Source organism: Pseudomonas sp. Irchel s3a10, assembly GCF_900187525.1.
Classification (GTDB): domain Bacteria; phylum Pseudomonadota; class Gammaproteobacteria; order Pseudomonadales; family Pseudomonadaceae; genus Aquipseudomonas; species Aquipseudomonas koreensis_G.
The window spans coordinates 457,495-515,165 of sequence record NZ_FYDR01000002.1; the positions used below are offsets into that span (position 1 = coordinate 457,495).

The window sequence follows — 57,671 nt, forward strand, 5'->3', positions numbered from 1 at the left end:
AGGGCACCCACGACGACTGCGGCGAAAATCAGCTTCTCGACGTTAGTGAAAATCGGTTGTTTGAGTTCCAGCTTGGCCTTGGCGAACAGGATCGCGCCGGGTGCGTAGAGCAGGGCCGAGAGCAGCAGATACTTGACCCCGCCGGCATATAGCAGCCACACCGCGTAGATCAGCGCGATGCCGCCGATAATCAGATCCTTGCGTCGTTCGGCCGCGAAGCCTTCGTAGCTTTCGCCGCGCACCGCCAGCAGCAGGGCATAGGCCGCCGACCACAGGTACGGCACCAGAATCATCGAGGTGGCAAGGTAGATCAGCGACAAGTAAGTACTCGCCGAAAACAGGGTGATGATCAGGAAAATCTGCACCATCGCGTTGGTCAGCCACAGGGCGTTGACCGGTACGTGGTTGGCGTTTTCCTTGCGCAGGAACTCCGGCATGGTGTGGTCTTTGGCGGCGGCGAACATGATCTCCGCACACAGCAGCACCCACGACAGCAGCGCGCCCAGTAGCGAGATGATCAGACCGACGCTGATCAGTACCGCGCCCCAGTGACCGACCACGTGTTCGAGCACGGCGGCCATCGACGGGTTCTGCAGTTTGGCCAGTTCCGGCTGAGTCATGATGCCCAGCGACAGCACGTTGACCAGCACCAGGAACAGCAGCACGGTGATGAAACCGATGACGGTGGCCTTGCCGACGTCCGAGCGTTTTTCCGCCCGCGCCGAGAAGATGCTCGCGCCCTCGATGCCGATGAACACCCACACGGTGACCAGCATCATGTTGCGCACCTGGTTCATTACGCTGCCCAGATCCGGGTTTTTCACACCCCAGATGTCGGCGGTGAAGATGTCCAGTTTGAAAGCGAAGATCGCGATCAGGACGAACAGCAGCAGCGGCACGACTTTGGCGACGGTGGTCACCAGGTTGATGAACGCCGCTTCCTTGATCCCGCGCAGTACCAGAAAGTGCACGGCCCACAGCAGCACCGAAGCGCCGATGACGGCGGCCACCGTGTTGCCTTCGCCGAAAATCGGAAAGAAATACCCGAGGGTGCTGAACAACAGAACAAAGTAGCCAACGTTGCCCAGCCAGGCACTGATCCAGTAACCCCAGGCGGACGAGAAACCCATGTAATCGCCGAATCCGGCCTTGGCATAGGCGTAGACACCGCCGTCCAGGTCAGGCTTGCGATTGGCGAGGGTTTGGAAGACAAAAGCGAGGGTGAGCATGCCGACAGCGGTGATGGCCCAACCAATCAATACCGCGCCGACGTCGGCGCTGGCGGCCATGTTTTGTGGCAAAGAGAATATCCCGCCACCGATCATTGAGCCGACTACCAGGGCAACCAGTGCACCTAATCGTAGTTTTCCGGGAGCTTCAGACATTGCATGACTCCATTGCAGGAGAGAAGAGTACACAGCGTAGTTCTGTTGACTGTTCAAACAACTGACTTAGATCAGTTCATAGGCACATTCCATTGTTAATGAATGACTTATGAAAGAGCTGATGGCATAAAGCTGCTGCCCGAAAAGGCCCATTCCAGAGGCTTTTGGCAGATGTGGTTGGGAATTTCTCCTATTACTTTGGAATTATCACGCTAGTTGGTTTTCAGCTTTTGGCAAATTTTTCACATCTGTTTTCAGTACAGAATCGAATAATCAGGATTCGCGCACAAAAGCGATTAGTCGTGCTATGCGTTAGCGTTGTTGGCTATATATAAGAGGGGTGTTGGCGTTATTCAAAAAACGTACTTACGCTTTATCCGTTTAGTTAATACCCAGAAATAGACACATCTTGTGGCGAGGGGATTTATCCCCGATGGGTGGCGTAGCCGCCCCAGATCCATTCAGCGCGGTGTATCAGGCAGAACGAGTTCTCAGGTTTTGGGGCGGCTATCCACCCATCGGGGATAAATCCCCTCGCCACAGGTATAAACAGGTTTCGAGAATCGTTGTCAGGAAAAGGGAGACTGGAATGTCGCAACCGACGCAAAAGCTGCGACTGGGTGCGTTGATCGCCCTGGTGGTGGGGTCGATGATTGGCGGGGGGATTTTCTCGCTGCCACAGAACATGGCCGCCCGCGCCGATGCCGGGGCGATCCTGATCGGCTGGGGGATCACCGCCATCGGCATGTTGACCCTGGCGTTCGTGTTCCAGACCCTGGCCAACCGCAAGCCCGAGCTGGACTCGGGCGTCTACGCCTACGCCAAGGCCGGGTTTGGCGACTACATGGGGTTTTCCTCGGCCTGGGGTTACTGGATCAGCGCGTGGCTGGGCAACGTCGGTTATTTCGTCCTGCTGTTCAGTACGCTCGGGTACTTCTTCCCGGTATTCGGTCAGGGCAACACGCCGATCGCCATCGGCTGCGCATCGGTGCTGCTGTGGGCCGTGCATTTTCTGGTGATGCGCGGGATCAAGGAGGCGGCGTTCATCAATCAGGTGACCACGGTCGCCAAGATCGTGCCGCTGATCATGTTCATCGTCATTGCGGCAGTGGCGTTCAAGGCCGATATCTTCACCCGCGACATCTGGGGCCGCAGCAACCCGAGCTTCGGCGGGGTGATGGATCAGGTGCGCAACATGATGCTGGTGACGGTGTTCGTGTTCATCGGCATCGAGGGCGCCAGCGTGTATTCGGCGCGGGCGGAGAAACGCAGCGACGTCGGCCGCGCCACGGTGATCGGTTTCCTCGGCGTGCTGGCGCTGTTGGTGCTGGTCAACGTGCTGTCGCTGGGGATCATGAGCCAGCCCGAACTGGCGACCCTGCAGAATCCGTCGCTGGCGGCGGTGCTGGAACACATCGTCGGGCCGTGGGGCGCATTGTTGATCAGCCTCGGTCTGGCGGTTTCCTTGCTCGGCGCGTTGTTGTCGTGGGCGCTGCTCTGCGCGGAAATCCTCTTCGCCACGGCCCGGGACAAAACCATGCCGGCGTTCCTGAAAAAGGAAAACGCCAACCATGTGCCGGTCAATGCGCTGTGGCTGACCAACGTGATGATTCAGATTTTCCTGCTGATCACCCTGTTCTCGGCGGGCACGTACACCAGTCTGATTTATCTGGCGTCGTCGATGATTCTGGTGCCGTATTTGTGGTCGGCGGCGTACGCGGTGTTGCTCAGCGGACGTGGCGAAACCTACGAACATGCCTCGGCCGAACGTACCAAGGATCTGCTGATTGGCGGGATTGCTCTGTGTTATGCGGTGTGGTTGTTGTATGCCGGCGGGGTGAAATACCTGCTGCTGTCGGCGCTGCTGTATGCGCCGGGGGTGGTCCTGTTCGCCAAGGCCAAGCATGAGCAGGGCGAGCCGCTGTTCACCCCTGTCGAGAAAGGTATTTTTGCCTGTGTGCTGATCGGCGCGGGGCTGGCGGCGTATGGTTTGTACAGTGGGGTGTTGTCGCTGTAGGTGGATTGATTGTGCATCGGTGGTGTCAGTGCGGGCCTCTTCGCGAGCAAGCCCGCTCCCACAGGGGGAACGCATTTCAAATGTGGGAGCGGGCTTGCTCGCGAAGGGGGCCGAATGGTCATCACCAATGCGGGCTGTGTGAACCCAATTCAGTAGCCGGCAACGCCCACTGCAGCGGCGTCCCGCTGATCTTCACCGGCGCCAGCAAGCGATGCGCCGGCCCCCATGGGGTCTGCTCCAACCGCGAGTCTTGATCCTGTTTATCCTCGACGCGCAACGCTTCGCTCGTTCCCGGTCCGTGTTCGATCAACAGCTTGGCGGTGCGCGCCAGTGACAAGCGTGCAGAACCGCCGCGACCGCTGCGCAAACGTTCAGTGAGCAATGTGATCGCACTCGCCGCCATCAGATACCCGGTTGCATGGTCTAGCGCCTGCACCGGCAGCGGCGTCGGTTTGTCAGCCTGTTTCCAGCGCTGTCCGGCCTCGGCGATGCCGCTGCTCATCTGTACCAGGCTGTCGAAGCCGCGCCGGTTGCGCCACGGGCCGCTCCAGCCATAAGCATTGAGGCAGACGTCGATCAGCCCCGGTCTGAGTTGCCGGCGGCGCTCGGTGCCGAAACCGAGATGTTCCAGGGCATCGGCACGGTAGCCGTGCAGGAGAATGTCGGCGTCCTTCAACAGATTTTCGAACACTGCACGATCGCCCGGCTGCTGCAAATTCAGCCGTGCGCAGCGTTTGCCCAGGGTGACTTCCGGCACCACGCCCGGCTCATTCCAGCTCGGCGGGTCGATGCGCAGCACATTGGCGCCGAGGCCGGCGAGAAAACGGCTGGCGGTGGGGCCGGCGAGCACGCGGGTCAGGTCGAGCACTTTGATCCCGGCCAGCGGTTGCGCCACCGAGCCTTGCCACGCGTTGGCCTTTTCATCCTGCGAATCGATGAAATGCACCAGCGGTTCGGCGTTCACCGCCTGGCCCTGCGGATGCTGTTGCCACTGCGCCCAACTGCGCATTTGTGCGGCGCAGCCTTTGGCCTCGACCACCGCTTGTTCGAGATCGGCACTGTTCCATTGCGCGACTTTCGCCGCCATCGCGGCGCGGTCGGCACAGGCACCGAGCACGCTTTCAGCTGCAGCGCGGTGATGCGGGGCGTTGGTGTGCAGGCGGATCCAGCCGTCCTTGGTTGCATAGTCGCCGGCAATCGGATCCCACAGCGGCGGGACTTCCCAGCCTATCGGTCGTAACGAGGTGGCGAACCAGAACGAGGCCAGACGTCGATCGACTTCCACCGCGGGCAAGTGCCCGGTCTGTTGCCGGAGCAGTTCGCTGACGGCCTGACCGGCTGCGCCGATGCTGGCGCAGGCCAGATCGGTGACGGCGAACGCCGAGGGCAGGGCGCCGCTGGCGGTGAACGGAATCGGCGTGTGGGGCAAGCCGAGCGCGGCTTGAATGGACGTGAGTAAATCAGTCATCGAAGGCCCTCCGGGAGAGAGGGCGATGATAGTGCAAAACGCGTGTGGATCAGATGAAACCCAATTGTAGGAGTGAGCCTGCTCGCGATTGCGTCGTATCAGTTATGCATCTGTTAACTGACTCACCGCTATCGCGAGCAGGCTCACTCCTACAGGGGATACGCGCTATGGCGTTAAACGCGGAACTGATCCATCAGCTTCATCTGCTGGCTCGCCAAGGCATTGAGCTGGCTGCTGATCGCCGCCGACTCGGTCGCCTGTTCAGTCAGGGTTTCAGTCACGGTGCGAATCGCCGAGACGTTGCGGTTGACCTCTTCGGCCACGGCGCTCTGCTGTTCGGCGGCGCTGGCGATCTGCAGGTTCATGTCGCTGATCACGGTCACCGCATCGCTGATCTTGCCCAGCGCATCCACCGCCTGACGGATCTGCCCGGCGTTGTTGTGCGCCTGGGTCTGGCTCGAATGCATGGTCGCGACCACGCCACGGGTGCCGGTCTGGATGCGCTCAATAACGATGCGGATTTCTTCCACCGAATCCTGAGTGCGCTTGGCGAGGTTGCGCACCTCGTCGGCCACCACCGCAAAACCACGGCCGCTTTCTCCGGCGCGGGCCGCTTCGATGGCGGCGTTGAGCGCCAGCAGGTTGGTCTGTTCGGCGATGCTGCGGATGACTTCCAGCACCGAACCGATCTGCTCGCTGTTGACCGCCAGCGCTTCGACTTCGGTCACCGCTTTGCTGACTTCATCGGCAAGTTGATTGATGTCGCGGGTGCTGCGCTCGATGATCGACAGGCCGTCCCTGGCCGACTGATCGGCGCCCTTGGCGGCGTTGGCCGCGTTCGACGCGCTGTTGGCGACGTCGTGGGCGGTGGCGCTCATTTCATTGGAGGCGGTGGCGACCTGATCGATTTCGCGGAACTGCACCTGCATGCCTTCGCTGGTCTGGCGGGCGATTTCCGATGACTGATCGGCGGTGCCACGCGCTTCAGTGATGCTCTGTTTGATCTGGGCGATGGTCGGTTGCAGCTTGTCGAGGAAGCGGTTGAACCAGTTCACCAGTTCGCCCAGTTCATCCTTCTTGCTGTAGTTCAGGCGCTGGGTCAGATCGCCTTCACCGCTGGCGATGTTCTTCAGCATCTCGGCGACGCTGTTGATCGGGCGTGTGACGCCGGAAGCCGTCAGCCAGATCAGCAACAAGCCAATCAGCCCGGCGACGACAGCCACCGCCAATGCGGTGAGTACACCGGTTTCCTGCGCGTCGTCGAGCACTGCTTGCAGCTTCACCGAGTCGGCCAGCAACACCTGTTTCGGCAGGTCGATGACCACACCCCAGGCCCGCGAGTTGCCAATCGGATCCACCGGGTACACCGCACGAATCAACTCGCCCTGTTCAAGAATCTTCGGCGTGCCGCTGCTGACCAGTTGCAGCACGTCCTTGCCGTCGGCGCCGAGGGTGTCGCTGATCTTTTTGCCGACCTTGGCGGCGTCCGAGCTGTCGGCAGCCAATACGCCGCTGCCCGAGACGATCAGCATGTGCCCGGCGTTGTTGAACAGGTTGCGCTGGGAATCCACCGCCGCTGCTTGCAGGGCATCGAGGGCGATGTCGACACCGACCACACCGATCGCCTTGCCGTCGACGATCAACGGCACGGAAATGGTGGTCATCAACATTTCCTTGCCGCCCACGGTGTCGGCATACGGATCGAGCAGGCAAGTACGCTTGTTGTCGCGAGGGCAGGTGTACCAGCTGTTGTACGGCGTGCCGCTGACGCTGAGGGTGGTCTTGGTCATGTCTTCTTCGACCATGATCGTGTTCAGCGCCGAGCCGGCAGCGCGGCTCCAGTAGCTCGCAAAACGCCCGGCTTCGTTGGACTGGCGCGTGGCGTCGTTGACGAACTCGCTGTCCTTGCCGTCGAGGCCGTTGGGTTCGAAGGCGAGCCAGATGCCGAGCACCTTGTCGTTGCGCTGGAATGCGGTTTTCAGGCTCAGGTTCAACTCTTCACGCAGGGCCCCGGCGTCCAGCGAACGCTTGGCGGCCAGCACGCGCATGTCCTTGATCTGATCGGCCAGCGCGGTGATCACCGTCAGGCTTTCGCCAAAGGTCTTCTGCACCCGCACCGCTTGCTCGGCCGCCTTGGCCTGCAACAGGTTCTGCACACTGGCGGTGAGCAACTGGTTGCTGGAGTTGCTGACCAGTTCGTCGTTCTGGTTGGTCTGGTAAATGTTCATGCCGACGATCAGCGCAACCACACCCAGCAGGCACAGGCCGGAGAGCAGGACGATTTTCAGGCGAATGGAGAGAGAGTCGAACATGGGGCGATCTCGTGAATGAATGAGCAGGTGGCCACGGGATGAACTACCCGGTTTGCCAAATCCATTCAGCGCCATGCATTGCTCATCGGCGTGCGGCGAAGCTGCATGAGGCGCTTGCCGACGAACGGTCAGCGCTAAACGTTTGCGCAGGGGATTGTGCTGAAAAGGCGCTTAATTACAGGGAAGTTTCAGCCTGGTGAACGACCGAATGCTTTTGTGGTGATGAGGCTGTTGTGGTGAGGGAGCTTGCTCCCGCTCGGCGGCGAAGCCGTCGCAAAACCGGTAAACACGGTGAATCAGAAGTAATGCAGGGGAGCGCTTCGCACTCCAGCGGGAGCAAGCTCCCTCGCCACAAGGGGAGCGTGCTAATTCAGAGAGGGATGGCTTCCGGTCTCGACCAGATCCACAGATTGCCCAGACTCATCCCGGCAATCGCCAGATACACCGGCCAGCCGTGATCGAGCATTACCAGCATCAACGTCGCGCACAGCAGCATGCTGATCGTGGCGCTGACCTTGGCCTTGCGCGCGATGATCTTGCCGTTGCGCCAGTTGCTCAGGATCGGCCCGAACAGCCGATGGTTTTCCAGCCAGGCGCTCAGGCGTGGCGAGCTGCGAGTCGCGGCCCAGGCGGCGAGCAGGATGAACTCGGTGGTCGGCAGGCCGGGCACGACGATGGCGATCAGGCCAATGCCGAGGCTGACGTAGGCCAGCAGGCCGAACAGCACACGGGCGAGTTTTGAGGTGGCGGGTTGCGGCATGGGCTCAGCGGTTGCTTCTGAAGCGGGACGGGAATCTTACAGGCTTACACCGTTCCCCTGTAGGAGTGAGCCTGCTCGCGATGGCATCCGGTCATTCAACATTAATGTCGACTGATACACCGCCATCGCGAGCAGGCTCACTCCTACAAGGGGAATTTGCTGTGTGTCAGGCCGGTTCTGCTTCGGTCGCGTAAGCCTGTTCCAGCAGCACGGTGAAGCGGTTGAACGCGTCGATCGCGCCTTGCTCGACCTCGGCTTCCTCTTCGGCCGTGAACTGCAGGGAATCGAGAGTGCGCACGAAGCTTTTCCAGCCTTCGGCACGTCCGCCTTCCGGTTCACCCAGGTGGCGGGCGCCGAAAGTTTCGCTCAGCTCCAGCGCCACGGCACGTTTGATCAGGAACGCAGCGCCGAGCTTCGAACCTTCGGAGACGAAGATCCAGCCCAGTGCTCGGGCCTTGCTTGGGTTTTTCACCGCGCCAGCCACAGGCGCCGGCACTTCAGTTTCCAGATCCGCCAAATCTGCCTTCGCGGCTTCGGCGCGGCAACGGGCCGGCAGATCCGGGACGATAGCAGTCAGTTCAGCGTTGTTATAGAGGTCGACCAGTTCCGACTGGAACAGGTACTGCGCGACCACGAAACGCGCGAAGTTGGCGCGGGTTTCGAACGGCGCGTGGGCCTTGACCAGGGCGTCGAGCTTGCTGTGCGGCTCGTGGGTGATCTGGTTCAGGCGTTGTGAACGCAGGGCTTTTTCCGAAGTGGTCATGGGATGTCCTTGATAAAAGAGGCGCTTGATAACGAGACGAACGGGCAGGTGCCAAACCGTAAAAAAAGCCCCGCGACGCGCTGATCAATGCGCGCCGCAGGGCCGTGCGGATCAGATGTCCCAGACCAGATTGATCGCGAAGTTGCGGCCCGGCTGGGTCAGACGATCGAGGTTGGCCGGTTGTGTCACCGAGGCTTCGCCGACGCTGTCGTAACCGCGTACGTCATCCCACAGCCAGTACTTCTTGTCGGTCAGGTTGTAAATGCCGCCGCTGACGGTGACGTCGTCGGTGACTTTGTAATAGCCGGCCAGATCGAGAATGCCGAAGCCCGGGGTCTTGAACTGGCTGCTGACGCCATCCGGCGACTTGAAGTTGCTGTCGTCGACGCGGTCCTTTTTCTTCACCACGGTCCAGCTCAGCAGACCGCCGTAGTTGTCCTGGTCGTAACCCAGACCGAATACGCCAGTCAGCGGATTGACGCTGTTGAGCGGCTCGCCGTTGTCGTTGTTGCGACCGTAGGCATAGGCGATCGAGCCTTGGGTATAGAGGCCCTGCGGCGCGCCGAACGCATCGAGGTTCAGACGACCTTTGACTTCGGCGCCCTTGATGGTCGCGTGCTTGATGTTGCTCGACTGGAAGGTCAGCTCGTCGTAGCCGGGAGTGACCGCGTCTTCGTTGATGAAATCGCGGTACTTGTTATAGAACACCGCCACGTCGAACGAGCCTTGCTCGAAGTTGCCGCGCAGACCGGTTTCATAGCTTTTGCTTTTCTCCGGTTCCAGGTTCGGGTTCGGCGCCACGTTGTAGCCTGTGGTGCTGTTTTCGAAACGCCCGTAAAGCGCTTTCGCGGTCGGCGTGCGGAAACCTTCGGCGTATTGGCCGTACCAGGTGTAGTTATCGGTCAGGGCATAGGTCAGGCCGAACTTGGGCGAGACTTTGTGCCAGCTCTTGTTCGCGTCGCTGACCGTGCCGTTGCCATCGGCGGCCACGGTGTTGAGGAATTCCTGAGTGATGTGCGGCTTGAGCTGGGTGTGGTCGTAGCGCAAGCCCGGCAGGAATGTCCACTTGTTCCAGCTGATCTGATCCTGGGCGAACAGGCTGTAGGTGTTGATGGTCGGATCCGGGAAGTCGCTGGATTTTTTCAGCACATCCGCCGCGCTGGTGGCGCCGATGGCGGTGCAACCACGGCCGACTGCCAGGCACTTGCCGTCGCCGCTGCGCGAGCCGGTGACTTTCTGCTGCTTGATCGTGGTGCCGTAGGTCAGCACGTGATCGGTGTCACCGATGGCGAAGGCCTTGTCCAGTTGCGCATCGAATACCCACTGTTTTTCCTCGTAGACCGTGTCGCGGGTGCGCAGCACTTTACGGGTCATCGGGTAGTAGAACTCTTCGGTGCTCTGGTCGGTCTTGGCGATCTGGTGGTTGAGGCTCCACTTCACGTTATCGGCCAGCAGGCTGTCGAGGGCGAAGCTGTGCTCGAGGCCAAAGCGCTCGCGGGTGATGGTGTCGTTGCCGGTGCGCCACTGGTACATGCCGCCGGGCAGCATGCTGTTGGGGATGGTCGGGGCGCCGTTGAAGTACGGGCCGCCGTAGGCACTTTTCTGATCGGTGTCGCGATCGTCCTTGTACTTCTCGTAGGTCAGGCCCAGACGCGAATCGTCGTTGTAGTTCCAGCCGATCTTCGCCAGGACGTTGGTGGCCTTGACGTCTTCCGGGTTGGCAGCGGTGCGCGCCAGGCCAGTGCCGTTGTTGCTGCCGTAGGAATCGGTTTCGTGACCGTCGCGCTGGCTGAAGTGCAGCAAGCCGTCGAACTGCTCGGCACGCCCGGCGACGGTGGCGGATTTCAGCCAGCTCTCATCGGCGGAGCTGTAACCGGTTTTGAGGCGAGCACCGACGTCTTTGCCGGGCTTGATGATGTCGTCCGGGTCGAGGGTGTAGTAGCTGACGGCGCCGCCGATGGCGTTGCTGCCGTACAACACCGAGGCCGGGCCACGGAGGATTTCCACGCGTTTGACGATTTCCGGGTCGACGTAATTGCGCTGGGTCTTGGCGTACGGGCCGTTGAAGAAACCGTCCGGCACTTCGACGCCGTCAACCTGAGTCAGGATGCGGTCGCCGTCGATGCCACGGATGTTGTAGCCGCTGATCCCGCCACGCTGGCCGGCGCCGCCGACGGATACGCCCGGCTCGTAACGCACCAGATCCTTGATGGTGTTGACGTTGTTGCGATCCAGATCCTCGCGGGTCTGCACAGTGACGGTGGCCGGCACGCTATTGACCGACTGTTCCTGGCGGGTGGCGCTGATGGTCACTTGATCCAGATTGAGTGCGCCGCTGGAGCTGCGCTTCTCCAGCACCACATTGTTGTTGCTCAGCTTGCGGAAGCTCAGGTTGGTCCCCACCAACAGGCGCTCCAGGGCTTTTTCCGGCGGCAGCGAACCGCGCACGCCCGGCGACGACACGCCTTGACCCAGTTCTGCCGGTAAACCGACCTGCCAGCCGGTGACGTTGGTGAAGGCATTGAGCGCCGAGACCAGCGGTTGCTGGCCGATCGAGAACGAATAATCACCCATGTTGCGCGCCGGTTGTTCGGTGGCAGCCATCAGCGGTGCAGTGCCGGCCATGAGGATGGCGGCCGTCAGCAGCGACAATACGCGGGAAGGGGAAGCAGTCTGGCGGGTAAGGCGAGAGGACATCGATAGCGCTCCGTGTCGCACGAATCTTTATAGGTGCTGATCCGCCTCCGAAGATGCGAATCAATTGCATTGGCTATAACGAGACGAACGGGGTTTGGCTATCGAGTAAAAATAATTCTCATTTAGTTCAGGATCACCAGCGCGGGGAATTCCTGCAGGCGCGCCGAGGTGATGTGGGCGAGGGAGCGAACCACGTCCAGCGGTTGGTCGAGGCGGTAGTTACCGGTGACGTTGACGTCGGCCAACTGCTCGTTGGTATTGATGATCCAGCCTGGGTAGTAGCGGCGCAGTTCGGCCAGCACCTTGTCGAGCGGACAGTTCTCGAAGATCAACCGGCCCTGAACCCAGGCCAAGTCGGTGGCAGTATCCAGTTTGGCCGGACGATCGAAACCGTTGGGGCCGATGCGAATGCTTTCGCCGGCGCTCAAACGCACCCGCGCGTCGTTGTGCGTGGCGCGCAGATCGACATCGCCGCGCTGCACATTGACCTGCGCGACGCCGTCCAGATAGCGCACGGCGAACGCGGTGTCGCGCACGCTGGCCTGCACCGGGCCGGCATCGATTTGCAGCGGCTGGCCACGGTTGGCGGCCACTTCGAAAAACGCTTCGCCCTGATACAGGCGCGCCACGCGTTGGCGCTCATTGATGGTGCTGGAGAATGCCGAGTTGGTGTTGAGCAGCACCTTGGAGCCATCCTCCAGTTGCAGGCGCTGGCGCTCGCCGACCACGGTCAGGTGATCGGCCTGCAGGCGCATCGGCAGATTGCTGAAACTGAACAGGCCCAGAATCAGCACCGCAGCGGTGGCCAACGGTTTCCAGTGCGGACGCAACCGCTGGAGGACGGTGACTTTGGCCGGTCTGGCCGCGAGGTTTTGCGCGCACTGGGCAACTTGCGGCCCGTCCCAGATCGCCTGCGCCTTGGCGAACGCCTCGGCATTCAACGGATCGGCCGCCAGCCATGCGTGAAATTGCCGGGTCTGCTCTTCGTCCGCACTGCCGAGCACGATGAGCCAGTCTAGAGCCTGGTCCATTGCACTGGCGGCGTCCTGCGCCGTTGCGGGCGAAGGCGAGCGGTGGGTGTCCGTCACGGTGTTTCCTCGGCAGTGTCTGTGCACGGCTGTTTTTTAAGTGAAGCGTAAAAGTCGGCCAAGGGTAGCAAAGCCCAATGATCAGTGCAGGCGATCCTGACACTTACAGAAAAGCCCTACGACTTCAGTCGCCATTCAGACGTTCGGCGACGCCAATACAAATGGTCATGATCAGCTTCAGCTCCTTCTGCACGGTGCTGAGGGACACGTTCAGCTCGTCGGCGATTTCCTGATAGCTGTGCCCGTGCAGGCGGCTGAGGATGAAAATCTGCTGCTGACGCGGGCTGAGTTGACTGAGGCTCACGTTCAGGCGCTCCAGCAATTGTTCGGCGTGGGCGGCGTCTTCGGCGCTGCTGGCGGGGGCGGCGACGCTGTGCACTACCTCCTGCGGCACGTCATCAACCATGGTCCGCGAATGGATCTTGCGCGCACGCAGGTAATCCAGCGCCAGATTGCGCGCGGTCTGGAACACGAAGGGTTCAAGGTGATCGATGGCGCGCTCGCTCAGCGCCCGCGTGACGCGCAGGTAGGTCTCCTGCAGCAGGTCTTCGGCGGTGCTGTGGTTGTTGACCATCCGCTCGATCGTGCGCAGCAGGGACGTGCGCTGAGAGAGGAAGACGTGATTGAAGCGCGATTGACTCACGGGGGAACCTGATCCATTTCGAGCGAATGATAATGCTTATCATCTAGTCGAGTGGTCAAGTGTTGATTTCAGATTGAAATCAAAAACCTGTGTGAGCGGGCTTGCTCGCGAATGCGGTGGGTCAGTCGATATATCAATTGCCTGACACGACGCCTTCGCGAGCAAGCCCGCTCCCACATGGGAGGAGGGAATTACTCCGCGTTGCAGAGCGCCAGGCAGTTATCCAGCATGCGATTCGAGAAGCCCCATTCGTTGTCGTACCACGCCAGCACTTTCAGCAGTTTGCCGCTGGCTTTGGTGTGGTTGGCGTCGAAGATCGACGACAGCGGGTTGTGGTTGAAGTCGCTGGAAACCAGCGGCAACGTGTTGTAACCCAAAATTTTCGAATGCTGGCTGGCGGCTTTCATCAGTGCGTTGACCTCGTCGGCCGTGGCTTCCTTCTTCAACTGCACAGTCAGATCCACCAGCGACACATTGATCACCGGCACCCGCACGGCCATGCCGGTCAGTTTGCCCGCCAGTTCCGGCAGCACCAGGCCTACCGCTTCAGCGGCGCCGGTCTTGCTCGGGATCATGTTCTGCGTGGCCGAGCGCGCGCGGTACGGGTCGGTGTGGTAGACGTCGGTGAGGTTCTGGTCGTTGGTGTAGGCATGAATCGTGGTCATCAGACCGCTTTCAATCCCCAGTTCGCGGTGCAGCACTTGCGCCACCGGCGCCAGGCAGTTGGTGGTGCACGAAGCGTTGGAGATGATCTGGTGCGACTGGCGCAGAATGTCGTGGTTCACGCCGTAAACCACCGTGGCGTCGGCGCCTTTGGCCGGGGCCGAGATGATGACTTTGCGCGCGCCGGCAGTAAGATGCGCGGCGGCTTTGGCACGGTCGGTGAACAGACCGGTGCATTCAAACACCACGTCGATTTTTTCCGCCGCCCATGGCAGCTCGGCCGGGTTGCGAATCGCGCTGACCGCAATGCGGTCGCCGTTGACCGTCAGGCTCTCATTGTCATGGGCCACTTCGGCGTCGAATGTGCCGTGAACGGTGTCGTATTTGAGCAGATGGGCGTTGATTGCGCTGTCGCCCAGATCGTTGATGGCGACGATCTGCAAATCCTGTCGATAGCCTTGGGTATACAGTGCGCGCAGGACATTACGGCCGATGCGGCCAAAACCATTGATTGCGATTCGAAGAGTCATTGAACAGCGCCGCCGTCGTTTTGTTGTTGGAATTACAAGATTATTCGCATAAAAATAGAAAACAAGCCTTTTTAGTGGCAATATTTTGTTTTATCTACAACGAGTGACCTGAATCAACTGGTCCGAATGGTCAAAAAAGCCGTCTGTCATTCCAACAACAACGGCGTTTGATCAGCATAGACAATCAGGTCGCCACATCCGTTAGCCTGGAGTTCTACACATGCATCCCCGCGTTCTTGAGGTCACCGAACGGCTTATCGCCCGCAGCCGCGCCACGCGTCAGGCTTACCTTGCACTGATTCGCGGCGCCGCCACCGACGGGCCGATGCGCGGCAAGCTGCAATGCGCCAACTTCGCCCATGGCGTGGCCGGGTGCGGCAGCGAAGACAAGCACAGCTTGCGGATGATGAACTCGGCGAACATCGCCATTGTTTCTTCGTATAACGACATGCTCTCGGCGCACCAGCCGTACGAAGTCTTTCCCCAGCAGATCAAGAACGCCCTGCGCGAAATTGGCTCGGTCGGCCAGTTCGCCGGTGGTACACCGGCAATGTGCGATGGCGTGACCCAAGGCGAGCCAGGCATGGAGCTGAGCCTGCCGAGCCGCGAAGTGATCGCCATGTCCACGGCGGTGGCGCTGTCGCACAACATGTTCGACGGCGCGCTGATGCTCGGCATCTGCGACAAGATCGTCCCGGGCCTGATGATGGGTTCGCTGCGCTTCGGCCATCTGCCGACGATCTTCGTCCCGGGCGGGCCGATGGTTTCGGGGATTTCCAACAAGGAAAAAGCCGACGTGCGGCAGAAGTACGCCGAAGGCAAGGCGACCCGCGAAGAGCTGCTGGAATCGGAGATGAAGTCCTACCACAGCCCGGGCACTTGCACCTTCTACGGCACCGCCAACACCAACCAGTTGCTGATGGAAGTCATGGGCCTGCACTTGCCGGGCGCGTCTTTCGTCAACCCGAACACCCCGCTGCGTGATGCCCTGACCCGTGAAGCGGCGCATCAGGTCACGCGTCTGACCAAGCAGAACGGCAACTTCATGCCGATCGGCGAAATCGTCGACGAGAAGGCGCTGGTCAACTCGATCGTCGCGCTGCATGCCACTGGCGGCTCGACCAACCACACTCTGCACATGCCGGCGATCGCCATGGCCGCTGGCATCCAGCTGACCTGGCAGGACATGGCCGACCTCTCCGAAGTCGTGCCGACCCTGAGCCACGTCTACCCGAACGGTAAAGCCGACATCAACCACTTCCAGGCTGCTGGCGGTATGTCGTTCCTGATCCGCGAATTGCTCGAAGCCGGCCTGCTCCACGAAGACGTCAACACCGTGCTCGGCCATGGTTTGAGCCGTTACACCAAAGAGCCGTTCCTCGATAACGGTGAGCTGGTGTGGCGCGAAGGCCCGATCGAAAGCCTCGACGAAAACATCCTGCGCCCGGTTGCCCGTGCATTCTCGCCGGAGGGCGGTCTGCGGGTGATGGAAGGCAACCTTGGTCGCGGGGTGATGAAAGTCTCCGCCGTGGCGTTGGAAAACCAGATCGTCGAAGCACCGGCCATGGTGTTCCAGGATCAGCAGGACCTGGCCGATGCGTTCAAGGCCGGTTTGCTGGAGAAGGATTTTGTCGCGGTCATGCGCTTCCAGGGCCCGCGCTCCAACGGCATGCCGGAACTGCACAAGATGACGCCGTTCCTCGGCGTGCTGCAGGATCGCGGCTTCAAAGTTGCGCTGGTCACCGACGGGCGCATGTCCGGCGCATCGGGGAAAATCCCGGCGGCGATTCACGTAAGTCCCGAAGCTTATGTCGGCGGTGCTTTGGCGCGAGTGCAAGAGGGCGATATCATCCGCGTCGATGGCGTCAAAGGCACTTTGGAACTCAAGGTCGACGCCGCCGAATTTGCAGCGCGTGAACCTGCCAAAGGCCTGTTGGGCAACAACATCGGTAGCGGTCGCGAACTGTTTGGCTTCATGCGTTTGGCCTTCAGCTCGGCGGAGCAGGGCGCCAGCGCCTTCACTTCTGCCCTGGAGACGCTTAATTGAAACTGGCTTTGGTCGGTGATATCGGAGGCACCAACGCGCGGTTCGCGTTGTGGAAAAACCAGCAACTGGAATCGGTTCAGGTGCTGGCGACAGCCGACCACGCCAGCCCGGAAGAGGCGATCAGCCTGTACCTGAGCGGCCTCGGTCTGGCGCCGGGTTCGATCGGTTCGGTGTGCCTGTCGGTGGCTGGGCCGGTGAGTGGTGATGAGTTCAAGTTCACCAACAACCACTGGCGCCTGAGCCGCACGGCGTTCTGCAAGACCTTGCAGGTCGAGCAACTGCTGCTGATCAACGACTTCTCGGCGATGGCGCTGGGCATGACCCGTTTGCAGCCCGGCGAATTCCGTGTGGTCTGCGAAGGCACGCCGGAGCCGTTGCGCCCGGCGGTGGTGATCGGCCCGGGCACTGGCCTGGGCGTCGGCACCTTGCTCGATCTCGGCGAAGGGCGCTTTGCCGCGCTGCCGGGTGAGGGTGGCCACGTCGATCTGCCGCTGAGCAGTCCGCGTGAAACCCAACTGTGGCAGCACATCCACAACGAAATCGGCCACGTCAGTGCGGAAACGGCGTTGAGCGGTGGCGGCTTGCCTCGGGTGTATCGAGCGATCTGCGCGGTGGACGGACATGAACCAAAGCTTGATACGCCGGAAGCGATTACTGCAGCCGGTCTGGCCGGCGATCCGATCGCGCTGGAAGTACTGGAGCAGTTCTGCTGCTGGCTCGGCCGCGTGGCCGGCAATAACGTGCTGACCACCGGTGGTCGCGGCGGCGTGTACATCGTTGGCGGGGTGATTCCGCGCTTTGCCGATTTCTTCGTCGAAAGCGGCTTCGCCCGCAGCTTCGCCGACAAGGGCTGCATGAGCCATTACTTCAAGGGCATTCCGGTGTGGCTGGTGACGGCGCCTTACTCCGGGCTGGTGGGTGCCGGTGTGGCACTGGAGCAAGCAATCCCTGTCTGAAATGCAATCAAACTGTAGGAGTGAGCCTGCTCGCGATAGCGGTCTTGGATTCAACATATTCGTTGACTGATACACCGCTATCGCGAGCAGGCTCACTCCTACAGGTGTTTTGTGGTGTTTGTAAAATCAGTGCTTAAGGCATAATCCGCCCCAATTCCAACAACAAGGATGCCTTCGAAGTGAGCTCAGTCAACAAGTCGATATTGTTGGTCGATGACGACCAGGAAATACGCGAGTTGCTGGAAACCTACCTGACCCGCGCCGGGTTTCAGGTGCGGGCCACCGCCGATGGCGCCAGTTTCCGCCAGGCGCTCAATGAAGCGCCGAGCGATCTGGTGATCCTCGATGTGATGCTGCCCGACGAGGACGGTTTCAGCCTGTGCCGCTGGGTGCGCCAGCATCCGCGTCAGGCGCAGGTGCCGATCATCATGCTCACCGCCAGTTCCGACGAAGCCGACCGCGTGATCGGGCTGGAGCTCGGCGCTGACGACTACCTCGGCAAACCTTTCAGCCCTCGCGAACTGCAAGCTCGAATCAAGGCGTTGCTGCGTCGCGCACAGTTCGGTCAGGAACGCAGCGGCAGCGACGTGCTGGCTTTCGACGAGTGGCGGCTGGACATGGTCAGCCATCGACTGTTCCACACCGATGGCGAAGAAGTGATTCTCTCCGGTGCCGATTTCGCGTTGCTGAAGTTGTTTCTCGATCATCCGCAGGAAATCCTCGACCGCGACACCATCGGCAACGCCACCCGTGGCCGTGACCTGATGCCGCTCGACCGCATCGTCGACATGGCCGTCAGCCGTTTGCGCCAGCGCCTGCGCGACACGGAAAAACCGCCGCGTCTGATCCGCACCGTGCGCGGCAGCGGTTATCAACTGGCAGCCAATGTGGTTGCCGGCAATGCTCACTGAGTCGCTGCGCCGGCTCGCCAGCAAAGTGCCGGTGCCGCGTTCGCTGCTCGGGCGGATGCTGCTGCTGACTCTTTTGGCGGTGCTGTTCGCACAAACTTTGTCGAGCGTGATCTGGGTTTCGCAACTACGCGCCACCCAGCTTGAAGGCCTGGTCACCAGCGCCCGCAGCCTCGCTCATTCGATGACCGCCAGCGTCAGCTATTTCCGTTCGCTGCCGGTGGCTTACCGGCCGTTGGTGCTCGACCAGTTGCGCAGCATGGGCGGCACCCGATTTGTGGTGACGCTCAACGACAAGCCGCTGGGTATGGACGTGCTGCCGATCACCCCGCGCAAGGCCGCGGTGATTCAAGCGGTGGATGAAGTGCTGCGCCAGTCGCTGGGCCATGACACTGATATTTCGGTGACCTTCGTCAGCCCCGAAGATCTGCGGATCTTCAATGCCGGGCTGAAACTCGATGAGCTGCCGCGCTCGTGGGCGCATTACGCACTGACGCTGGAACCGGTGAATCCGCCGGTGCTGGTCACGCAGATTCAGATGGCGCCGGGCGAATGGCTGTATATCGCCTCGTTATTGCCCGAGCCCTACACCAGTCTTGAAGAGCAAGGCCTGCCCGCGCAGCAGGTGTGGTTCATCGTCCTCACCAGCGGTTTCTTGCTGTTGTTCATCGGCCTGCTGGTGCACTGGCAGAGCCGGCCGCTCAAGCGTCTGGCGCGAGCGGCGCGGGATCTGTCGCTGGGCGCCGATGTCGAGCCGGTGGCCGAGGGCGGCGGCAGTGAGGTGGTGGAAGTGGGCCGTGCGTTCAATACCATGCGCGAGCGTATCAGCCGCTACCTGACCGAACGCAGCCAGTTGTTCAGCGCGATTTCCCATGACCTGCGCACGCCGATCACCCGTCTGCGTTTGCGCGTCGAACTGCTGGAAGACGAGAAGCTGCAAGCCAAGTTCGGTCGCGATCTGGATGAGTTGGAGCTGCTGGTCAAAGGCGCGCTGCAATGCGTGAAAGACACCGATATCCACGAGAACATCGAGCCGGTGGATCTCAATCATGTACTCGACTGCCTCGTAGAACCGTATCTGGCGCCCAACGGCAACGGCCGCGTGACCCAGCAAGGCAAGGCGCTGGCGGCGTATCCGGGCAAGCCTTTGGCGTTGAAGCGCTGCATCGGCAACCTGATCGACAACGCGTTGAAGTACGGGCAGAACGCGCACCTGCACATCGACGACGATGAGCGCGCGTTCGTCCTGCACGTCGACGACGAAGGCCCGGGGGTTCCGGAGCAGCGGTTGGAGCAGGTGTTCGAGCCGCACTTTCGCTTGGCCGGGCAGCAGCAGGGTTATGGTCTCGGCTTGGGCATTGCGCGCAACATTGCCCACAGTCATGGCGGCGAAGTGACGCTGCAGAATTTGCGTGAGGGCGGGTTGCGGGTGACCCTGCAGTTGCCGCGCAGTGTTGACTGATACCGCCCCTGTGGCGAGGGAGCTTGCTCCCGCTGGACTGCGCAGCAGGCCGTCTTTTGGGTGCCGCTTCGCGTCACAGCGGGAGCAAGCTCCCTCGCCACAAGTAATATGTGAATGTCACGAGCCGGTGACAAAACCCGCCCCCTTCGTTACAAGCCCACCCCGGCCCGTTGTTTAGACTGCCCGCAGTCATAACAACAAAAAAGGGCCACTCATGGACACCTTTCACCCAGACTTCAGCAGTTGGCTGAATGCCCCTGCCCACCAGCAATGGCTCGCCGACGAAGGCCTGCGCCTGCTGGCATTCGCCAAGGCTTCCAGACTGCCCGAGGGTTTCGGCAACCTCGACGAGCGCGGCCGTTTGCCGGCGCACGCGCAAGCCGAAACCATGAACACCGCGCGCATGACCCACAGTTTCGCCATGGCCCATATTCAGGGCCTGCCGGGGTTTGCCGAACTGGTCGATCACGGCATCGCGGCCCTGCGCGGCGCGTTGCGTGATGCGCTGCATGGCGGCTGGTTTGCGGTCGCCGAACATCGCGATGGCAACACCGGCAAGAACGCCTATCTGCATGCTTTTGTCGCGCTCGCGGCCAGCTCGGCGGTGGTCGCGCAGCGCCCCGGCGCCCAGGCGCTGCTGGATGATGCGATCGACATCATCGACACGTATTTCTGGAGCGAAGAAGAGGGCGCCATGCGCGAATTCTTCAACCGCGACTGGCGCGAAGAAGAGGCCTATCGCGGCGCCAACAGCAACATGCACGCCACCGAAGCGTTCCTCGCGCTGGCCGATGTCACTGAAGACCCGCGTTGGCTGGTGCGTGCGCAACGCATCGTCGAGCGGGTGATTCACGGTCACGCCGCCGCCAATGGCTACATGGTCATCGAACACTTCGACCGCGACTGGCAGCCGCTGCGCGAATACAACCACGACAATCCTGCCGATGGTTTCCGCCCTTACGGCACTACGCCGGGCCACGGTTTCGAGTGGGCGCGGCTGTTGCTGCACCTCGAAGCCGCGCGGGTTCAGGCCGGGATGCTCACGCCGGGCTGGCTGGCGACCGATGCGCAAAAACTCTTCGAGCAGAACTGCCGACACGGCTGGGACGTCGATGGCGCCCCGGGGATCGTTTACACCCTCGATTGGGACAACAAAGCCGTGGTGCGTCACCGTTTGCACTGGACCCATGCCGAGGCCAGCGCGGCGGCCAGCGCTCTGCTCAAACGTACCGGCGATGCGCAATACGAAACCTGGTATCGACGGTTCTGGGAGTTCTGCGAAAACCATTTCATCGATCGCTGTGACGGCAGTTGGCATCACGAACTCGATCCGCAAAACCGCCCGAGCGCCGACATCTGGCCGGGCAAACCGGATCTCTACCACGCGTGGCAGGCGGTGCTGATTCCTCGTCTACCCTTGTCACCCAGTATGGCAACAGCTCTGGCGCAATGGTCGCGGAGCATTCCTGTGTAACCATGTGGTGACATTTGCGCATCCCTTCGTTACCTGCGAAGGGAATCGCCCTGTTTAAACTCCTGTGCAGCGCAAGCACCAGACTTGCAATGCATAACAACAAGAAAGGTACATCTCAGATGAATGCGATTTCTCGCCTCGCTACTGTCATTTCTGTCGCCTCCCTGTTCCCGCTCGCAATTCTGCCTCTCAGTGTTTCCGCTGCCGAATCCAAAGGTTCGGTCGAAGTCGTGCACTGGTGGACGTCCGGTGGCGAAAAAGCCGCTGTCGATGTGCTCAAGGCGCAAGTTGAAAAAGACGGTTTCACCTGGAAAGACGGCGCTGTCGCCGGCGGTGGCGGTGCCACGGCCATGACCGTACTGAAAAGCCGCGCCGTGGCCGGCAACCCGCCGGGCGTTGCCCAGATCAAAGGCCCGGACATTCAGGAATGGGCTTCCACCGGTCTGCTCGACACCGACGTGCTGAAAGACGTCGCCAAGTCGGAAAAGTGGGACAGCCTGCTCGACAAGAAAGTCTCCGATACCGTGAAGTACGACGGTGATTACGTGGCCGTGCCGGTGAACATTCACCGGGTTAACTGGCTGTGGATCAACCCGGAAGTCTTCAAGAAAGCCGGCATCACCAAGAACCCGACCACCCTCGAAGAATTCTACGCCGCTGGCGACAAGCTCAAGGCTGCGGGCTTCATCCCGCTGGCTCACGGCGGTCAGCCTTGGCAGGACAGCACCGTGTTCGAAGCCGTGGTGCTCTCGGTCATGGGCGTTGATGGCTACAAGAAAGCCCTGGTCGATCTGGACAACAAAGCGCTGACCGGCCCGGAAATGGTCAAGGCGCTGACCGAGCTGAAGAAAGTCGCGACCTACATGGACGCCGACGGCAAGGGCCAGGACTGGAACCTGGAAGCGGCCAAGGTCATCAACGGCAAGGCCGGCATGCAGATCATGGGTGACTGGGCCAAGTCCGAATGGACCGCGGCCAAGAAAGTCGCCGGCAAGGACTACGAGTGCGTAGCCTTCCCGGGCACCGACAAGGCATTCACCTACAACATCGACTCCCTGGCGGTGTTCAAGCAGAAGGACGCAGGCACTGCGGCCGGTCAGCAGGACATCGCCAAAGTCGTGCTGGGTGAAAACTTCCAGAAAGTCTTCAGCATCAACAAAGGCTCGATCCCGGTCCGTAACGACATGTTGAACAACATGGAGAAACTCGGTTTCGACTCCTGCGCGCAGACCGCTGCCAAGGACTTCCTGGCGGATGCCAAGTCCGGTGGCCTGCAGCCGAGCATGGCGCACAACATGGCGACCACGCTGGCGGTGCAGGGCGCGTTCTTTGATGTCGTGACCAACTACATCAATGACCCGAAAGCCGACCCGGCCGATGCGGCCAAGAAACTGGGTGCGGCGGTTCAGTCGGCCAAGTAATCCTTGGCCCCTGTAGGAGTGAGCCTGCTCGCGATAGCAGTTTGTCAGGTAACAGATTCATCAACTGACACACCGTAATCGCGAGCAGGCTCACTCCTACAAGGGGACGAGTTGCCCAAGTAGTCCTTTTCTCTCGTACTGGATTTCCCCATGAGTTCTGTTGCTGTGTTCAGCAAGGCCTCGCCGTTCGATGCACTGCAGCGCTGGCTACCGAAACTGGTGCTGGCGCCGAGCATGTTCATCGTGCTGGTGGGCTTCTATGGCTACATCCTGTGGACGTTCGTGCTGTCGTTCACCACCTCGACCTTTCTGCCCAACTACAAGTGGGCCGGCCTGGCGCAATACGCCCGGCTGTTCGACAACGATCGCTGGTGGGTCGCGAGCAAGAACCTTGCGGTGTTCGGTGGCATGTTCATCGGCATCACCCTGGTGATCGGTGTGCTGCTGGCGGTGTTCCTCGACCAGCGTATCCGTCGCGAAGGTTTTATCCGCACCATTTACCTGTACCCGATGGCGCTCTCGATGATCGTCACCGGTACCGCGTGGAAATGGCTGCTCAACCCGGGCATGGGCCTGGACAAATTGTTGCGTGACTGGGGCTGGGAAGGCTTCCGTCTGGACTGGCTGATCGACCCGGATCGCGTGGTCTACTGCCTGGTGATCGCCGCCGTGTGGCAAGCCTCGGGCTTCATCATGGCGATGTTCCTCGCCGGCCTGCGCGGGGTTGATCAGTCGATCATCCGTGCCGCACAGATCGATGGCGCGAGCATGCCGACCATCTACTGGAAAGTGGTGCTGCCAAGCCTGCGTCCGGTGTTCTTCAGTGCGGTGATGATCCTCGCTCACATCGCGATCAAGAGCTTCGACCTGGTCGCGGCGATGACGGCGGGTGGCCCGGGTTATTCCTCCGACCTGCCGGCGATGTTCATGTACTCCTTCACGTTCAGTCGCGGCCAGATGGGCATGGGCTCGGCCAGTGCGATTCTGATGCTCGGTGCGATTCTCGCGATCATCGTGCCTTACCTGTACTCCGAGCTGAGGACCAAGCGTAATGACTAGTCTCGCTGCCAAACCCGCTTTCAGCCTGAGTCGCGTCGCGATCTACGCGGTGCTGATCCTCGCGGTATTGCTGTACCTGATTCCGCTGGTGGTGATGCTGCTGACCAGTTTCAAGACCCCGGAAGACATCAGCACCGGCAACCTGCTGAGCTGGCCGACCGTGGTCAGCGGCATCGGCTGGGTCAAGGCCTGGGCCACGGTGGACGGCTACTTCTGGAACTCGATCAAGATCACTGTGCCGGCCGTGGTCATCTCCACTGCCATCGGCGCGTTGAACGGCTACGTGCTGTCGTTCTGGCGCTTCCGCGGTTCGCAGCTGTTCTTCGGTCTGCTGCTGTTCGGCTGCTTCCTGCCGTTCCAGACCGTGCTGCTGCCGGCCTCGTTCACCCTCGGCAAGATGGGCCTGGCGAGCACTACCACCGGCCTGGTCTTCGTTCACGTGGTCTATGGTCTGGCGTTTACCACGCTGTTTTTCCGTAACTACTACGTGAGCATTCCCGATGCGCTGATCAAGGCTGCACGGCTGGATGGCGCGGGTTTCTTCACGATCTTCCGGCAGATCATTCTGCCGATGTCGACCCCGATCATCATGGTCTGCCTGATCTGGCAGTTCACCCAGATCTGGAACGACTTCCTGTTCGGTGTGGTGTTCTCCAGCGGTGATTCGCAACCGATCACGGTGGCGCTGAACAACCTGGTCAACACCAGCACCGGCGCCAAGGAATACAACGTTGATATGGCAGCGGCGATGATCGCCGGCCTGCCGACCCTGCTGGTCTATGTGGTCGCAGGCAAGTATTTCGTGCGCGGGCTGACGGCCGGCGCAGTCAAGGGGTAATCATGGCTACGCTCGAACTTCGCAACGTCAACAAGACTTATGGTGCCGGCCTGCCGGACACCCTGAAGAACATCGAACTGTCGATCAAGGACGGTGAGTTCCTGATCCTGGTCGGCCCGTCGGGCTGCGGCAAGTCGACCCTGATGAACTGCATTGCCGGCCTCGAGACCATCACCGGTGGCGCGATCATGATCGGCGACCAGGACGTCAGCGGCATGAGCCCGAAGGATCGCGACATCGCCATGGTGTTCCAGTCCTACGCGCTGTATCCGACCATGAGCGTGCGCGAGAACATCGAGTTCGGTCTGAAGATCCGCAAGATGGCGCAATCGGCGATCGATGAAGAAGTCGCGCGCGTGGCCAAGCTGCTGCAGATCGAACACCTGCTCAACCGCAAGCCGGGCCAGCTCTCCGGTGGTCAGCAACAGCGTGTGGCGATGGGCCGTGCGTTGGCGCGTCGGCCGAAGATCTACCTGTTCGACGAACCGCTGTCGAACCTCGACGCCAAGCTGCGCGTCGAGATGCGTACCGAAATGAAACTGATGCACCAGCGCCTGAAAACCACCACGGTCTACGTGACCCACGACCAGATCGAAGCGATGACCCTGGGCGACAAAGTGGCGGTGATGAAGGACGGCATCATCCAGCAGTTCGGCACGCCGAAAGAGATCTACAACGATCCGGCCAACCTGTTCGTGGCGAGCTTCATCGGTTCGCCGCCGATGAACTTCATTCCGCTGCGTCTGCAACGCAAGGACGGTCGTCTGCTGGCGCTGCTCGACAGCGGCCAGGCGCGTTGCGAACTGCCGATGAGCATGCAGGATGCAGGGCTGGAAGATCGCGAAGTGATCCTCGGCCTGCGCCCGGAACAGATTGTTCTGGCGAACGGCGAGGGCAATGGCCTGCCGAGCATCAAGGCGGAAGTGCAGGTCACCGAACCGACCGGTCCGGACACCCTGGTGTTCGTCAACCTGAATGACACCAAGGTCTGCTGCCGCCTGGCGCCGGACGTGGCACCGCAGGTGGGCGAAACCCTGACCCTGCAATTCGATCCGTCGAAAGTGTTGTTGTTCGATGCCAAGACTGGCGAGCGTCTGGGCGTTGCGGGCCAGGCGCAGACCGAAGCGCGGTCGGCAAATGTCGCGCAGTTCAAAGGCCGCTGAAGATCAATTGTAGGAGTGAGCCTGCTCGCGATGACGGTGTATCAGTCGACAGAGATGTTGAATGTAAAACCGCTATCGCGAGCAGGCTCACTCCTACAAGGAGCAAGCGCTGCCCGGCCTGTCGAGCATCGCAATTTATGTAAACCGCGTTGGAAAAAAACAGTTAATAACAATAAAGACGAGGATGTAGGGATGAAAAAGAAACACGTCAATGCCCGGTTGATCTGCCAAGTGTCAGCTGCGGCGGCCTTGGTGCTGGCCGGCAATGCAATGGCTGCCGATGCATTCAGCTCCGATTCGAAATGGATGACCGGTGACTGGGGCGGCGAGCGGACCAAGCTGATCGAGCAGGGTATCGACATCAAGGCTGACTACGTTGGGGAAATGGGCGCCAACCTGCATGGCGGCTACAACGACGACAAGACCGGTCGCTATAGCGATCAGTTTGGTCTGGGCGTGGCGCTGGATCTGCAAAAACTCTGGGGCTGGGACAACACTCAGGCCAAGATCCAGTTGACCAACCGTAACGGCTACAACATCTCCAACGACCGCGTGGGCGATCCGCGTGCCGGCACCCTGTCGTCGTCGCAGGAAGTTTACGGTCGTGGCCACATGGTGCGTCTGACCCAGTTGTGGATTCAGCACCAGTTCTTCGACAACAAACTCGACGTCAAGGCCGGTTACTTCGGTGAAGGCGAAGACTTCAACACCTTCCCGTGCGACTTCCAGAACCTGGCGTTCTGCGGTTCGCAGGTCGGTAACTGGGCGACCAACATCTGGTACAACTGGCCCGTCAGCCAGGCCGCGATCCGTGTGAAATACAACATCAACGACGAGCTCTACGCGCAGATCGGTGCGTACAACCAGAACCCGTCGCAGCTGGAACACGGCAACGGCTTCAAGCTCAGCGGCAGCGGCACCAAAGGTACTGTGTTGCCGGTTGAATTGGTCTGGTCGCCGAAGGTCAACAGCCTGCCGGGCGAGTACCGCGTCGGTTACTACAAGAGCACGGCGGATGCCGACGACGTCCGCGAAGACGTCAACGGTTTCGACGCGGCGACTACCGGCGACGCGTACAAGACTCACAGCAGCAAACACGGTTACTGGTTCGTCGCACAGCAGCAACTCACCAGCCACAACGGTGATGCAACTCGCGGTCTGAACATTGCTGCCAACGCCACGTTCCACGACAAGGACACCAACTTCATCGACAACTACCAGTCGGTGATGTTTGTCTACAAGGGCCCGTTCGACGCGCGTCCTAAAGATGACGTGGGTATCGGTGCGGCGCGTATCCATGTCAACGATGACGTGAAGAAAAACGCCGAGTTCCTGAATGCTTCCAACGGTGTTTCGGACTACGACAATCCGGTGTTCTCGCCGATTCGTGAAACCGAATACAACTACGAGATCAACTACGGCTTCCACGTCACCAACTGGCTGACCGTACGTCCTAACCTGCAGTACATCACTCACCCGGGTGGTGTGGATGAAGTGGACAACGCTTTGGTCGCTGGCCTGAAAATTCAGTCTACGTTCTGACGCGTCTGCGATAAGCTCCTCTCTATGTGCGCATATTTGCGGACAGCCAAGGCTGTCCGCTTTTTTTTGCGACTCGTATACAAGGTCTGTGTCGTGCCCATTTGTGGCGAGGGAGCTCGCTCCCGCTCGGCTGCGCAGCAGTCGTAAATTCTGATGATGAGGTTTAAATGACACACCGCAGTGAATGGTTTCAGGGCCGCTTCGCAGCCCAGCGGGAGCAAGCTCCCTCGCCACAAGAGCAATGTGGATTGTTGAGTACCCCATGATTTTCAGGACCGTGGCCAATGCATGAGCATCCGCTGCAACGCTTCTTCAAATCCCTGCGCGAACGACCGGTGTTTGCCTGGGAGCGCTATCAGATGCGCGATGTGCTGGTGATCGACCATCCGCTGTGTCAGGCGGTGTTCAGTCGGCAGGGCGCGCAGTTGCTGCACTTCCAGCCTCGCGGGCAGAAACCGTGGTTGTGGTGTGCGGCAAAGTGGCCGCACGTTGGCGCCATTCGTGGCGGCGTGCCGGTGTGCTGGCCGTGGTATGGCCGCCATCCGAGCGAAAACGCCTGGCCGTCCCATGGCTGGGCGCGGCTGCTCGACTGGAAGCTGCTCGACAGCAGCAGCGCCGAGGATGGCGTACGCCTGCATTGGCAATTGCAGTTGTGCGACTGGCAGGTCGACCTGCACGCGCACCTCGGTGAACGCATGGAATTACGCCTGAGCACCGAGCATCAGGACGACATGCCGTGCCAGTTGAGCCAGGCTTTGCACGCTTACTGGCGTATTGGCGATGTCGGTGAGATAGCGCTGTCTGGCCTCGAAGGGGCGCAGGGTTATGACCAGTTGAGCCGCCAGTCGTGCCAGCAGGAAGGCGAGTTGCGTGTCGATGGCGGTTGTCAGCGGGTGTTCCAGCACGACGGCGAATTACAGCTCAAGGATCACGCCTGGCAGCGCGAGTTGTGCATCGATACCGGTGACAGTGGCGACACGGTGGTCTGGCATCCAGGCTCGCGACCCCTGTTGGGCGTGAGCTGGGATGAAGTGACGGAGTTTGTCTGTGTCGAAGCGGCGGCGGGGGGCACTGACAGCCTGCATCTGGCGCCGGGGGAGAAGGCGCATTTGAGTTTGCAGGCGTGGGCGGCGGCCTAGATTTGCGGTGAGTCGACTGACGCCTTCGCGAGCAAGCCCGCTCCCACAGTAGATGGCATTCCAATTAAAGGAACCCGATCACCTGTGGGAGCGGGCTTGCTCGCGAAGAGGCCGGATCATTCAATAAAGAATTATCAGGCCTCAGTTGAACTCATCACCCACCGGATACCGGCTCGCATTCAAACTCTCTTTGATCTTGCGCAGATGCGGCTGGAAATCCACTCCGCGACGCAGAGTCATGCCGGTTGCCAGCACATCCAGCACCGTCAACTGAATGATCCGCGAGGTCATCGGCATATAGATGTCGGTGTCTTCCGGCAGCGGAATGTTGAGGCTCAGGGTACTGGCCTTGGCCAGCGGTGAATTCTCGGCGGTCAGGCCCAGCACCGAAGCGCCGTTCTCCCGGGCGATGCGCGCCACTTCCACCAGTTCGCGGGTGCGGCCGGTGTAGGAAATGATCACGAACAGCTCGCCAGTGTGCGCCACCGAAGCAATCATTCGCTGCATCAGCACATCTGCATGCGCGGTGACGGCGAGGTTGAAACGGAAGAATTTGTGCTGCGCATCCAAAGCCACAGGCGCTGATGCACCGAGGCCGAAGAAGTGAATCTGCCGTGCCTGAATCAACAGGTCGACGGCGCGGCTGATCAGGTTCGGGTCGAGCGCCTGACAAGCACTGTCCAGCGAGGCGATGGCGCTGCCGAAGATCTTCTGCGTGTACGCCTCGGGATTGTCATCCGCCTCCACCGCGCGGCTGACATATGCCGCGCCGCTGGCCAGGCTTTGCGCCAATTGCAACTTGAGTTCGGGATAGCCGCTGACGCCGAACGAACGGCAGAAACGGTTGACCGTCGGCTCGCTCACCGATGCGGCCTGGGCGAGGGCGGCGATGCTGAAGCGAGTAGCCTGCTGCGGGTTGAGCAGGATCACCTCGGCGACTTTGCGTTCGGCCTTGTTCAGCTCTTCAAGGCGACTCTGGATCTGTTCCAGTAAATTTCGCACGCGGTCCATATGGAATTCCTAATTCACCTGCGCAAAGGTGCGCCGGGCTATGCAAATTGGGCCTTTGATGTGGCCCGTAACGGTGGCCTATCCTACTGGTGGCTCCGACCGACCACCACTCGGAATCTGTATTTTGCGAAAATGTTGTGGTTATTACTACATTTTCCCTTGAGTGATGCCTTGAAAAAAGGTATTTGTAGCTTAACTTGATAAAAGAACAAACATCATGCCTTCGATTACGGTTGAACCGTGCACCTTTGCCTTGTTCGGCGCTCTGGGCGATCTGGCCCTGCGCAAGCTGTTTCCTGCCCTTTATCACCTCGATGGCGCCGACCTGTTGCACGAGGACACGCGCATCATCGCGCTGGCCCGTGAACCCGGTTCCGAGCAGCAGCACCTGGCGTTCATCGCCGCCGAATTGCGCCGTTACGTCGGCAAAGAGCTGGACGAGGCCGTGGCCGAGCGCTTTCTGGCGCGCCTGAGCTACCTGCACGTCGACTTCCTCAAGGCTGAAGATTATGTGGCGCTGGCCGAAGCGGCCGGTAGCGCGCAACGCATGATTGCCTACTTCGCCACACCGGCAGCGGTGTATGGCGCAATTTGCGAGAACCTGGCAAAAGTCGGTCTGGCAGAAAACACCCGCGTGGTCCTGGAAAAGCCGATCGGCTCCGATCTGGAATCCTCGCGCAAAGTCAACGACGCCGTCGCGCAGTTCTTCCCGGAGAACCGCACCTACCGCATCGACCACTACCTGGGCAAAGAGACCGTCCAGAACCTGATCGCCCTGCGTTTCGCCAACAGCCTGTTCGAAACCCAGTGGAACCAGAATTACATCTCCCACGTGGAAATCACCGTGGCCGAGAAGGTCGGCATCGAGGGCCGTTGGGGCTACTTCGACAAGGCCGGCCAACTGCGCGACATGATCCAGAATCACCTGTTGCAGCTGCTGTGCCTGATCGCCATGGATCCGCCGGCCGACCTGTCCGCCGACAGCATCCGTGATGAAAAGGTAAAAGTGCTTAAGGCCCTGGCGCCGATCAGTCCGGAAGGCCTGACCACGCAAGTGGTGCGTGGTCAGTACATCGCCGGCCACAGCGAGGGCAAGTCCGTGCCGGGCTACCTTGAAGAACCGAATTCCAACACTCAGAGCGACACCGAAACCTTCGTCGCCCTGCGTGCCGACATCCGCAACTGGCGCTGGGCCGGCGTGCCGTTCTACCTGCGTACCGGCAAGCGTATGCCGCAGAAACTGTCGCAGATCGTCATCCACTTCAAGGAACCGTCGCACTACATTTTCGCGCCGGAGCAACGCCTGCAGATCAGCAACAAACTGATCATCCGTCTGCAACCGGACGAGGGCATTTCCTTGCGTGTGATGACCAAGGAGCAGGGCCTGGATAAGGGCATGCAACTGCGCAGCGGCCCGCTGCAACTGAATTTCTCCGACACCTGGCGCAGCGCACGGATACCCGATGCCTACGAGCGGTTGTTGCTGGAAGTGATGAACGGCAATCAGAACCTGTTTGTCCGTAAAGATGAAATCGAAGCCGCGTGGAAGTGGTGTGACCAGTTGATCGCCGGCTGGAAAAAATCCGGTGACGCGCCCAAGCCGTATGCGGCCGGGTCGTGGGGGCCGATGAGCTCGATTGCACTGATCACGCGGGACGGGAGGTCGTGGTATGGCGATATCTGATGTGAAACTGCCCGCGGGCGTGAATGCCCACGAATTCAAGAGCCCGGTGCTGTTGGCCGAAGGTCTGGCGCTAAACGTCGCCAAGCAGTTGAGCGATGCCATCGCTGCACGCGGCAACGCGGTGCTGGTGGTCTCAGGCGGTCGCAGCCCGGTGGCGTTTTTTCAGCACCTGGCCAAGCAGGAGCTGGACTGGTCGAAGGTCGTCGTGACCCTCGCCGATGAGCGCTGGGTACCGGTCGAACACGCCGACAGCAATGCCGGCCTGCTCAAGCAGTACCTGCTCAAAGGGCCGGCCGCCAAGGCACAGTTCCTCAGCCTTTACAGCGCGGCGGCCAACGTCGAGCAGGCTGCCGAACAAGCCGACCGCTTGCTTGCCGAATTGCCGCCGATTGACGTGCTGGTTCTGGGCATGGGCGATGACGGTCACACCGCGTCGCTGTTTCCTGACAGCCCGAACCTGACTGAAGCCTTGCAGGCTGACGGCAGCCGTCGCTGCTGGCCGATGCTGGCGCCGAGCGTGCCGCGTCAACGCCTGACCATGAGCCGTGCGCTGCTGGCTTCGGCAAAGCACAAGATTCTGTCGATTTCCGGTCAATCGAAGCTGACCACCCTGAATGCCGCACTGGCATCCGATGACGTCGCGGCCATGCCGGTGCGCGCGTTTCTGCAACCTACGTTAGAGATTTACTGGTGCCCATGAGCCAAGGAACAGCCGCTATGACAACCCCATCCCCGACCGTTTCCATGGCGGACAAAGTTGCCCTGATCGACAGCCTCTGCGCCAAGGCGCGGATCCTGCCAGTGATCACCATCGCCCGTGAACAGGACGTGCTGCCACTGGCCGACGCCCTGGCCGCCGGTGGCCTGACCGCGCTGGAAGTGACCCTGCGTTCGCAATTCGGTCTCAAGGCGATCCAGATCCTGCGTGAGCAGCGTCCGGAGCTGGTGACCGGTGCCGGCACCGTGCTTGATCGCAACATGCTTGCAGCAGCGGAAGCGGCGGGTTCGCAATTCATCGTCACCCCGGGCATCACCCGTGACCTGCTCGAAGCCAGCGTCGACAGCCCGATTCCGCTGCTGCCGGGCATCAGCAACGCCTCCGGCATCATGGAAGGCTATGGCCTGGGCTATCGCCGCTTCAAGCTGTTCCCGGCGGAAGTCAGCGGTGGCGTGGCCGCGATCAAGGCCCTCGGCGGCCCGTTCGGCGAAGTGAAATTCTGCCCGACCGGTGGCGTCGGCCCGGCCAACATCAAGAGCTACATGGCGCTGAAAAACGTCATGTGCGTGGGTGGCAGCTGGATGCTCGATCCCGAGTGGATCAAGAACGGCGACTGGGCGCGCATTCAGGAATGCACCGCCGAAGCCCTGGCGCTGCTGGACTAAACGCTTTACCTGACACTTCGTTGTGTGTTCTACGGCTTTACGGTGCGCTTGGTCGGTGCGCCGTTTTTTTTTGCCCGGCAAAAATATTCATGGAAACGGCGCGACACATAGTTACCGCACCACGGGGCTCGTGCGCCGTTAATCTGCGTTCATCTTATGGAAAAGAGAACGCGTCATGGAACGAGACACTTCAACCGCATCATCACCATCAATCTACCAGTTGGCCCCCGAGCAGATCGCCGGGCCGTACTTTCGCAATCCCAAATTGCTGCGGCGCAATATCAGCGAAGGCGCCGAAGGGCTGCCCCTGTTGCTGCGCCTGAGCATCGTCGACGCGATGACCGGCCAGCCGGTGAGCGGGGCATTGGTGGACATCTGGCACTGCAATGCACGGGGCGCCTATTCGGGATGGAGCCGGATCAACCCGGATCTGGAGGTCGACTCCGATGCCATCGGCTCGGTGCCGCGCACCGACGATGACACTTATCTGCGCGGCAGCCAGTTCTGCGATCAGCAGGGGCGGGTGCGCTTCACCACCATCTATCCGGGGTTCTATGCCGGTCGGGCGCTGCACATTCATGTGGCGGTGCGCATGGTCAGCGGCACTGAATACCTGGAGGAGCGCAACGTGGCCTGGGTCGGTCAGCTGTATTTCCCCGAAGTGGTCTCACGTGCGGTGCTCAATGCCCGGGACTACCGCGGGCGAGCCTCAACCCCCTTGAACAATGCCGACGACAGCTACTACGCCAATATGGGCGGCGAGGGTTCGACCCTGACCGTGTGGCCGATCGGCCGAGACTCTCACGAGGACGGTTTCTTCGGCCACCTGACCATCGGCATCGACACCTTTGCCGCCTCGTCGCAGATCAAGCCCGAGGACTTCGACAAGTACACCGTGTGAACCGATCAGCGCAGCTCGTTGAGTGCACGGGTCAGCAACTGCATGTCAGCCGCCGTGGTGGTCAGCCCCGGCGTGATGCGAATGCTCGGCCCGCTCGCTGCACCGTTGCGCACCACGGTGAACAGGTTGTACTCGTTGAGCAGGCGCTCGACCATCGCCTGTTGATCGGCGTGGCGAGTGAAACGCATCGAGGTGATCCCGCAATACAGGCGCGGATCGTCCGGGGTCATCACCTCGATCCCCGGCAGGTGCCGCACGGCACTCACCCACAGGTTGCGCAGGTAATTGAGCCGGGCGCTTTTGGCCGCAGCGCCGCCGAGCGAGCGGTGCTCCTCGAGTGCCAACGGCAGTGACATCAGCGCCGGAATGTTCGGCGTGCTGTACGGCGTGCGGGCGCGGATGTCGCTGGCCGGAAAGTGCATTTCGCCCATGTCCGGATCGATGTCGGCCAGACGCTGCGGGGCGATGTACAGAAAGCCCAGGGTCAGCGGTGCGCCAATCCACTTGTGCAGGTTGAAACCGGCGAAGGCGATGCCCAGTGCTTCAAGGTTGAACTCGATCTGGCCAAGGGCGTGAGCGCCGTCGAGGATGATGTCCACGCCATGCTGTTTCGCCAGCGCGGCGATGGCCTGGACCGGCATCACCAGACCGGTGCGGTGGGTGACATGGGTCAGGGCCATCAGCTTGAGTTTCGGATAGCGGATGAAGGCTTCGCGGTAACTGTCCAGCAGGCTGTCGAAACTGGCCGGGTGAGTGTGGTTGATCTCGATCACGTCGACGCCGCGATGGCGAGACAGCCAGCGCATGGCGCCTTTGACCGTGTCGTATTCCAGGTCGCTGATCAGTACCTGATCGCCCGGTAGCAGGCGATTGTAATTGCGGATCAGCGATTGCAGCGCATCGCTGGCGTTGCGGGTGAAGGCCACGCTCTGCGCGCGCACGCCGATCGTCTCGGCCAGTTGCGCACGGATCTCCAGGCTGTCGTGCTGTTCGAAACGCTGGCGCACGTACACCGAGTTGCTGGTATTGATCAGCTCGATGTTGCGCTGGTAGTCCTCGATCACTGTGCGCGACATGCGCCCGAAGTAACCGTTCTCCAGGTTCAGCGGGCCGGTTTGCGCTTCGTAGCGATCGGCGAAGGTTTGCCAGAACGCTTCGTCACGGGCGCGGCGGGTGTTGTCAGGCATGGTCGACTCGGCTCAAGGGGAGGGGCGCTTCAGTGGCGCGGGGCGGGTTTGCCGTGTTTGGCGCGTAGCGGTTCGAGCAGATCCGACAGACCGTTATGGTCGATTTCCTGCATCAGTGCCAACAGTCCGCCGAGTTCGCCGTGGGGAAAGCCTTCGCGGGCAAACCAGTTCAGGTAAGGCCCCGGCAGGTCGGCAATGATCCGGCCCTTGTACTTGCCGAAGGGCATTTCACGGGTGATCAGCAGTTCAAGTTTTTCAGGATTCATCAGTGGCGATCATCTGGATTCAATCAGTCAGGAAAATACAGGCATTCTGCATGCAGGCCAAATGACAGATCATGCAAATAACCGTGATACAGATAGTTCAAATATCTTTAACTTATTGAAAAATAACGATTTATTTTTGATTGAAAAGCTGGCACGCACACTGCAATAACCCTTGCATCTTCAACCAACCGCAAGGAATTGAAAAATGACCGACATGAATAAAGAAGCGATCTCTGTACTCAACGACCTGATCGAAACCTGCAAGGACGGCCAGGAAGGGTTCAAGACTTGCGCTGAAGACATCAAGCATCCAGAACTCAAAACCCTGTTCGTGACCCGTTCTGCCGATTGCGCGACTGCCGCCGCTGAACTGCAGGCTGAAGTGCGTAAACTGGGCGGTGATCCGGAAACCTCTACCAGCGTCAGCGGTGACCTGCACCGTCGCTGGGTCGACGTCAAAGCCATGTTCACCGGCAAGGACGAAGAGGCTGTGCTGAACGAGGCCGAGCGCGGTGAAGACCACGCCCTGAAGGCTTACCGTGAAGCCATCGAGAAAATCAACAAGCACGGCCTGGTCGGCATCCGTGACCTGGTTGAGCGTCAGTACCACGGCGTACAACGCAACCACGACCAGGTGAAAGCCCTGCGTAACCAGGCTCGCGCTCGTTCGTAAGCCACGCTGAAAAAATGTGGGAGCGGGCTTGCTCGCGAAAGCGCTGTGTCATGCAACGATGCTGTTGCTGACACGACCCCTTCGCGAGCTAGCCCGCTCCCACTTTTGTTTTGTGTACCTGATGATCAGCCGATGCTGATCGCCGGCAACGTCGGCAAGGTCACGGTTTGCTGCTTGCGCGGCGCGAGAATCTCGGCCTCGCCATCCACGACCAGCTCATCACGCTGGTTGAACACGCGAGTGGCGATGCGCACGCGAAACTTCGGCAGCTTCTCAAGAATTTCCAGGCGTACGGTCAGGGTGTCGCCAATCTTCACCGGTTTCTGAAAGCTCATCTGCTGACCGATGTAGATGGTGCCCGGTCCAGGCAGCTCGCACGCCACTGCCGCGCTGATCAGTGCACCGCTGAACATGCCGTGGGCGATGCGTTCCTTGAACATGCTGGCAGCGGCGAACTCGGCGTCCAGGTGCACCGGGTTGTGGTCGCCCGACATCGCGGCGAACAGCTGAATGTCGCGCTCTTCGACAGTCTTGCTGTAGCTGGCGGTCTGGCCGACTTCGAGGGCTTCGTAAGGGATGTTGGTAACCTGGGTCATCGGTCTTGATTCCTGTGACGGATTAAAGTGAATCCACAAAAAATTATTCGCTGCGATGCGGGCGGCGATGGCTCAGCGCCTGGTCGATCCAGGTCAGCACATCGGCAATCACTTCGTCGCGATTGGTTTCGTTGAACAATTCGTGCCGCGCCTGCGGGTAGATCTTCAGTTGCAGGTTCTGGCTGCCGGCCGTGCGCAATGCATTGGCCAGATCTGTCAGACGCTTGCCTTCGCTCACCGGATCACATTCACCGCCGATCACCAGCAGCGGCAGGCCCGGGTCGATCTGGGCGAGATTGGACGCTTTGCTGATCTGCTGCAAGCCGCCGAGCAAGTCGATCCACAATTGATTGGTGCAGCGAAAGCCGCACAGCGGGTCGGCAGCGTACTGGTCGACTTCGGCCGGATCGCGGCTGAGCCAGTCGAACGGCGTGCGCACCGGTTTGAATTTGTTGTTGAACGAGCCGAATGACAACCACTCGATCAGCGCACTGCGGCCCTTGCCACCCTGGCGCAGTTTTTCGAAACGGGCGATTTGCCGCGCCGCGCCGTAAAGCGCCACCGGCTGGAAGTTCGAACCGCTGAGAATCGCCCCGTGCAGGCTGGCGCTGTGATGCAGCAGGTAACCCTGGGCGAGGTAGCTGCCCATGCTGTGCCCGAGCAGGATGATCGGCACGGCGGGATGCTGTTGGCCGATGTGCTGATTGAGGCTGGCCAGATCGCCGATAACCTTGCACCAGCCGTCGTCATCGGCGAAATGCCCGAGCGTCCCGTGTTCGGCGGTCTTGCCATGGCCGCGCAGGTCCGGGGCGTACACACCGTAGCCTTGTTCACAGAACGCATGCGCCAGCCGCTCGTAGCGGGCGCTGTGTTCGGCCATGCCGTGGGCCAGCAGGATCACCGCCTTCAAGGGCGCGGCAGGCAACCACTGGTTGACGAACAGGCGGCTGCGGTCACTCGCGTCCAGCCAGAAGGCACGGTGGATCATGGCAATTCCTTTTTATCGAGCGGTAACGGCCCGCAGTCGTTGCATTGTATAGCGCGTCCGATCAGCCCACGCCACGGCAGGAAGATTCATACGATCAATGACGGCTTCGCCCATATTTGCCTCAATGGCCATAACTGCTAGTGTCCGTGAAGCTCCGCTTTTTGCTTTGTGCCCTCAAGGATCAGCGCGAAACCACAGAAAAGCGGCTCCCGGATCGATTCAGGTAAAGAGGACAAGAACAATGCAACCTGATTTCTGGAATGACAAACGCCCCGCCGGCGTACCACTGGACATCGACATGGGCGAGTTCAAGTCGGTGATCGAGGTGTTTGAGCGTTCCTGCAAGAAATTCGCGGACCGGCCGGCCTTCAGCAATATGGGCGTGACCCTGACCTACGCGGAACTCGAGCGCTACAGCGCGGCGTTCGCCGGTTACCTGCAAGCCCACACCGATCTGGTGCCGGGGGATCGGATCGCGGTGCAGATGCCCAACGTGCTGCAATATCCGATTGCCGTGTTCGGCGCCTTGCGCGCCGGGCTGATCGTGGTCAACACCAACCCGCTGTACACCGCGCGCGAGATGCGCCACCAGTTCAAGGACTCCGGCGCCCGCGCGCTGGTGTACCTGAACATGTTCGGGCAGAAGGTTCAGGAAGTGCTGCCGGACACCGACATCCAGTACCTGATCGAAGCGAAGATGGGCGACATGCTGCCTACCGCCAAGGGCTGGCTGGTCAACACCGTGGTCAGCAAAGTGAAGAAAATGGTCCCGGCGTATTCGCTGCCGCAGGCGATCTCGTTCAAGAGTGCGTTACGTCTGGGTCGCGGCCTGGGGATCAAGCCGCTGAGTGTCGGTCTCGACGACATCGCCGTGTTGCAATACACCGGCGGCACCACCGGCCTGGCCAAGGGCGTGATGCTGACCCACGGCAACCTCGTGGCGAACATGCAGCAGGTGCGTGCGTGTCTTGCGCAGTTGGGGCCGGACGGTCAGCCACTGCTGCGCGAGGGGCAGGAGGTGATGGTGGCGCCGCTGCCGCTGTACCACATCTATGCCTTCACCGCGAACTGCATGTGCATGATGGTTTCCGGCAACCACAACGTGCTGATCACCAATCCGCGGGACATCGCAGGCTTCATCAAAGAGCTGAAGAACTGGCGCTTCTCGGCGTTGCTCGGCCTGAATACGTTGTTCGTCGCGCTGATGGATCACCCGGACTTCAAGACCCTGGATTTCTCCAGTCTCAAGCTGACCAACTCCGGCGGTACTGCGCTGGTCAAGGCCACCGCCGAGCGCTGGGAGCAGATCACCGGTTGCCGCATCACCGAAGGTTACGGCCTCACCGAAACTTCGCCGGTGGCCTGCACCAACCCGTATGGCGACAAGTCGCGTCTGGGCACGGTCGGTCTGCCGGTGCCGGGTACGCTGCTGAAAGTCATCAATGACGAGGGTGTCGAGCAGCCGATGGGCGAGCGCGGCGAGTTGTGCATCAAGGGCCCACAAATCATGAAAGGCTACTGGCACAAACCCGAAGCCACCGCCGAAGTGCTGGATGCCGAGGGCTGGTTCAAGTCCGGTGATATCGCAGTGATCGACCCGGACGGTTTCGTGCGCATCGTCGATCGCAAGAAGGACATGATCATCGTCTCCGGCTTCAACGTGTACCCCAACGAGATCGAGGACGTGGTGATGGCTCACCCGAAAGTCGCCAACTGCGCGGTGATCGGTGTGCCGGACGAACGTTCGGGCGAGGCGGTGAAGCTGTTTGTGGTGGCGCGGGAAACCGGGGTCAGCCTCGAAGAGCTCAAGGCGTACTGCAAAGAGAATTTCACCGCTTACAAGGTGCCGAAACACATTGTGCTGCGTGAGTCGTTGCCGATGACACCGGTCGGGAAGATTCTGCGGCGGGAGTTGCGCGATATCGCGTAGAAATCCTGGAAGCGAAAAGATCGCAGCCTTCGGCAGCTCCTACATTGGAACTCATTCCCTGTAGGAGCTGCCGAAGGCTGCGATCTTTTGCTTTCAAGGCCCGGAAAACCGGGGCTTTCAGGGGTGTATAGGATTTTTGCTCTAAAATGACTTTTAGAAAGTCTTGAGTCATTAAAGTGACCATGGAGGCCGATTTTGGCTCTAGTCGGCCCTCGGCAAAGCTGCTACTCTCGGCGCGCTTTGTGACTTCTCGGCCTGTAGAAAAGCCAGATTCACCAATACAAAACACACACCAATAATAATCGCATCAAATGCGGTGAAGAATTCGCGTTGCTGAGGAGTGGGCTTCCATGATCGAAGACTTTTGGAAGGATAAATACCCGGCTGGAATTGCTGCCGACATCAATCCAGACGAGTACCCGAATATTCAGGCAGTGTTGAAGCAATCCTGCCAACGCTTCGCCAACAAGCCGGCTTTCAGCAACCTGGGCAAGACAATCACCTACGGTGAACTGTACGAATTGTCCGGTGCGTTTGCCGCGTATCTGCAACAGCATACCGACTTGCAGCCCGGTGATCGAATCGCCGTGCAACTGCCCAACGTTCTGCAGTACCCGGTAGCCGTCTTTGGTGCGATTCGCGCCGGGCTGATCGTGGTCAACACCAACCCGCTGTACACCGCGCGGGAAATGGAACACCAATTCAACGACTCCGGCGCCAAAGCGCTTGTCTGCCTGGCCAACATGGCGCACCTGGCTGAAGCCGTGGTGCCGAAAACCGGGGTCAAACACGTCATCGTCACCGAAGTCGCCGATCTGCTACCACCGGTCAAACGCCTGCTGATCAACAGCGTGATCAAGTACGTGAAGAAGATGGTGCCGGCCTATCACCTGCCTAAAGCCGTCAAGTTCAACGACGTGCTGAGCAAGGGCCAGGGCCAGCCTGTGGCCGAAGCCAATCCGCACAGCAGCGATGTCGCAGTGTTGCAATACACCGGTGGCACCACCGGCGTGGCCAAGGGCGCGATGCTCACCCATCGCAACCTCGTCGCCAACATGCTGCAGTGCAAGGCGCTGATGGGCTCCAACCTCAATGAAGGTTGCGAGATCCTGATCACGCCGCTGCCGCTGTACCACATTTATGCGTTCACCTTTCATTGCATGGCGATGATGCTGATCGGCAACCACAACATCCTGATCAGCAACCCGCGCGACCTGCCGGCGATGGTCAAGGAACTGTCGAAGTGGAAGTTCAGCGGTTTCGTCGGCCTCAACACGCTGTTCGTCGCGCTGTGCAACAACGAAGGTTTCCGCAAGCTGGACTTCTCCAACCTGAAAGTCACCCTGTCCGGCGGCATGGCCCTGCAACTGGCCGCGGCCGAGCGCTGGAAAGCGGTGACCGGTTGCTCGATCTGCGAAGGTTACGGCATGACTGAAACCAGCCCGGTGGCCACGGTCAACCCGATCCAGAACATCCAGATCGGCACCATCGGCATTCCGGTACCGTCGACCCTGTGCAAAATCATCGACGATGCCGGTGTCGAGCAGCCCATGGGCGAAATCGGCGAGCTGTGCGTCAAGGGCCCGCAAGTGATGAAGGGCTACTGGCAGCGTCAGGACGCCACCGACGAGATCCTCGACAGCGAAGGCTGGCTGAAGACCGGTGACATCGCGCTGATCCAGCCCGATGGCTACATGCGCATCGTCGATCGCAAGAAAGACATGATTCTGGTCTCCGGTTTCAACGTTTACCCGAACGAACTGGAAGACGTGCTGGCGACCCTGCCGGGCGTGTTGCAGTGCGCGGCCATCGGCGTGCCGGACGAGAAGTCGGGCGAGGCGATCAAGATTTTCATCGTCGTCAAACCGGGCGTGACCCTGACCAAGGAAACCGTGATGGACCACATGCGCGCCAACGTCACCGGTTACAAGGTGCCGCGTTCGGTGGAGTTCCGCGATGCGCTGCCGACCACCAACGTCGGCAAGATCCTGCGTCGTGAGTTGCGTGACGAAGAGCTGAAGAAGATCAAGGCCAAGTCCGCCGCCTGAAGCAAAAAGCCCCGCAGATGCGGGGCTTTTTGTTGGAGTAAGTGGTGGATTTGTAGTGACTGTGATGCCGCCTTCGCGAGCAAGCCCGCTCCCACATTCAACCGCGTTCCTCCAGTTGGAATACAGTCAAATGTGGGAGCGGGCTTGCTCGCGAAGCTTTTCGGTTACTGACGGAACGGCGCGAAATTCACGTTGGTCCCCGCCGGGCGCATGTCCTGCAGGTACGAATCCTTGTCCGCACTCAATTCCAGACTCAACGCCGCCTTACGCTTGCCTTCGTTGCGAATCACCAGACCTTCGAGCTTTTCCCGCAGGAACACCGTCGGCACTTTCAGGTGCAGCAGTTCGTCGGTGGCCGGGGTGTGCATCAGCAGGTGAATCCACTCGTATTGCCCGACAGCCAGACGCGTCACTGGCAGGTCGAACCACCAGATGTTGCGGTTGCGGTTCAGTTCGGCGAAGTGGCAGTTGTTGGTGCCGAGCACAGCGCCGCCCAGTTCCTGGTTGCGACGGGCAATGGCCTGCTTTTTATCGAGTTTCATAACATTCCTGCGGGATCTGATCGTTGGCGCACCGCGCCCATAGCTGCGCATTCTCGGGGCTTGCGGGGCAAACATAAAGCCCAACCTGCATTGCACGACGAAATGAAGGGCAAAAATAAATGAAACTCGTGGCAAACCCGGCCAGTCAATCATTACGTACTGACTTTTCCCCTTCAATGCACCAAGGAGAAACACCATGAGTAGCACTGGCGATAAAGTAAAAGGCATGGCCAACGAAGCGGTCGGCAACGTCAAGCAAGGCGTCGGTAAAGCCACCGACAACAGCAAGCTCCAGGCCGAAGGCAAGGTTCAAGAGAAAAAAGGCGAAGCTCAACAAGCAGTGGGCAAAGCCAAAGACGCCATCAAGAAAGGTGTCGACAAGGCGTAATCGGGCCTTGAACGAAATACACGAGCGGCCATCCAAGGATGGCCGTTTTTGTGTCAAAACCCGACAGCCATCCACGAAGGTCGCCAAGTAGGCTACCGTGATGTAGAAAACGGCCCCTGAGTCGCCACGACTTCAACCTGTAATGCGGCGAAAGGAGACGCGAATGATTTTTCCAGACATGAAAGGTCTGCCACTGCACCGGGTGATGGTGCGCACGGTCACTGAATTCGTCGACGACGAGATGTCGACCTATGCCTCGGCGCTGGCCTACCAGATGCTGTTCTCGCTGTTCCCGTTCATTCTGTTTTTGATCGCCCTGATCGGTTTCCTGCACCTGCCGGATTTCTTCAGCTGGCTGCGCCTGCAGTCGGAACTGGTGCTGCCACCGCAGGCGCTGGAACAGGTCAACCCGGTGATCGACCAGTTGCAACAGTCCAAGGGCGGTTTGCTTTCGGTCGGTATCGTTATCGCCCTGTACACCGCGTCTGCCGGCGTGCGGCTGATGATGAGTGCGATGAACGCCGCTTACGACGTGGTCGAGGGCCGGCCAATCTGGAAGCGTTTCCCGCTGTCGGTGTTTTACACCATCGGCATCGCCGGCATGTTGCTGGTGGCGGCCGCACTGATGGTGCTCGGGCCGCAGGTGATGGGCTGGATTGCCGCGCAAGTGGGCCTGGAAGACTTTATCGTCACCGTGTGGACGATTGCGCGCTGGCCGGTGATCGTGATCCTGATGATGGTCGCCGTGGCGCTGATCTACTACGTGATGCCCGACGTCAAACAGGAATTCCGTTTCATCACTCCCGGTTCGGTGCTGGCCGTGGTGGTGTGGATCATCGCCTCGCTGGGCTTTGCGTTCTACGTCAAAACCTTCGCCAACTACAACGCGATGTATGGCAGCATCGGGGCGATCATCGTGCTGTTGCTGTATTTCTACATTTCCTCGGCGGTGCTGCTGCTCGGCGCGGAGATGAATGCGGTGATCGAACACATGTCCAGCGAGGGCAAGGACGAGGGCGAGAAAGTCCCCGGCGAACTCGATGAACATCCCAAACAACATGTCTCGGGCCTGGGGCGCGACCACTCGCTCAAGCCGGACACTGACGAAGCCCGACCATGATTCGTGAAATCCTCAAAATGGGCGACGAACGCCTGCTGCGCATCGCCCCACCGGTGCCGCCAGAAATGTTCGACAGCCCCGAGCTGTGGCAACTGATCGATGACATGTTCCAGACCATGGAAAGTGTCGGTGGTGTCGGCCTCGCCGCGCCGCAGATCGGCGTCGACCTGCAACTGGTGATCTTCGGTTTCGAGCACAGCGAACGCTACCCGGACGCCGAAGCGGTGCCGCAGACGATCCTGATCAATCCGCTGATTACGCCGCTGAGTCCGCTGACCGAGGAGGGCTTTGAAGGCTGTCTGTCGGTGCCCGGCCTGCGCGGTGCGGTGGATCGTTATCAGCAGATTCGCTACGAAGGCTTTGATCCCAAGGGCGAGCCGATCGTGCGCGTGGCGTCAGGCTTTCATGCGCGGGTGGTGCAGCATGAGTGCGATCATCTGATCGGCCGCTTGTATCCGTCGCGCATCACTGACTTCAGCAAATTCGGCTTTACCGAAGTGATGTTCCCGGATCTCGATCCAACGGCTGACGACTGATCTCGCTAACACCCCAAAAACCCTGTGGGAGCGAGCTTGCTCGCGAATGCGTCTTGTCAGGCGGAAAATGCGTCGAATGACACGCCGCTTTCGCGAGCAAGCTCGCTCCCACATTGGGATTAGCATCAGATCGAAGGTGTCAGCCCCATCGCAATCATCGGCTTGCTCCGCGCATACCGGCTCAACCGTTCGGCCAGCGCATAGGGCAGGGCAGGGTCGAAACTGAAGCCACGCCGCTCATAAAAACCGCGCAAATCCGGATGGCAGAACAGCCACACCGGCTCCTGCAGATCCTTCACTGCCGCCGCGATCAACTGCGCGGCGATCCCTTGCTCACGGCAACCCGGATCGACAAACAGCCCGGTCAACCAATACCCGCCCGCCACCGGCCGCAGGCACAGGGCGGCGATGATGTCCTCGCGACGGGCCACCCACAACTGCGCATCGCGCACCGCCTTCATTGACGATTGGTGGCGGCGGTAAAACTTGTTCATCAACGGCCACAAAGGCTCGTCGAGCAGGCTGTACTGGGTATCTGGCATGGGATCGGACTGGCGGCGGGCAAAGCGCCGATTATAAAAGAACGGGCGACGCTGGATAGGTGTATACCTGAGCCTACATCCCTGTGAGTGGAGTACGCATCATGTCCAAAGGTATGGATTCAAAGAAAGCCGCGAAGAAGAAACCGGCCAAGACCGCGATTGAAAAACGTGCAGAGAAGAAGGCCAAGAAGGTCGATATTTTCGGTCATTGATCACGTCCTTCGGGAGCCCGTTCCCGGGCTCCCGGTTCAGCACAAAAATAATCTGCAAGATTGCTCGGCGTTGTTGCACAGAAGGGGAAGACTCCCGTTCCGAGCCACGCCATGCCGAATTACTTCGACGCCGACCATCGCCAGCAGATCGAAACCCTGCGCCAGCGCTTCACCGCCCGCACCGAATGGCCGACATGGCTGCTGCTGATCGGCGTGTATGGCGGCTGGTTCGCGATCATCATCAACAGTCAGTGGCTCGGTCGCGGCTTGAGCACATTGCTGCTGATTCCGCTGCTGGTGCTGTGGCTGTCGGTGCAGCATGAATTGCTGCATGGGCATCCGACCCGCTCGGTGCTTTTCAACAAAATCCTCGGTTATGCACCCTTTGCGGTGTGGTACCCGTATACCTTGTATCGCGATAGCCATCTGCTGCATCACCGCGATGAACACCTGACCGTGCCCGGCGTCGACCCGGAAAGCCGTTACCTGACAACGTCGCACTGGCAGAGCAGTTCGCTATTCGAACGCAGCGTTCACTGGCTTAACAAAACCGTGCTCGGGCGTTTTGCGATTGGTGCGCCGCTGGGACTACTGTCGTTGGCCGCGGAAGAACTGCAACGCCTGAAAAACCGCGAGCGTCAGGCCTGGCTGATGTGGCTGACCCACGGTGCGTTCAGCGTGTTGATGCTGTGGTTTATCGCGCGCTTCAGCGTGCTGCCGGTCTGGCATTACCTGCTGCTGATCAGTGTACCGGCACTGTCGATCGCGATGATCCGCTCCTACTATGAACACCGCCCGCACGCACAGCCGGAGCAGCGCACCGTGCTCAACGAGGCCGGTTGGCCGTGGCGCTGGCTGTTTCTGAATCTGAATTTTCATCTGGTGCATCACGACCTGCCGGGGCTGGCGTGGTACGACTTGCCGGCGGCCTACCGGATGCGCCGCGAACAATGGGTAGCGCGCAGTGGCGGGTTTCTGGTGCAGGGTTATGGGCAGTTGTGGCGGCAGCACGGTTTGAAGCCGATCGACAGTCCGCAGCATCCTTACCACTAACCTCAAAAACACCAAAAATCCCTTGTAGGAGTGAGCCTGCTCGCGATAGCGGTGTGTCAATCAACGAAAAAGGTTACTGACACACCGCTATCGCGAGCAGGCGAAGGCCTACAGTGGAAATCTGTTGTCCGGGAATAATGTGTATGACCCAACACCACCTCGAACTGCTGATGTACACCGCCCCCGAGCCCATTCGCGCGGCCAACGAACGCTGGATCGCCCGCATCCTCGAACACCTCGGCCACTCCCGCCTGAGCGCCGTCAGCCTGTCGCTCCCCGAGCTCTGGTTATCGCCAGATCTGCTGCTGACCCAGACCTGCGGCTACCCGTTGATGACTTTGCTGCGCGGTCAGGTGCGCATTGTCGGGCGTCCCCGTTACGAACTGCCCGACGCCACTGCCGGCAATCACTGCAGCCTGATCCTCAGCCGTACGGACGACAACCGCAAAACCCTGGCGGACTTTCGCGGCAGCCGTGGAGTGATCAACAGCGAAGATTCCAACAGCGGCATGAACCTGTTGCGCCAGCGCCTGGCGCCGTTGCATCGCGACGGGCAGTTCTTCGCCACGCTCGGCATCAGTGGGGCGCACCGCGAAAGCCTGCGCTGGTTGCGTGAAGAGCGCGCCGATCTGGCGGCCATTGACAGCGTGACCTATGCCTACCTCGCCCAGCATGCGCCTGAAGAAGTCAGTGGATTGCGGGTGGTGGCGCGCAGTGCGTTCAGCCCGACCTTGCCTTTTATCACCGTCGCTACTGCCACGGACGAGCAGATCGAACAGTTGCGCCGGGTGATGAATCGGGCGTTGCGTGAGCTGCCTGATGTGGCGCAGATCCTCGGCTTGGCTGAAGTTTTGCCCGCCAGCGAAAGCGATTATCAGATCGTGCTCGAATATCAGCGTGAGGCTGAAGAGTTGGGCTACGGCCGCTTGCGCTAAAAGATCGCAGCCTTCGGCAGCTCCTACATTTAAAATGCGTTCAACCTGTAGGAGCTGCCGCAGGCTGCGATCTTTTGTTCTTATATCTCCAAAAAGAATATAAAAATGAAATATAAATATTATTAATGCATAAGGCGCCTTGCTACGATCGCGCCACCGGATCACCGGACATTCAGCGACCCCTTACTCAGGAGCCCTTATGTCCGGCGCCGATACCACTCACCGCAATCATCTAGACGCACTGTTCCGCGCTCACTACCGCTGGCTGTGCACTTACCTGCGCCGGCAGCTGCACGACGCCGAAAGCGCGGAAGACATCGCTGCCGAAACCTTCGCGCAGTTGCTTCAGTCACCCAGTGTCACGGCGATCCGTGAACCGCGCGCCATGCTCACCACGATTGCCCAACGCCTGCTTTATCAGCGCTGGCGCCGGGCGGATCTGGAGCGCCGGCATGCGCAGCGGATTGACGTCGATGTCGCCACTTCGCCTGAAGACCTCGCGCAACTGAGCGAGACCCTCAAACGCCTCGACCACAGCCTGCAACGTTTGCCCGGCAAAGTCCGTTCGACCTTCCTGCTGGCACGGATCGATGGCCTGACCTATCCGCAAATCGCCGCCGAACTGGGCATCTCCCAGCGTTCGGTCAGCGTCTACATGAGCCGTTCCCAGGCCCTGTGCGACCGCCACAGCGCCAACCAAATCCTGACAGACAAGAGGTCCGCATGAGATCGATCAAAACCCTGCTCGGCCGTTCGTTGCTGGCGCTGAGCCTGAGCGTCGGCGCTGTTTCGGCGGCGGAGAAAACCGCGCCGATCCACTTCGGTGACATCACCTGGGAAAGCGGCAGTTTCATCACCGAAGTGCTGCGCCTGATCGTCGAGAAAGGTTACGGCTACCCGACCGACACGCTGCCGGGCAGCACCGTCAGCCTCGAAGCGGCGCTGGCGAAAAACGATATTCAGGTGATCGGCGAGGAATGGGCAGGGCGCAGTCCGGCGTGGGTCAAGGCTGCCAATGAAGGCAAGGTGTTCGGCTTGGGCGACACGGTCAAGGGCGCGACCGAGGGCTGGTGGGTGCCGGAATACGTGATCAAGGGTGACCCCGAACGCGGGATCAAACCGCTGGCCCCGGAGCTGAAATCGGTGGCCGACCTGCCGCGCTACAAGGACGTGTTTCGCGACCCGGAAGACCCGAGCCGTGGACGCTTCCTCAACAGCCCGACTGGCTGGACTTCGGAGATCGTCAACAGCCAGAAGCTCAAGGCCTATGCGCTGAGCGACAGCTACGTGAACTTCCGCACCGGCTCCGGCGCGGCGCTGGATGCTGAGGTGGCGTCGTCGATCAAACGCGGCAAACCGGTGCTGTTCTACTACTGGTCGCCGACACCGCTGCTCGGGCGCTTCAAACTGGTGAAGCTCGAAGAGCCACCGTTCGATGCCGAAGCCTGGAAGACTCTGGCCGATGCCAATAACCCGAATCCCAAGGGCACCCGCTCGATGCCGGCCAGCCTGGCGATAGGCGTGTCGGCGCCGTTCAAGGCGCAATACCCGGAGCTGGTGTCGTTCTTCGAGAAAGTCGATTTGCCGATTGATCTGTTGAACCAGACGCTCGCAGGAATGAGCGAAAAACGCCAGCCACCGCGACAGGTCGCCGAAGCGTTTTTGCGTGATCAGCCGCAGGTGTGGCAGGCGTGGGTACCGGGGGAGGTGGCGAGCAAGGTGACGGCGGGGCTTTGAGTTTCAACTGTTTGATCGGTGGCGTTTGAGCTACCGCCTTCGCGAGCAAGCTCGCTCCCACACTGGGTCTGTGGCTTGCCCGAATCCAGTGTGGGAGCGGGCTTGCTCGCGAATGATCTAAAGACTTACGCCGCTTCCGCGGCCAACGCCGCCATCACGGTCGGCCTCTGTTCAATCCGCGCCTGAAACCGCGCCAGCGCCGGCCACTGCGCCAGCTCGATCCCGAACAACCCGGCCCAGCGCAACACCACAAACAACAACGCATCCGCCACGCTGAAGCCGCTCGGCAACAGATAATCCTGTTGATCCAGCACCGCGACCAACACCGCAAAGCGCTTGAACAACTTCTCCTTGATCACCTCGGCCGGCAGACGCTCATCGAACAGCGCACCAAGCCCGCCGTGGATCTCGCTCGAAATGAAATTCAGCCACTCCTGCAAACGCAGCCGTTCAAAACTGCCGGGCGCTGGCGCCAGTCCCGATTGTGGTTGCAGATCCGCCAGATATTGCAGGATCACCGGGCCTTCGGTCAGCACCGCGCCGTCGTCCAGTTGCAGGGCCGCGACGTACCCCTTGGGGTTGATCGCGAGGAAGTCTTCGCCGCTGGCCGTGCGCTTGCTGCGGTTGTCGACGCGGATCAGCACGAAGGGCAGCTTCAGTTCGCGCAACACAATGTGCGGCGCCAGTGAACAGGCTTGCGGGGCGTAATACAGCTTCATCGGCAGCTCTCTGGTGAGGATTTGGCGCCAGTGTCATAGTGCGCCGCACCCTCGGTAAAATTAATCTTTCAGAAAGCAGCCATAAGGACAGCTACTGCCATGATGAACCTGATGCATTGGCGGCTGGTGGTCGCCGTGGCCGATCACGGCAATATCACTCGCGCTGCCGAAAGGGTCGGCATGACCCAGTCCGGAGCGAGCCAGGCCTTAGCGCTGATGGAAGAAACCCTTGGCGTGCAGCTGTTCAGCCGCGAAAGCCGACAGACCTTGCCCACCGCCATTGGCCTGCCGGTGATCGAACAGGCGCGGTTGATGCTCGGCGCGCTGCAAACCATTCGCCAGACGGTCGACAGCGTGCGCCCGATGCTGCGCGGGACGATCCGCCTGGCGAGTTTTCCCATGGTGCTGGCGAGTTTTCTGCCACCGCTGCTGCGCCAGTTCAATCGCTTGTACCCGGGGATCGAAGTGGTGGCGCTGGAGGTCAGCGACGATGAGGTCGAAACCCTGCTCGCGGCCGGGCTGGTGGATGTCGGCGTGGTGCTCAACCCGGCACCCGAGCGCAACGCCGGGCCATTGGGTCGCGACGCATGGGTGGCGGTCGTTCCCGCAGGGCATCCGCTGGCGCTGCGTGGAACCGAGCAAGGCGTCAGCCTGCCAGAACTGACGGCGCTGCCATTCGTGCTGGCCACCGGCGGATGCTCGACCAACGCCCGCAGCCTCGCCGCCGAGGCCGGGTTGCAGTTGCAGGATGTGCGGGTCGAAGTGCGCGAATGGAGCAGCGCCTTCACTCTGGTGCGGGAAAACCTCGGCGTGACCCTGGTGCCGGAAATGACCTTGCCGGCCGAGCGTCAGGGCTTGCGCGTGATTGCCCTGCAGCCACGTATCGAACGAGTGTTTTCGCTGGTGCTGCCTGCAGGGCAGACGCCGTCAGCGGCGGTGCAGGCGTTGCTGGATCTGGTGGCGGAGACGGCAGTCGCGACGGCTCGCTGAACCGTTTCTTGTGCAAAAAGTGCCAGATACTGGCCGACTAGTGGCCTTGCGCACGGCAGGGCGCTGGCTATGCTGTGCTGTAACTAACTATGTCGACCGTCATCTGTTAGCCGTGATTTCAACGCTGCCAGAGTGCGCAACCCAAGGCACCGGACACTGAACCAACAAGGAGCGGGGTTTTACATGGAAGTTCTTCTGCACGTTAGGGCTGGCCCGTCGCCGGGCTATCAAGAGAAGGATGTCTTGATGAGAGCGTCGCTGCATGGACCCTCGGATTAAACATCATTTATCACCTGACAACTTCCTCCTGTGGAGGAATGCGTGTGCCTGTTCTGTGGAACGTAGTGGTGGATGCTGAAAGACCTGAACTTTCATCAAATCAAAAGAACGCGCGGAAGGTGATACAACCATGTTCAACCTACATCACAAGGCTGATCTGCGGGAAATCGAGCGTTTCAGCTGCGCCTTGACCGAAGCCAACGCCAAGCTCGAAGCGATCAGCCGTTCGATGGCGATGATCGAATTTACCCCCGAAGGCATTGTTCTGGATGCCAACGAAAACTTTTGCAAGACCATGGGTTACAGCGCCGAAGAGGTGCGTGGCAAACATCACCGGGTGTTTTGCGAAGAAGCGTTTTACCGCAGCGAGGAATACGCCAGATTGTGGCGCGACCTGGCCCGGGGTGAGCCGATCAGCGGCACGTTTCTGCGCTTGAACAAGTCCGGCAAGGAGATCTGGCTGGAAGCCAGTTACATGCCGGTGTACGGCGCGGACAAACAAGTCAAAAGTGTCATCAAAGTGGCGTCGGACATCACCGCCCGGGTCAACAAAGAGCACGAAGAAGAAAGCATGCTGGCGGCGATCAGCCGTTCGATGGCGGTGATCGAGTTCACCCCGGACGGCAATGTGATTACCGCCAATGACAACTTTCTGAAAACGATGCAGTACTCGCTCAACGAAATCGTTGGCCATCACCACAGCATGTTCTGTCACCGTTCCGAATCCGAATCGGCGCAGTACAAGGCGTTCTGGGCGTCGCTCAATCGCGGCGAATATCACTCGCACCGTTTCGAGCGCAAGAACAAGTCGGGGCAGATGGTTTATCTCGAAGCCTCGTACAACCCGCTGTTCGACACCAAGGGCCGCTTGTACAAAGTGGTGAAGTTCGCCAGTGACATCACTCAACAAATGACTACGCTGCAGAACGCGGCGGAATCGGCCCACAGCACCTCGGTACAGAACGACGCCTGCGCGCAAAAAGGCTCACAAGTCGTGCAACAAACCGTACAGATCATTCAGGACATTTCCCGCGACCTCAACGAAGCGGCGCTGAGCATTGATGCGGTCAGCAAGCAGTCGGACATCATCGGCACCATCGTCCAGACCATCCGCGGCATCGCCGACCAGACCAACCTGCTGGCGCTCAACGCGGCCATCGAAGCGGCGCGAGCCGGTGAACACGGACGCGGTTTTGCGGTGGTGGCAGATGAGGTGCGCAGCCTTGCGGCGCGTACCAGTCAGGCGACCCTGGAGATTGTCGAAGTGGTACGCAAAAACCACGACCTGTCGCTGAGTGCGGTGTCGAGCATGCAGTCAAGCCTGAGCCGCACCGGGCTGGGTGTGGAACTGGCGAACGAGGCGGGGGAGGTGATCCTGGAGATTCAGCAGGGGTCACGGCATGTGGTGGATGCGATCGGGCAGTTCAATGCGACGTTGCAGCTGAACTGACACCCATCAACAACTGTAGGAGTGAGCCTGCTCGCGATTGCGGTGCGTCAGTCACTGGATAAGTAACTGATGTATCGCTATCGCGAGCAGGCTCACTCCTACATTGGTTTCCAAGCAACTTTCAGATCACAGCGCCGCGAGAAACTTGTCCGCCAGTTTGTCGCTGTTCTTGCTTTGCCAATGACCACGCTGGCCTCAGCGATGGGCAATATTTTCCAGCGCCAGGTTGCGCGTACGCGGGCCGAACCAGCCGATGGTCAGCATCACGATCAGCATGCTGCTGACGATGAATGCGAGCACCCCGGGCGTGCCGAAGTTGTCGAGAAACAGCCCGATCAGCAGGCTGCTGAACACCGTCGACAAGCGGCTGAACGAATAGCAGAAACCCACCGCCCGCGCACGGATGTTGGTCGGGAACAGTTCGCTCTGGTACGAGTGATAACTGAAGCTCAGCCACGCATTGCAGAAGGTGATCATCACCCCGCAGAAGATCAGGCCGAGGGCGCTAGTCTGCAACGCGAACAAAGTGCCGAAAGTCATGGCGCCGAGGGCCGAGCCGACGATCTGCCATTTGTTCTCGAAACGGTTGGCGAACTTCACGAACAACAACGGCCCGAGGGGGTAGGCGAGGGTGATGATGAACGCGTACATCAGGCTGTGGGTGACGCTCACACCCTGGCCGGAAAGCAACGCCGGCAGCCAGTTGCCGAAACCGAAGAAACCGATCGCCTGGAACACGTGAAACACGATCAGCATCAACGCGCGACGCCGGTACGGCGGCTGCCAGATATCGGCGAAGCGGCCCTTGCCCTCGACATCCACGGCCACCGTTTCTGGAGCGTCCAGCGGTTGGCGGTGATCCTTCTCGCAGCGGGCTTCGATGTCGTCGAGAATCCTGTTCGCTTCATCGAATCTGCCGTGTTGCGCCAGCCAGCGCGGCGACTCCGGCAGACGCTTGCGCAGCCACCAGATGAACAGTGCAAACACCGCACTCGCCAGCACCACCCAACGCCAGCCCGACACACCGAACGGCGCCTGCGGTACCAGCCACCACGACATCAACGCCACCGCTGGCACCGAGAGAAACTGCACGAAAAAGGCGAAGGCAAACGCTGAACTGCGCATGCGTTTGGGCACCAGTTCCGAGAGGTAGGCGTCGATGGTCACCAGCTCGATACCGAGGCCGATGCCCACCAGAAAGCGCATGCAGATGATGCCCAGCGCCGAGCTTTGGATGCCCATCAGCACCGTGGCCACGGTGTACCAGACCAGCGCAAAGGTGAAGATCGCGCGCCGGCCGAAACGATCGGCCAACGGACTGAGCAGGCTGGCGCCGAGGAACAGGCCAAGGAAGGTCGCCGAAGCGAACGCCGCCTGATCGGAGAAGCCGAACACGCCCTGATTGCCGGTGGCGAAGATCCCGTCATGGATCAGCCCCGGACTGATGTAGGCGGTCTGGAACAAATCGTAGAGTTCGAAGAAACCGCCAATCGACAGCAGCGCCACCAGCCGCCAGATGGTGGCGACGGCGGGCAGGCGGTCGATGCGGGCAGAAATCTCGGCGGCGCGTATCGGGTCGATGCCGTCGCTTTGCGCGGCGGCGGGGGCGTGAGCAGTCATCGGCGGATCCATTTTTTATTGATGGAAAAGCTTAGCCTGCTATCGGAGTTGATGGATTGTGAATTTCGGCGGTTAGCCCCGGAGAACCGCCGATTTCTTGCAATAACTACTTACCAATTAACGATTTATGCCGCTGCGGTCGAATCGGGCAGCGCCGACGCCGGCAAGCCGAAAATGCGATCGAACAGCCAGTTGAAGGCGAACGTGTAGCACGGGATGAAGATGATCAGCGCCAGATCCAGCAGGAATGCCTGCACCAGACTGATGTTCATCCACCAGGCGATCAGCGGGATCAGGAACACGATCAGTGTCAGCTGAAAACCGACTGCATGAGCGATGCGCCGTTTGACCGTGCGGGTGCGCGATTTCTGGCGACTTTCCCAGTGCTCGAACAGCGAGGTGTAGATGAAATTCCAGGTCACGGCGATGGTGGTGATGATCACTGCCAGCGGGCCGGTGCTGCCGGGCGAGGTGCCGGACAACAGCGCCAGGCCAAGGGCGGAGAAGGTCATGCCGATCACTTCGTAGAGCGACACGTAGACCAGTTTGCGTTTGACGCCTTGCATGGGGATTTGCCTCTTTCTTGCAACGTGTTGGCCAGCGGGACTGGCGAAGGCGGCAAAAGATAGCTTCAATAGGCGTGACAGAAAAAGTCAGTAGCTTTCAGTTTTGGTGATAGGTGGTGTTTTGAATTTCAACAGCGACAGCATCGAACTGTTTCTCGCGGTGATCGAACGTGGCTCGTTTTCCGCTGCTGCTCGCGCTTTGGGGCGGGTGCCGTCGGCGGTGAGCATGGCTATCGGCAATCTGGAGGCGGAGCTTGGCTATGCCTTGTTCGACCGCAGCCATCGTGAGCCGCAACCGACGGCGATGGCACTGTCACTGGTGCCTCACGCGCGATTGATTGCCGAGCAGCTCAAGCAACTGCAGGTGCACGCGGTGGAGTTGTCGCTGGGGCTGGAGAGCAAGTTGTCGATTGGCGTGGTCGCCGACATCGACCGCCGCCGCTTGCTCGCCGCGATCAAGGTGATTGCCGAACGCCATCCGCTGCTCGATATCGAAGTGCTGACCGCGCCGCAGGACGATGTGCTGGCGATGCTGCACAGCGGCCGCTTCAGCGTGTGCCTGGCGTTCGCCGGGTTGAGCATGAACGTGCTGGAGCGTTTTCAGTTTGTCGGCAGCGAACGGATGATCGCCACGCTGGCGGCGGACAGTCCGTTGTTGCAGGGGCAGGATCTGTTTCTCGAAGACCTGGTGCATGTGCGGCAGATCGTCGTCGCCAGTCGCGACCTGGAAATCAGCGAAACCCGGCCGCTGGTGGCCGAGTCGCACTGGCGCACCGACACCCTGGAGGCGGCGCTGGAGATGGTCGAGGCAGGTTTGGGCTGGGGCAATTTCCCGTTATCGGTGGTGCAGCCGTGGCTGGACAGCGGACGACTGAAGCGCCTGAATTTCCGCAACATCGAAAACGGCCTGGTACTGCCGGTGCATGCGGTGTGGCTCAAGAGCCAGCCGCTCCAGAAGGGCGCGTCGGCTCTCGTCGACCTGCTCAGCCACTGAACCCGACACAAAACACTGTAGGAGTGAGCCTGCTCGCGATAGCGTTGTGTCAGGCGATGCATGTGTTAAATGACACACCGCTATCGCGAGCAGGCTCACTCCTACAGGGGGTGTGTTCAACTCAGCATTTGAGAAGGATCAGGTACTCTCGCGAATCTTCAATTCAAAACCCATATCCTCAACCGGCCGCGCCACGCTGTTGCCCGCCATCAACGTCAACATCTGCTCCGCCGCGCGCCGGCCGATCGCCTCGCGCGGGGTGTTGATGCTGCTCAGGCGCGGCACCATGTGTTCGGACATCGGCAAGTCGTTGAAGCCGAGGATCGCCACCTGCTCGGGGATTTTGATCCCGTTGCGCAGCGCTTCGAGCAGCGCGCCCTGCGCCAGGTCGTCGTTACCGAAGAAGATTGCATCGACATCCGGATGCGCCGCCAGCAGTTGCAGGAACAGCTCACCGCCCAGGCCCACGGACGAGGAGCGCGGCGTCAGCACTTCCAGATCCGGGTCATAACGCCCGGCCTTCTGCAGGGCTTTTCGGAAACCCTCACCGCGCAACAAGGTGCGCTGATCGAGTTGCGCACCGATGTAGGCCAGACGCTTGCGCCCACGAGAGAGCAAATGTTCGGCCGCGGTTTCGCCAGCACTGAGCTGGGAGAACCCCACGCAGTTCACTCCGGCCGCGCTGTCGAGTTCCATCATGTACACGCAAGGAATGTTGCTGGCCTCGATCATCCGTCGCGAACTTTCCGTGCGATCAAACCCGGTCAGCAGAAAACCGCGCGGCTGATAAGCCATGTAGTTGCGCAGCAGGTTTTCTTCTTCATCGCGCGAGTAGTGGAAGTTGCCGATCAGCACTTCGAAGCCCTTGGGCGTGAGCACCCGATGAATGGCTTCCAGCGTATCGATGAACAACAGGTTGGACAGCGACGGCACCAGCACCACCACTGAATGGCTCTGCGCCGAGGCCAGAGCGCGGGCTGCCGGGTTGACCACGTAGTTGAGTTCAAGCGCGGCTTTCTGCACTTTTTCCACCAGTTCCGTGGCCACCGTGCTGACCCCGCGCAGTGCGCGGGAGGCGGTAATCGGGCTCACGCCGGCGAGGCGGGCAACTTCATTAAGGGTGGGACGGCCGGTGGTGCGAGTGTTTTTATCGTTTTTAGGGGTGGTCATCGGGCGGCTTGCCAAACAAAAATCAAGGCACTAAGGTAGCGCTGTCCTGATGCAGCTGCAAATGCGTAAGCGAGGTCCTGCCTGATCTTCGCTTTTTGGCGTTGGGAACAAACCTGCTGCAACCCAAAAAAACGACAAGAAGGCGTCGGCAACTTCTGCCTGTGCACTAGAGTCATAGCTAGCAAAGGTAGCGCTGTCTGCGCGCTGAGGTGTTATATGAGTCATCCCATCACCGCCCTGGTCATCATGGGCGTTGCCGGTTGCGGCAAGACGTGCGTCAGCGAGGCCCTGTGCCAATTGAGCGGCGCCACTGCCATTGAAGGCGATACTTTCCATCCGGCCGCGAACATCGAAAAGATGAGCGCGGGGATCCCCCTGAACGACGACGACCGTGCCGGCTGGCTCGACAGCCTGTGCGATGAACTGCGTCGCGTCGATGCATCGGGTAAACGCCCGGTGCTGACCTGCTCGGCCCTTAAACACAGTTACCGCGAAGTGTTGCGCAGTGCCTTGCCGGGCCTGGGCTTCGTGTTTCTTGAGCTGACCCCTGAAGTCGCCGCCGACCGCGTGTCCCATCGCCCGGGCCACTTCATGCCGGCGACGTTGATCGAAAGCCAGTTCGCCACCCTCGAATCGCCGGTCGGCGAGCCGTTGACCCTGGCACTGAATGCTTCGATCCACAGCGTTGAAGAACTGGCGGCCCAGGCGCACGTCTGGTGGCAGGCCCACGGTCTGAAACAGGCGGTATGAGTGTGTTGAAAGAGCTAGCGCTGTCCTCACGAATTCTGTTTAACCCGCTTTAATAACAACAACAAGCCAGGAGACACCCCCAATGTTTGGCATGTCCCACGACACGTTTCTGCTGCTTGATGCAGTGGTCACGGTAATCGGACTGATCGTCCTGATTACCAAATTCAAGATTCACCCCTTTATCTCCCTGACCATCGCGGCCGCGTTCCTCGGCCTGACGTCCGGCATGCCGATCGGCACGATCATCAAGGCGTTCCAGGACGGCTTCGGTGGCGTGCTCGGTTTCGTCGGCATCATCCTCGCGCTGGGCACCATGCTCGGCAAAATGATGGCCGAATCGGGCGGGGCGGATCAGATCGCCCAGACCCTGATCCGCGCGTTCGGCAAGGACAAAGTGCAGTGGGCGATGATGTTCGCCGCGTTCCTGGTCGGTATTCCGCTGTTCTTCGAAATCGGCTTCGTGCTGCTGATTCCGCTGGTATTCATCGTTGCCCGCCGCACCGGTGTGTCGATCATCAAGATCGGTATCCCGCTGCTCGCCGGCCTGTCCGCCGTACACGGTCTGGTGCCACCGCACCCGGGCCCGCTGCTGGCCATCGGGGTGTTCGGCGCTGACATCGGCAAGACCATTCTTTACGGTCTGATCGTTGCACTGCCGACGGCCATCATTGCCGGTCCGATCTTCGGTACGTTTATCGCCAAGCACATTCCCGGTCATCCGAATCAGGAACTGGTCGATCAACTGGCCCGTGAAAGCGACGACTCAACCAAGTTGCCGAGCTTCAGCATCACCCTGATTACCGTGCTGTTGCCGGTGTTCCTGATGCTGCTGAAAACCTTCGCCGACGTGGCGCTGCCGGACGGTCACTTCTTCCGCACCTGGATGGACATGATCGGTCACCCGATCTCGGCACTGTTGCTGGCGTTGCTGCTGTCGCTGTACACCTTCGGTCACAAGCAGGGCATCGGTTCGCAGCAGATGCTCAAGTGGCTGGACGCAAGCCTGGCGCCGACCGCCGCGATCATTCTGATCATCGGTGCCGGTGGTGGCTTCAAGCAGATGCTG

At 60.3% G+C, this 57,671-nt stretch carries 50 protein-coding genes and 3 pseudogenes (2 of these 53 only partly in view); 32 read left to right on the forward strand and 21 right to left on the reverse strand.

Translation table 11 applies throughout. The features are described from left to right. A protein-coding gene (gene arcD / locus CKW11_RS07580; protein ID WP_095137046.1) for an arginine-ornithine antiporter crosses the window boundary here: on the reverse strand, positions 1-1,385 show its 5' portion. 43 nt of this gene lie to the left of the window's left edge; the window shows 1,385 of its 1,428 coding nt (coding positions 1-1,385); the start codon lies at positions 1,383-1,385; the stop codon falls past the left edge of the window. A 589-nt stretch (positions 1,386-1,974) separates the two neighbouring features. Between arcD (CKW11_RS07580) and arcD (CKW11_RS07585) the strand changes: the two genes are divergently transcribed. After that, positions 1,975-3,402, forward strand: a complete 1,428-nt coding sequence (arcD, locus tag CKW11_RS07585) for an arginine-ornithine antiporter (RefSeq protein ID WP_027612550.1) — start codon at positions 1,975-1,977, stop codon at positions 3,400-3,402. A gap of 121 nt (positions 3,403-3,523) precedes the next feature. Here arcD (CKW11_RS07585) and CKW11_RS07590 read toward each other — a convergent pair whose 3' ends face one another. The 9 genes and pseudogenes from CKW11_RS07590 to gap form a co-directional block, all read right to left on the reverse strand. Continuing rightward, complete coding sequence (locus tag CKW11_RS07590; RefSeq protein ID WP_095137047.1) at positions 3,524-4,870, reverse strand: CoA transferase; 1,347 nt, start codon at positions 4,868-4,870, stop codon at positions 3,524-3,526. Positions 4,871-5,043: 173 nt separating this feature from the next. Further along, the gene (locus CKW11_RS29055) at positions 5,044-5,799 is read right to left on the reverse strand and encodes a methyl-accepting chemotaxis protein (protein ID WP_371917867.1); all 756 of its coding nucleotides are present in this window, start codon (positions 5,797-5,799) and stop codon (positions 5,044-5,046) included. Between the two features lie 150 nt (positions 5,800-5,949). Beyond that, positions 5,950-7,257: pseudogene (locus CKW11_RS29060) on the reverse strand (cache domain-containing protein); the annotation flags it as partial. Between the two features lie 295 nt (positions 7,258-7,552). Continuing rightward, positions 7,553-7,942, reverse strand: coding sequence for a YbaN family protein (locus CKW11_RS07600; RefSeq protein WP_095137049.1), 390 nt, complete (start codon positions 7,940-7,942; stop codon positions 7,553-7,555). A gap of 166 nt (positions 7,943-8,108) precedes the next feature. After that, positions 8,109-8,705: a biliverdin-producing heme oxygenase gene (locus tag CKW11_RS07605; protein ID WP_095137050.1), complete on the reverse strand. Its 597-nt coding sequence runs from the start codon at positions 8,703-8,705 to the stop codon at positions 8,109-8,111. 111 nt (positions 8,706-8,816) lie between these two features. Further along, positions 8,817-11,402, reverse strand: a complete 2,586-nt coding sequence (locus CKW11_RS07610) for a TonB-dependent receptor (protein WP_095137051.1) — start codon at positions 11,400-11,402, stop codon at positions 8,817-8,819. Positions 11,403-11,524: 122 nt separating this feature from the next. Then, positions 11,525-12,490, reverse strand: coding sequence for a FecR domain-containing protein (locus CKW11_RS07615; protein ID WP_095137052.1), 966 nt, complete (start codon positions 12,488-12,490; stop codon positions 11,525-11,527). Positions 12,491-12,614: 124 nt separating this feature from the next. Further along, positions 12,615-13,133, reverse strand: coding sequence for an RNA polymerase sigma factor (locus CKW11_RS07620; protein WP_095137053.1), 519 nt, complete (start codon positions 13,131-13,133; stop codon positions 12,615-12,617). A 191-nt stretch (positions 13,134-13,324) separates the two neighbouring features. Next, positions 13,325-14,326, reverse strand: coding sequence for a type I glyceraldehyde-3-phosphate dehydrogenase (gene gap, locus CKW11_RS07625; RefSeq protein ID WP_095137054.1), 1,002 nt, complete (start codon positions 14,324-14,326; stop codon positions 13,325-13,327). 220 nt (positions 14,327-14,546) lie between these two features. Between gap and edd the strand changes: the two genes are divergently transcribed. The 11 genes from edd (at position 14,547) to CKW11_RS07680 (ending at position 28,335) form a co-directional block, all read left to right on the forward strand. Beyond that, positions 14,547-16,373 carry a phosphogluconate dehydratase gene (gene edd, locus CKW11_RS07630; RefSeq protein WP_003227464.1) on the forward strand — a complete coding sequence of 609 codons (1,827 nt, stop codon included), beginning with the start codon at positions 14,547-14,549 and terminating at the stop codon, positions 16,371-16,373. After that, entirely contained in the window at positions 16,370-17,329 is a 960-nt protein-coding gene (locus tag CKW11_RS07635) for a glucokinase (protein ID WP_095137055.1), read from the forward strand. The genes edd and CKW11_RS07635 overlap by 4 nt, the downstream gene beginning before the upstream one ends. Before the next feature lie 179 nt (positions 17,330-17,508). Then, a complete protein-coding gene (locus CKW11_RS07640) occupies positions 17,509-18,240 on the forward strand; it encodes a response regulator (protein WP_007917879.1) in 732 nt (243 codons plus the stop codon). Beyond that, a complete protein-coding gene (locus CKW11_RS07645; protein ID WP_027612561.1) occupies positions 18,230-19,699 on the forward strand; it encodes an ATP-binding protein in 1,470 nt (489 codons plus the stop codon). The genes CKW11_RS07640 and CKW11_RS07645 overlap by 11 nt, the downstream gene beginning before the upstream one ends. Before the next feature lie 214 nt (positions 19,700-19,913). Beyond that, a complete protein-coding gene (locus tag CKW11_RS07650) occupies positions 19,914-21,173 on the forward strand; it encodes an AGE family epimerase/isomerase (protein ID WP_095137056.1) in 1,260 nt (419 codons plus the stop codon). Between the two features lie 119 nt (positions 21,174-21,292). Beyond that, entirely contained in the window at positions 21,293-22,594 is a 1,302-nt protein-coding gene (locus tag CKW11_RS07655; RefSeq protein WP_095137057.1) for an ABC transporter substrate-binding protein, read from the forward strand. A gap of 150 nt (positions 22,595-22,744) precedes the next feature. Next, complete coding sequence (locus CKW11_RS07660; protein ID WP_007917874.1) at positions 22,745-23,653, forward strand: carbohydrate ABC transporter permease; 909 nt, start codon at positions 22,745-22,747, stop codon at positions 23,651-23,653. Further along, the gene (locus CKW11_RS07665; RefSeq protein WP_007969317.1) at positions 23,646-24,491 is read left to right on the forward strand and encodes a carbohydrate ABC transporter permease; all 846 of its coding nucleotides are present in this window, start codon (positions 23,646-23,648) and stop codon (positions 24,489-24,491) included. The genes CKW11_RS07660 and CKW11_RS07665 overlap by 8 nt, the downstream gene beginning before the upstream one ends. Positions 24,492-24,493: 2 nt before the next feature. After that, positions 24,494-25,654 (forward strand): ABC transporter ATP-binding protein, encoded by a 1,161-nt coding sequence (locus tag CKW11_RS07670; protein ID WP_095137058.1) that lies wholly within the window; start codon positions 24,494-24,496, stop codon positions 25,652-25,654. A gap of 192 nt (positions 25,655-25,846) precedes the next feature. Then, entirely contained in the window at positions 25,847-27,196 is a 1,350-nt protein-coding gene (locus tag CKW11_RS07675) for a carbohydrate porin (protein WP_095137059.1), read from the forward strand. 284 nt (positions 27,197-27,480) lie between these two features. Then, on the forward strand, positions 27,481-28,335 hold the full coding sequence (locus tag CKW11_RS07680) for a D-hexose-6-phosphate mutarotase (protein ID WP_007969321.1): 855 nt from the start codon (positions 27,481-27,483) through the stop codon (positions 28,333-28,335). 141 nt (positions 28,336-28,476) lie between these two features. On the opposite strand, the gene CKW11_RS07685 is transcribed toward CKW11_RS07680, so the two are convergent. After that, on the reverse strand, positions 28,477-29,337 hold the full coding sequence (locus CKW11_RS07685; RefSeq protein WP_169842436.1) for a MurR/RpiR family transcriptional regulator: 861 nt from the start codon (positions 29,335-29,337) through the stop codon (positions 28,477-28,479). Between the two features lie 226 nt (positions 29,338-29,563). Here CKW11_RS07685 and zwf point away from each other — a divergent pair, with 226 nt between their 5' ends. The 4 genes from zwf (at position 29,564) to CKW11_RS07705 (ending at position 33,314) form a co-directional block, all read left to right on the forward strand. Next, positions 29,564-31,030 (forward strand): glucose-6-phosphate dehydrogenase, encoded by a 1,467-nt coding sequence (gene zwf, locus CKW11_RS07690; RefSeq protein WP_027612566.1) that lies wholly within the window; start codon positions 29,564-29,566, stop codon positions 31,028-31,030. After that, positions 31,017-31,730 carry a 6-phosphogluconolactonase gene (gene pgl, locus CKW11_RS07695; protein WP_095137060.1) on the forward strand — a complete coding sequence of 238 codons (714 nt, stop codon included), beginning with the start codon at positions 31,017-31,019 and terminating at the stop codon, positions 31,728-31,730. Before zwf ends, pgl begins: the two co-directional genes overlap by 14 nt. Before the next feature lie 17 nt (positions 31,731-31,747). Then, positions 31,748-32,413: a bifunctional 4-hydroxy-2-oxoglutarate aldolase/2-dehydro-3-deoxy-phosphogluconate aldolase gene (locus CKW11_RS07700; protein WP_007969324.1), complete on the forward strand. Its 666-nt coding sequence runs from the start codon at positions 31,748-31,750 to the stop codon at positions 32,411-32,413. A gap of 175 nt (positions 32,414-32,588) precedes the next feature. Then, positions 32,589-33,314 carry an intradiol ring-cleavage dioxygenase gene (locus CKW11_RS07705; RefSeq protein ID WP_095137061.1) on the forward strand — a complete coding sequence of 242 codons (726 nt, stop codon included), beginning with the start codon at positions 32,589-32,591 and terminating at the stop codon, positions 33,312-33,314. 5 nt (positions 33,315-33,319) lie between these two features. On the opposite strand, the gene CKW11_RS07710 is transcribed toward CKW11_RS07705, so the two are convergent. Together CKW11_RS07710 and CKW11_RS07715 are read right to left on the reverse strand one after the other, a co-directional pair. Beyond that, a complete protein-coding gene (locus tag CKW11_RS07710) occupies positions 33,320-34,501 on the reverse strand; it encodes an aminotransferase class V-fold PLP-dependent enzyme (protein ID WP_095137062.1) in 1,182 nt (393 codons plus the stop codon). 29 nt (positions 34,502-34,530) lie between these two features. After that, entirely contained in the window at positions 34,531-34,767 is a 237-nt protein-coding gene (locus CKW11_RS07715; RefSeq protein ID WP_003227425.1) for a DUF3820 family protein, read from the reverse strand. A 205-nt stretch (positions 34,768-34,972) separates the two neighbouring features. Here CKW11_RS07715 and CKW11_RS07720 point away from each other — a divergent pair, with 205 nt between their 5' ends. Continuing rightward, entirely contained in the window at positions 34,973-35,440 is a 468-nt protein-coding gene (locus CKW11_RS07720; protein WP_003227422.1) for a PA2169 family four-helix-bundle protein, read from the forward strand. A gap of 125 nt (positions 35,441-35,565) precedes the next feature. Here CKW11_RS07720 and CKW11_RS07725 read toward each other — a convergent pair whose 3' ends face one another. Both CKW11_RS07725 and CKW11_RS07730 read right to left on the reverse strand, forming a co-directional pair. After that, positions 35,566-36,036: a MaoC family dehydratase gene (locus tag CKW11_RS07725; protein ID WP_003227420.1), complete on the reverse strand. Its 471-nt coding sequence runs from the start codon at positions 36,034-36,036 to the stop codon at positions 35,566-35,568. A 43-nt stretch (positions 36,037-36,079) separates the two neighbouring features. Beyond that, positions 36,080-37,024 (reverse strand): alpha/beta hydrolase, encoded by a 945-nt coding sequence (locus CKW11_RS07730; RefSeq protein ID WP_095137063.1) that lies wholly within the window; start codon positions 37,022-37,024, stop codon positions 36,080-36,082. Between the two features lie 241 nt (positions 37,025-37,265). Between CKW11_RS07730 and fadD2 the strand changes: the two genes are divergently transcribed. Together fadD2 and fadD1 are read left to right on the forward strand one after the other, a co-directional pair. Then, positions 37,266-38,954, forward strand: a complete 1,689-nt coding sequence (gene fadD2 / locus CKW11_RS07735; RefSeq protein ID WP_095137064.1) for a long-chain-fatty-acid--CoA ligase FadD2 — start codon at positions 37,266-37,268, stop codon at positions 38,952-38,954. A gap of 350 nt (positions 38,955-39,304) precedes the next feature. Further along, on the forward strand, positions 39,305-41,002 hold the full coding sequence (gene fadD1 / locus CKW11_RS07740) for a long-chain-fatty-acid--CoA ligase FadD1 (protein ID WP_095137065.1): 1,698 nt from the start codon (positions 39,305-39,307) through the stop codon (positions 41,000-41,002). A gap of 164 nt (positions 41,003-41,166) precedes the next feature. On the opposite strand, the gene CKW11_RS07745 is transcribed toward fadD1, so the two are convergent. Then, positions 41,167-41,544: a hypothetical protein gene (locus CKW11_RS07745; RefSeq protein ID WP_007969330.1), complete on the reverse strand. Its 378-nt coding sequence runs from the start codon at positions 41,542-41,544 to the stop codon at positions 41,167-41,169. A 196-nt stretch (positions 41,545-41,740) separates the two neighbouring features. Here CKW11_RS07745 and CKW11_RS07750 point away from each other — a divergent pair, with 196 nt between their 5' ends. The 3 genes from CKW11_RS07750 (at position 41,741) to def (ending at position 43,588) form a co-directional block, all read left to right on the forward strand. Continuing rightward, positions 41,741-41,932 carry a CsbD family protein gene (locus tag CKW11_RS07750; RefSeq protein ID WP_095137066.1) on the forward strand — a complete coding sequence of 64 codons (192 nt, stop codon included), beginning with the start codon at positions 41,741-41,743 and terminating at the stop codon, positions 41,930-41,932. 163 nt (positions 41,933-42,095) lie between these two features. Further along, on the forward strand, positions 42,096-43,052 hold the full coding sequence (locus CKW11_RS07755) for a YihY/virulence factor BrkB family protein (RefSeq protein ID WP_095137067.1): 957 nt from the start codon (positions 42,096-42,098) through the stop codon (positions 43,050-43,052). Then, complete coding sequence (def, locus tag CKW11_RS07760) at positions 43,049-43,588, forward strand: peptide deformylase (protein ID WP_003227403.1); 540 nt, start codon at positions 43,049-43,051, stop codon at positions 43,586-43,588. The genes CKW11_RS07755 and def overlap by 4 nt, the downstream gene beginning before the upstream one ends. 125 nt (positions 43,589-43,713) lie before the next feature. On the opposite strand, the gene CKW11_RS07765 is transcribed toward def, so the two are convergent. Then, positions 43,714-44,130 carry a GNAT family N-acetyltransferase gene (locus CKW11_RS07765; RefSeq protein WP_095137068.1) on the reverse strand — a complete coding sequence of 139 codons (417 nt, stop codon included), beginning with the start codon at positions 44,128-44,130 and terminating at the stop codon, positions 43,714-43,716. 323 nt (positions 44,131-44,453) lie between these two features. Here CKW11_RS07765 and CKW11_RS07770 point away from each other — a divergent pair, with 323 nt between their 5' ends. The 4 genes from CKW11_RS07770 (at position 44,454) to CKW11_RS07785 (ending at position 48,067) form a co-directional block, all read left to right on the forward strand. Then, positions 44,454-45,395 (forward strand): fatty acid desaturase, encoded by a 942-nt coding sequence (locus CKW11_RS07770; protein WP_095137069.1) that lies wholly within the window; start codon positions 44,454-44,456, stop codon positions 45,393-45,395. A 143-nt stretch (positions 45,396-45,538) separates the two neighbouring features. Next, positions 45,539-46,330 carry a phosphate/phosphite/phosphonate ABC transporter substrate-binding protein gene (locus CKW11_RS07775; RefSeq protein ID WP_095137070.1) on the forward strand — a complete coding sequence of 264 codons (792 nt, stop codon included), beginning with the start codon at positions 45,539-45,541 and terminating at the stop codon, positions 46,328-46,330. 199 nt (positions 46,331-46,529) lie between these two features. Continuing rightward, positions 46,530-47,057, forward strand: coding sequence for a sigma-70 family RNA polymerase sigma factor (locus CKW11_RS07780; protein WP_095137071.1), 528 nt, complete (start codon positions 46,530-46,532; stop codon positions 47,055-47,057). Next, the gene (locus CKW11_RS07785) at positions 47,054-48,067 is read left to right on the forward strand and encodes an ABC transporter substrate-binding protein (protein ID WP_095137072.1); all 1,014 of its coding nucleotides are present in this window, start codon (positions 47,054-47,056) and stop codon (positions 48,065-48,067) included. The genes CKW11_RS07780 and CKW11_RS07785 overlap by 4 nt, the downstream gene beginning before the upstream one ends. A gap of 125 nt (positions 48,068-48,192) precedes the next feature. Here the strand turns inward: CKW11_RS07785 and gstA are convergent, their stop codons facing one another. Next, positions 48,193-48,786, reverse strand: a complete 594-nt coding sequence (gstA, locus tag CKW11_RS07790) for a glutathione transferase GstA (RefSeq protein ID WP_095137073.1) — start codon at positions 48,784-48,786, stop codon at positions 48,193-48,195. Between the two features lie 99 nt (positions 48,787-48,885). Here gstA and CKW11_RS07795 point away from each other — a divergent pair, with 99 nt between their 5' ends. The 3 genes and pseudogenes from CKW11_RS07795 to CKW11_RS29070 form a co-directional block, all read left to right on the forward strand. Next, a complete protein-coding gene (locus tag CKW11_RS07795; protein WP_095137074.1) occupies positions 48,886-49,776 on the forward strand; it encodes a LysR family transcriptional regulator in 891 nt (296 codons plus the stop codon). Between the two features lie 409 nt (positions 49,777-50,185). Continuing rightward, positions 50,186-50,962 (forward strand): annotated as a pseudogene (locus CKW11_RS29065) (PAS domain-containing protein); the annotation flags it as partial. Positions 50,963-51,076: 114 nt separating this feature from the next. After that, positions 51,077-51,505 (forward strand): annotated as a pseudogene (locus CKW11_RS29070) (methyl-accepting chemotaxis protein); the annotation flags it as partial. Between the two features lie 195 nt (positions 51,506-51,700). Here CKW11_RS29070 and CKW11_RS07805 read toward each other — a convergent pair. Next, a complete protein-coding gene (locus tag CKW11_RS07805) occupies positions 51,701-53,125 on the reverse strand; it encodes an MFS transporter (RefSeq protein ID WP_095137076.1) in 1,425 nt (474 codons plus the stop codon). 125 nt (positions 53,126-53,250) lie between these two features. Beyond that, positions 53,251-53,691, reverse strand: coding sequence for a PACE efflux transporter (locus CKW11_RS07810; RefSeq protein WP_095137077.1), 441 nt, complete (start codon positions 53,689-53,691; stop codon positions 53,251-53,253). Between the two features lie 121 nt (positions 53,692-53,812). On the opposite strand from CKW11_RS07810, the gene CKW11_RS07815 reads away from it, so the two are divergent. Beyond that, positions 53,813-54,685 carry a LysR family transcriptional regulator gene (locus CKW11_RS07815; RefSeq protein WP_095137078.1) on the forward strand — a complete coding sequence of 291 codons (873 nt, stop codon included), beginning with the start codon at positions 53,813-53,815 and terminating at the stop codon, positions 54,683-54,685. 138 nt (positions 54,686-54,823) lie between these two features. Here CKW11_RS07815 and CKW11_RS07820 read toward each other — a convergent pair whose 3' ends face one another. Next, the gene (locus CKW11_RS07820; RefSeq protein ID WP_007917805.1) at positions 54,824-55,855 is read right to left on the reverse strand and encodes a LacI family DNA-binding transcriptional regulator; all 1,032 of its coding nucleotides are present in this window, start codon (positions 55,853-55,855) and stop codon (positions 54,824-54,826) included. Positions 55,856-56,071: 216 nt separating this feature from the next. Here CKW11_RS07820 and CKW11_RS07825 point away from each other — a divergent pair, with 216 nt between their 5' ends. Beyond that, positions 56,072-56,605, forward strand: a complete 534-nt coding sequence (locus CKW11_RS07825) for a gluconokinase (protein WP_027612589.1) — start codon at positions 56,072-56,074, stop codon at positions 56,603-56,605. Between the two features lie 82 nt (positions 56,606-56,687). Further along, on the forward strand, positions 56,688-57,671 hold the 5' portion of the coding sequence (locus CKW11_RS07830) for a GntP family permease (protein ID WP_095137079.1). The gene runs 372 nt beyond the window's last position; the window shows 984 of its 1,356 coding nt (coding positions 1-984); its start codon is at positions 56,688-56,690; its stop codon lies off the right edge, out of view.

Bases quoted from the DNA above. Each gene is read 5' to 3' on its own strand.
- arcD (WP_027612550.1), top strand. From the start codon at position 1,975: ATGTCGCAACCGACGCAAAAGCTGCGACTGGGTGCGTTGATCGCCCTG.
- CKW11_RS07590 (WP_095137047.1), bottom strand. From the start codon at position 4,870: ATGACTGATTTACTCACGTCCATTCAAGCCGCGCTCGGCTTGCCCCAC.
- CKW11_RS29055 (WP_371917867.1), bottom strand. From the start codon at position 5,799: ATGCAGGTGCAGTTCCGCGAAATCGATCAGGTCGCCACCGCCTCCAAT.
- CKW11_RS07600 (WP_095137049.1), bottom strand. From the start codon at position 7,942: ATGCCGCAACCCGCCACCTCAAAACTCGCCCGTGTGCTGTTCGGCCTG.
- CKW11_RS07605 (WP_095137050.1), bottom strand. From the start codon at position 8,705: ATGACCACTTCGGAAAAAGCCCTGCGTTCACAACGCCTGAACCAGATC.
- CKW11_RS07610 (WP_095137051.1), bottom strand. From the start codon at position 11,402: ATGTCCTCTCGCCTTACCCGCCAGACTGCTTCCCCTTCCCGCGTATTG.
- gap (WP_095137054.1), bottom strand. From the start codon at position 14,326: ATGACTCTTCGAATCGCAATCAATGGTTTTGGCCGCATCGGCCGTAAT.
- edd (WP_003227464.1), top strand. From the start codon at position 14,547: ATGCATCCCCGCGTTCTTGAGGTCACCGAACGGCTTATCGCCCGCAGC.
- CKW11_RS07645 (WP_027612561.1), top strand. From the start codon at position 18,230: ATGCTCACTGAGTCGCTGCGCCGGCTCGCCAGCAAAGTGCCGGTGCCG.
- CKW11_RS07650 (WP_095137056.1), top strand. From the start codon at position 19,914: ATGGACACCTTTCACCCAGACTTCAGCAGTTGGCTGAATGCCCCTGCC.
- CKW11_RS07655 (WP_095137057.1), top strand. From the start codon at position 21,293: ATGAATGCGATTTCTCGCCTCGCTACTGTCATTTCTGTCGCCTCCCTG.
- CKW11_RS07660 (WP_007917874.1), top strand. From the start codon at position 22,745: ATGAGTTCTGTTGCTGTGTTCAGCAAGGCCTCGCCGTTCGATGCACTG.
- CKW11_RS07665 (WP_007969317.1), top strand. From the start codon at position 23,646: ATGACTAGTCTCGCTGCCAAACCCGCTTTCAGCCTGAGTCGCGTCGCG.
- CKW11_RS07670 (WP_095137058.1), top strand. From the start codon at position 24,494: ATGGCTACGCTCGAACTTCGCAACGTCAACAAGACTTATGGTGCCGGC.
- CKW11_RS07675 (WP_095137059.1), top strand. From the start codon at position 25,847: ATGAAAAAGAAACACGTCAATGCCCGGTTGATCTGCCAAGTGTCAGCT.
- CKW11_RS07680 (WP_007969321.1), top strand. From the start codon at position 27,481: ATGCATGAGCATCCGCTGCAACGCTTCTTCAAATCCCTGCGCGAACGA.
- zwf (WP_027612566.1), top strand. From the start codon at position 29,564: ATGCCTTCGATTACGGTTGAACCGTGCACCTTTGCCTTGTTCGGCGCT.
- pgl (WP_095137060.1), top strand. From the start codon at position 31,017: ATGGCGATATCTGATGTGAAACTGCCCGCGGGCGTGAATGCCCACGAA.
- CKW11_RS07700 (WP_007969324.1), top strand. From the start codon at position 31,748: ATGACAACCCCATCCCCGACCGTTTCCATGGCGGACAAAGTTGCCCTG.
- CKW11_RS07705 (WP_095137061.1), top strand. From the start codon at position 32,589: ATGGAACGAGACACTTCAACCGCATCATCACCATCAATCTACCAGTTG.
- CKW11_RS07710 (WP_095137062.1), bottom strand. From the start codon at position 34,501: ATGCCTGACAACACCCGCCGCGCCCGTGACGAAGCGTTCTGGCAAACC.
- CKW11_RS07715 (WP_003227425.1), bottom strand. From the start codon at position 34,767: ATGAATCCTGAAAAACTTGAACTGCTGATCACCCGTGAAATGCCCTTC.
- CKW11_RS07720 (WP_003227422.1), top strand. From the start codon at position 34,973: ATGACCGACATGAATAAAGAAGCGATCTCTGTACTCAACGACCTGATC.
- CKW11_RS07725 (WP_003227420.1), bottom strand. From the start codon at position 36,036: ATGACCCAGGTTACCAACATCCCTTACGAAGCCCTCGAAGTCGGCCAG.
- CKW11_RS07730 (WP_095137063.1), bottom strand. From the start codon at position 37,024: ATGATCCACCGTGCCTTCTGGCTGGACGCGAGTGACCGCAGCCGCCTG.
- fadD2 (WP_095137064.1), top strand. From the start codon at position 37,266: ATGCAACCTGATTTCTGGAATGACAAACGCCCCGCCGGCGTACCACTG.
- fadD1 (WP_095137065.1), top strand. From the start codon at position 39,305: ATGATCGAAGACTTTTGGAAGGATAAATACCCGGCTGGAATTGCTGCC.
- CKW11_RS07745 (WP_007969330.1), bottom strand. From the start codon at position 41,544: ATGAAACTCGATAAAAAGCAGGCCATTGCCCGTCGCAACCAGGAACTG.
- CKW11_RS07750 (WP_095137066.1), top strand. From the start codon at position 41,741: ATGAGTAGCACTGGCGATAAAGTAAAAGGCATGGCCAACGAAGCGGTC.
- CKW11_RS07755 (WP_095137067.1), top strand. From the start codon at position 42,096: ATGATTTTTCCAGACATGAAAGGTCTGCCACTGCACCGGGTGATGGTG.
- def (WP_003227403.1), top strand. From the start codon at position 43,049: ATGATTCGTGAAATCCTCAAAATGGGCGACGAACGCCTGCTGCGCATC.
- CKW11_RS07765 (WP_095137068.1), bottom strand. From the start codon at position 44,130: ATGCCAGATACCCAGTACAGCCTGCTCGACGAGCCTTTGTGGCCGTTG.
- CKW11_RS07770 (WP_095137069.1), top strand. From the start codon at position 44,454: ATGCCGAATTACTTCGACGCCGACCATCGCCAGCAGATCGAAACCCTG.
- CKW11_RS07775 (WP_095137070.1), top strand. From the start codon at position 45,539: ATGACCCAACACCACCTCGAACTGCTGATGTACACCGCCCCCGAGCCC.
- CKW11_RS07780 (WP_095137071.1), top strand. From the start codon at position 46,530: ATGTCCGGCGCCGATACCACTCACCGCAATCATCTAGACGCACTGTTC.
- CKW11_RS07785 (WP_095137072.1), top strand. From the start codon at position 47,054: ATGAGATCGATCAAAACCCTGCTCGGCCGTTCGTTGCTGGCGCTGAGC.
- gstA (WP_095137073.1), bottom strand. From the start codon at position 48,786: ATGAAGCTGTATTACGCCCCGCAAGCCTGTTCACTGGCGCCGCACATT.
- CKW11_RS07795 (WP_095137074.1), top strand. From the start codon at position 48,886: ATGATGAACCTGATGCATTGGCGGCTGGTGGTCGCCGTGGCCGATCAC.
- CKW11_RS07805 (WP_095137076.1), bottom strand. From the start codon at position 53,125: ATGACTGCTCACGCCCCCGCCGCCGCGCAAAGCGACGGCATCGACCCG.
- CKW11_RS07810 (WP_095137077.1), bottom strand. From the start codon at position 53,691: ATGCAAGGCGTCAAACGCAAACTGGTCTACGTGTCGCTCTACGAAGTG.
- CKW11_RS07820 (WP_007917805.1), bottom strand. From the start codon at position 55,855: ATGACCACCCCTAAAAACGATAAAAACACTCGCACCACCGGCCGTCCC.
- CKW11_RS07825 (WP_027612589.1), top strand. From the start codon at position 56,072: ATGAGTCATCCCATCACCGCCCTGGTCATCATGGGCGTTGCCGGTTGC.